The sequence below is a fragment of the Pseudonocardia abyssalis genome (assembly GCF_019263705.2).
Classification (GTDB): Bacteria; Actinomycetota; Actinomycetes; order Mycobacteriales; family Pseudonocardiaceae; genus Pseudonocardia; species Pseudonocardia abyssalis.
This window is the reverse complement of sequence record NZ_JADQDK010000001.1, coordinates 1,814,105-1,870,068: the sequence shown is the minus strand read 5'-3', so window position 1 is coordinate 1,870,068 and position 55,964 is coordinate 1,814,105. Positions and strand designations below refer to the sequence as shown.

57 protein-coding genes (2 of these 57 running past the window's edge) are annotated in these 55,964 nt (G+C 74.4%); 44 read left to right on the top strand and 13 right to left on the bottom strand.

All coding sequences use genetic code 11. From position 1 onward, the window contains the following. From shbA to I4I81_RS08940, 6 genes are all read left to right on the top strand, one after another. A protein-coding gene (shbA, locus tag I4I81_RS08965; RefSeq protein WP_218615955.1) for an RNA polymerase sigma factor ShbA crosses the window boundary here: on the top strand, positions 1-130 show its final stretch. It extends 566 nt beyond the left edge of the window; 130 of the gene's 696 nt are visible here — the last part of the coding sequence; its start codon lies beyond the left edge, outside the window; the stop codon is at positions 128-130. Positions 131-264: 134 nt separating this feature from the next. Next, entirely contained in the window at positions 265-684 is a 420-nt protein-coding gene (locus tag I4I81_RS08960) for a DUF948 domain-containing protein (protein WP_218605143.1), read from the top strand. A gap of 70 nt (positions 685-754) precedes the next feature. Continuing rightward, positions 755-1,051: a hypothetical protein gene (locus tag I4I81_RS08955; RefSeq protein ID WP_218605144.1), complete on the top strand. Its 297-nt coding sequence runs from the start codon at positions 755-757 to the stop codon at positions 1,049-1,051. A 49-nt stretch (positions 1,052-1,100) separates the two neighbouring features. Further along, positions 1,101-3,767, top strand: coding sequence for an alanine--tRNA ligase (gene alaS / locus I4I81_RS08950; protein WP_218605145.1), 2,667 nt, complete (start codon positions 1,101-1,103; stop codon positions 3,765-3,767). 2 nt (positions 3,768-3,769) lie between these two features. Beyond that, positions 3,770-4,201, top strand: a complete 432-nt coding sequence (gene ruvX / locus I4I81_RS08945; protein WP_218605146.1) for a Holliday junction resolvase RuvX — start codon at positions 3,770-3,772, stop codon at positions 4,199-4,201. Between the two features lie 97 nt (positions 4,202-4,298). Next, positions 4,299-5,735 (top strand): endolytic transglycosylase MltG, encoded by a 1,437-nt coding sequence (locus tag I4I81_RS08940; protein ID WP_226363841.1) that lies wholly within the window; start codon positions 4,299-4,301, stop codon positions 5,733-5,735. Positions 5,736-5,748: 13 nt separating this feature from the next. Here the strand turns inward: I4I81_RS08940 and I4I81_RS08935 are convergent, their stop codons facing one another. Next, a complete protein-coding gene (locus I4I81_RS08935) occupies positions 5,749-6,588 on the bottom strand; it encodes a spermidine synthase (RefSeq protein WP_218605147.1) in 840 nt (279 codons plus the stop codon). A gap of 19 nt (positions 6,589-6,607) precedes the next feature. After that, positions 6,608-7,042, bottom strand: coding sequence for a PPOX class F420-dependent oxidoreductase (locus I4I81_RS08930; RefSeq protein ID WP_218605148.1), 435 nt, complete (start codon positions 7,040-7,042; stop codon positions 6,608-6,610). Positions 7,043-7,232: 190 nt separating this feature from the next. Between I4I81_RS08930 and I4I81_RS08925 the strand changes: the two genes are divergently transcribed. Together I4I81_RS08925 and aroC are read left to right on the top strand one after the other, a co-directional pair. Beyond that, the gene (locus I4I81_RS08925; protein WP_218615954.1) at positions 7,233-7,895 is read left to right on the top strand and encodes a prepilin peptidase; all 663 of its coding nucleotides are present in this window, start codon (positions 7,233-7,235) and stop codon (positions 7,893-7,895) included. 12 nt (positions 7,896-7,907) lie between these two features. Then, positions 7,908-9,080: a chorismate synthase gene (aroC, locus tag I4I81_RS08920; protein ID WP_218601725.1), complete on the top strand. Its 1,173-nt coding sequence runs from the start codon at positions 7,908-7,910 to the stop codon at positions 9,078-9,080. Between the two features lie 258 nt (positions 9,081-9,338). On the opposite strand, the gene I4I81_RS08915 is transcribed toward aroC, so the two are convergent. Further along, on the bottom strand, positions 9,339-9,689 hold the full coding sequence (locus I4I81_RS08915; RefSeq protein WP_218601724.1) for a hypothetical protein: 351 nt from the start codon (positions 9,687-9,689) through the stop codon (positions 9,339-9,341). 174 nt (positions 9,690-9,863) lie between these two features. Here I4I81_RS08915 and I4I81_RS08910 point away from each other — a divergent pair, with 174 nt between their 5' ends. The 3 genes from I4I81_RS08910 to aroQ are packed head-to-tail and all read left to right on the top strand — an operon-like array spanning position 9,864 to position 12,013. Then, on the top strand, positions 9,864-10,490 hold the full coding sequence (locus I4I81_RS08910; RefSeq protein ID WP_218601723.1) for a shikimate kinase: 627 nt from the start codon (positions 9,864-9,866) through the stop codon (positions 10,488-10,490). A 24-nt stretch (positions 10,491-10,514) separates the two neighbouring features. Then, complete coding sequence (gene aroB / locus I4I81_RS08905) at positions 10,515-11,588, top strand: 3-dehydroquinate synthase (protein WP_218601722.1); 1,074 nt, start codon at positions 10,515-10,517, stop codon at positions 11,586-11,588. Beyond that, entirely contained in the window at positions 11,585-12,013 is a 429-nt protein-coding gene (aroQ, locus tag I4I81_RS08900) for a type II 3-dehydroquinate dehydratase (RefSeq protein ID WP_218601721.1), read from the top strand. The genes aroB and aroQ overlap by 4 nt, the downstream gene beginning before the upstream one ends. 10 nt (positions 12,014-12,023) lie before the next feature. Here aroQ and I4I81_RS08895 read toward each other — a convergent pair whose 3' ends face one another. Further along, complete coding sequence (locus tag I4I81_RS08895; protein ID WP_218601720.1) at positions 12,024-12,245, bottom strand: DUF6458 family protein; 222 nt, start codon at positions 12,243-12,245, stop codon at positions 12,024-12,026. 51 nt (positions 12,246-12,296) lie between these two features. On the opposite strand from I4I81_RS08895, the gene I4I81_RS08890 reads away from it, so the two are divergent. The 4 genes from I4I81_RS08890 (at position 12,297) to I4I81_RS08875 (ending at position 15,829) form a co-directional block, all read left to right on the top strand. Further along, positions 12,297-13,382: a M24 family metallopeptidase gene (locus tag I4I81_RS08890; protein WP_226363840.1), complete on the top strand. Its 1,086-nt coding sequence runs from the start codon at positions 12,297-12,299 to the stop codon at positions 13,380-13,382. A 119-nt stretch (positions 13,383-13,501) separates the two neighbouring features. After that, positions 13,502-14,065: an elongation factor P gene (gene efp / locus I4I81_RS08885; RefSeq protein WP_218601718.1), complete on the top strand. Its 564-nt coding sequence runs from the start codon at positions 13,502-13,504 to the stop codon at positions 14,063-14,065. 2 nt (positions 14,066-14,067) lie between these two features. Beyond that, positions 14,068-14,487, top strand: a complete 420-nt coding sequence (gene nusB, locus I4I81_RS08880; RefSeq protein WP_218601728.1) for a transcription antitermination factor NusB — start codon at positions 14,068-14,070, stop codon at positions 14,485-14,487. 172 nt (positions 14,488-14,659) lie between these two features. Continuing rightward, entirely contained in the window at positions 14,660-15,829 is a 1,170-nt protein-coding gene (locus I4I81_RS08875; protein WP_218601717.1) for an MFS transporter, read from the top strand. Between the two features lie 88 nt (positions 15,830-15,917). Here the strand turns inward: I4I81_RS08875 and bldD are convergent, their stop codons facing one another. Beyond that, positions 15,918-16,400 carry a transcriptional regulator BldD gene (gene bldD, locus I4I81_RS08870; RefSeq protein WP_141276189.1) on the bottom strand — a complete coding sequence of 161 codons (483 nt, stop codon included), beginning with the start codon at positions 16,398-16,400 and terminating at the stop codon, positions 15,918-15,920. 476 nt (positions 16,401-16,876) lie between these two features. On the opposite strand from bldD, the gene pyrR reads away from it, so the two are divergent. From pyrR to pyrF, 6 genes are read left to right on the top strand one after another with little or no spacing between them, the layout of a single operon-like run. Then, positions 16,877-17,482, top strand: a complete 606-nt coding sequence (pyrR, locus tag I4I81_RS08865) for a bifunctional pyr operon transcriptional regulator/uracil phosphoribosyltransferase PyrR (protein WP_218601716.1) — start codon at positions 16,877-16,879, stop codon at positions 17,480-17,482. Continuing rightward, positions 17,479-18,423 (top strand): aspartate carbamoyltransferase catalytic subunit, encoded by a 945-nt coding sequence (locus I4I81_RS08860; RefSeq protein WP_218601715.1) that lies wholly within the window; start codon positions 17,479-17,481, stop codon positions 18,421-18,423. The genes pyrR and I4I81_RS08860 overlap by 4 nt, the downstream gene beginning before the upstream one ends. Beyond that, positions 18,420-19,712 (top strand): dihydroorotase, encoded by a 1,293-nt coding sequence (locus I4I81_RS08855; protein WP_218601714.1) that lies wholly within the window; start codon positions 18,420-18,422, stop codon positions 19,710-19,712. The genes I4I81_RS08860 and I4I81_RS08855 overlap by 4 nt, the downstream gene beginning before the upstream one ends. After that, the gene (gene carA, locus I4I81_RS08850; protein ID WP_218601713.1) at positions 19,709-20,827 is read left to right on the top strand and encodes a glutamine-hydrolyzing carbamoyl-phosphate synthase small subunit; all 1,119 of its coding nucleotides are present in this window, start codon (positions 19,709-19,711) and stop codon (positions 20,825-20,827) included. Before I4I81_RS08855 ends, carA begins: the two co-directional genes overlap by 4 nt. Beyond that, positions 20,827-24,129 (top strand): carbamoyl-phosphate synthase large subunit, encoded by a 3,303-nt coding sequence (gene carB, locus I4I81_RS08845; protein WP_218601712.1) that lies wholly within the window; start codon positions 20,827-20,829, stop codon positions 24,127-24,129. The genes carA and carB overlap by 1 nt, the downstream gene beginning before the upstream one ends. Beyond that, a complete protein-coding gene (gene pyrF / locus I4I81_RS08840; protein ID WP_218601711.1) occupies positions 24,126-24,953 on the top strand; it encodes an orotidine-5'-phosphate decarboxylase in 828 nt (275 codons plus the stop codon). Before carB ends, pyrF begins: the two co-directional genes overlap by 4 nt. A 106-nt stretch (positions 24,954-25,059) precedes the next feature. Here pyrF and I4I81_RS08835 read toward each other — a convergent pair whose 3' ends face one another. Next, positions 25,060-26,490, bottom strand: a complete 1,431-nt coding sequence (locus I4I81_RS08835) for a phytoene desaturase family protein (RefSeq protein ID WP_218601710.1) — start codon at positions 26,488-26,490, stop codon at positions 25,060-25,062. A 475-nt stretch (positions 26,491-26,965) separates the two neighbouring features. Here I4I81_RS08835 and mihF point away from each other — a divergent pair, with 475 nt between their 5' ends. From mihF to coaBC, 4 genes are read left to right on the top strand one after another with little or no spacing between them, the layout of a single operon-like run. Then, complete coding sequence (mihF, locus tag I4I81_RS08830; RefSeq protein WP_218601709.1) at positions 26,966-27,277, top strand: integration host factor, actinobacterial type; 312 nt, start codon at positions 26,966-26,968, stop codon at positions 27,275-27,277. A gap of 2 nt (positions 27,278-27,279) precedes the next feature. Then, the gene (gmk, locus tag I4I81_RS08825; protein WP_226363839.1) at positions 27,280-27,894 is read left to right on the top strand and encodes a guanylate kinase; all 615 of its coding nucleotides are present in this window, start codon (positions 27,280-27,282) and stop codon (positions 27,892-27,894) included. Positions 27,895-27,896: 2 nt separating this feature from the next. Continuing rightward, positions 27,897-28,172, top strand: coding sequence for a DNA-directed RNA polymerase subunit omega (gene rpoZ, locus I4I81_RS08820; protein ID WP_141276300.1), 276 nt, complete (start codon positions 27,897-27,899; stop codon positions 28,170-28,172). A 2-nt stretch (positions 28,173-28,174) separates the two neighbouring features. Beyond that, positions 28,175-29,392 carry a bifunctional phosphopantothenoylcysteine decarboxylase/phosphopantothenate--cysteine ligase CoaBC gene (coaBC, locus tag I4I81_RS08815; RefSeq protein WP_218601708.1) on the top strand — a complete coding sequence of 406 codons (1,218 nt, stop codon included), beginning with the start codon at positions 28,175-28,177 and terminating at the stop codon, positions 29,390-29,392. Positions 29,393-29,503: 111 nt separating this feature from the next. On the opposite strand, the gene I4I81_RS08810 is transcribed toward coaBC, so the two are convergent. Beyond that, positions 29,504-30,052: an SH3 domain-containing protein gene (locus I4I81_RS08810; protein ID WP_218601707.1), complete on the bottom strand. Its 549-nt coding sequence runs from the start codon at positions 30,050-30,052 to the stop codon at positions 29,504-29,506. Between the two features lie 221 nt (positions 30,053-30,273). On the opposite strand from I4I81_RS08810, the gene metK reads away from it, so the two are divergent. After that, entirely contained in the window at positions 30,274-31,473 is a 1,200-nt protein-coding gene (metK, locus tag I4I81_RS08805) for a methionine adenosyltransferase (protein WP_275967521.1), read from the top strand. A gap of 86 nt (positions 31,474-31,559) precedes the next feature. On the opposite strand, the gene eutC is transcribed toward metK, so the two are convergent. From eutC to eat, 3 genes are read right to left on the bottom strand one after another with little or no spacing between them, the layout of a single operon-like run. Further along, complete coding sequence (eutC, locus tag I4I81_RS08800; protein ID WP_218601706.1) at positions 31,560-32,267, bottom strand: ethanolamine ammonia-lyase subunit EutC; 708 nt, start codon at positions 32,265-32,267, stop codon at positions 31,560-31,562. Next, complete coding sequence (locus I4I81_RS08795) at positions 32,264-33,640, bottom strand: ethanolamine ammonia-lyase subunit EutB (RefSeq protein ID WP_218601705.1); 1,377 nt, start codon at positions 33,638-33,640, stop codon at positions 32,264-32,266. The genes eutC and I4I81_RS08795 overlap by 4 nt, the downstream gene beginning before the upstream one ends. After that, positions 33,637-35,070 (bottom strand): ethanolamine permease, encoded by a 1,434-nt coding sequence (eat, locus tag I4I81_RS08790; protein WP_226363838.1) that lies wholly within the window; start codon positions 35,068-35,070, stop codon positions 33,637-33,639. The genes I4I81_RS08795 and eat overlap by 4 nt, the downstream gene beginning before the upstream one ends. Positions 35,071-35,224: 154 nt before the next feature. Here eat and I4I81_RS08785 point away from each other — a divergent pair, with 154 nt between their 5' ends. The 12 genes from I4I81_RS08785 (at position 35,225) to I4I81_RS08730 (ending at position 46,119) form a co-directional block, all read left to right on the top strand. Then, a complete protein-coding gene (locus I4I81_RS08785; RefSeq protein ID WP_218615952.1) occupies positions 35,225-37,258 on the top strand; it encodes a primosomal protein N' in 2,034 nt (677 codons plus the stop codon). A 51-nt stretch (positions 37,259-37,309) separates the two neighbouring features. Beyond that, entirely contained in the window at positions 37,310-37,858 is a 549-nt protein-coding gene (gene def, locus I4I81_RS08780) for a peptide deformylase (protein ID WP_218615951.1), read from the top strand. A gap of 10 nt (positions 37,859-37,868) precedes the next feature. Further along, positions 37,869-38,795, top strand: coding sequence for a methionyl-tRNA formyltransferase (gene fmt / locus I4I81_RS08775; RefSeq protein ID WP_218615950.1), 927 nt, complete (start codon positions 37,869-37,871; stop codon positions 38,793-38,795). Beyond that, a complete protein-coding gene (locus I4I81_RS08770) occupies positions 38,792-40,279 on the top strand; it encodes an RsmB/NOP family class I SAM-dependent RNA methyltransferase (protein WP_218604923.1) in 1,488 nt (495 codons plus the stop codon). Before fmt ends, I4I81_RS08770 begins: the two co-directional genes overlap by 4 nt. Before the next feature lie 18 nt (positions 40,280-40,297). Further along, on the top strand, positions 40,298-40,984 hold the full coding sequence (gene rpe, locus I4I81_RS08765; RefSeq protein ID WP_218604922.1) for a ribulose-phosphate 3-epimerase: 687 nt from the start codon (positions 40,298-40,300) through the stop codon (positions 40,982-40,984). Between the two features lie 78 nt (positions 40,985-41,062). Next, positions 41,063-41,680, top strand: coding sequence for a riboflavin synthase (locus I4I81_RS08760; RefSeq protein WP_218604921.1), 618 nt, complete (start codon positions 41,063-41,065; stop codon positions 41,678-41,680). Positions 41,681-41,736: 56 nt separating this feature from the next. Then, positions 41,737-42,984 carry a bifunctional 3,4-dihydroxy-2-butanone-4-phosphate synthase/GTP cyclohydrolase II gene (locus tag I4I81_RS08755; RefSeq protein ID WP_218604925.1) on the top strand — a complete coding sequence of 416 codons (1,248 nt, stop codon included), beginning with the start codon at positions 41,737-41,739 and terminating at the stop codon, positions 42,982-42,984. A gap of 73 nt (positions 42,985-43,057) precedes the next feature. After that, the gene (gene ribH / locus I4I81_RS08750; RefSeq protein WP_218604920.1) at positions 43,058-43,540 is read left to right on the top strand and encodes a 6,7-dimethyl-8-ribityllumazine synthase; all 483 of its coding nucleotides are present in this window, start codon (positions 43,058-43,060) and stop codon (positions 43,538-43,540) included. Next, positions 43,537-44,019: a PH domain-containing protein gene (locus I4I81_RS08745; protein WP_218604919.1), complete on the top strand. Its 483-nt coding sequence runs from the start codon at positions 43,537-43,539 to the stop codon at positions 44,017-44,019. Before ribH ends, I4I81_RS08745 begins: the two co-directional genes overlap by 4 nt. Positions 44,020-44,022: 3 nt before the next feature. Then, positions 44,023-44,286, top strand: a complete 264-nt coding sequence (locus I4I81_RS31545; RefSeq protein WP_372453660.1) for a hypothetical protein — start codon at positions 44,023-44,025, stop codon at positions 44,284-44,286. A gap of 54 nt (positions 44,287-44,340) precedes the next feature. After that, complete coding sequence (locus I4I81_RS08735; protein ID WP_218604918.1) at positions 44,341-45,357, top strand: beta/alpha barrel domain-containing protein; 1,017 nt, start codon at positions 44,341-44,343, stop codon at positions 45,355-45,357. Between the two features lie 51 nt (positions 45,358-45,408). Next, positions 45,409-46,119 (top strand): HAD-IA family hydrolase, encoded by a 711-nt coding sequence (locus I4I81_RS08730; RefSeq protein ID WP_218615949.1) that lies wholly within the window; start codon positions 45,409-45,411, stop codon positions 46,117-46,119. Positions 46,120-46,166: 47 nt separating this feature from the next. Here the strand turns inward: I4I81_RS08730 and I4I81_RS08725 are convergent, their stop codons facing one another. Further along, positions 46,167-46,901 carry a DUF2786 domain-containing protein gene (locus tag I4I81_RS08725; RefSeq protein ID WP_218602878.1) on the bottom strand — a complete coding sequence of 245 codons (735 nt, stop codon included), beginning with the start codon at positions 46,899-46,901 and terminating at the stop codon, positions 46,167-46,169. 83 nt (positions 46,902-46,984) lie between these two features. After that, positions 46,985-48,400 carry a proprotein convertase P-domain-containing protein gene (locus I4I81_RS08720; RefSeq protein ID WP_218602879.1) on the bottom strand — a complete coding sequence of 472 codons (1,416 nt, stop codon included), beginning with the start codon at positions 48,398-48,400 and terminating at the stop codon, positions 46,985-46,987. A 164-nt stretch (positions 48,401-48,564) separates the two neighbouring features. On the opposite strand from I4I81_RS08720, the gene uvrC reads away from it, so the two are divergent. The 6 genes from uvrC to I4I81_RS08690 are packed head-to-tail and all read left to right on the top strand — an operon-like array spanning position 48,565 to position 54,096. Then, entirely contained in the window at positions 48,565-50,520 is a 1,956-nt protein-coding gene (gene uvrC / locus I4I81_RS08715; protein WP_218602880.1) for an excinuclease ABC subunit UvrC, read from the top strand. Then, a complete protein-coding gene (gene rapZ, locus I4I81_RS08710; protein WP_226363837.1) occupies positions 50,517-51,413 on the top strand; it encodes an RNase adapter RapZ in 897 nt (298 codons plus the stop codon). The genes uvrC and rapZ overlap by 4 nt, the downstream gene beginning before the upstream one ends. Next, the gene (locus I4I81_RS08705; RefSeq protein WP_372453573.1) at positions 51,410-52,444 is read left to right on the top strand and encodes a gluconeogenesis factor YvcK family protein; all 1,035 of its coding nucleotides are present in this window, start codon (positions 51,410-51,412) and stop codon (positions 52,442-52,444) included. Before rapZ ends, I4I81_RS08705 begins: the two co-directional genes overlap by 4 nt. Before the next feature lies 1 nt (position 52,445). After that, positions 52,446-53,429, top strand: coding sequence for a DNA-binding protein WhiA (gene whiA, locus I4I81_RS08700; protein WP_218602881.1), 984 nt, complete (start codon positions 52,446-52,448; stop codon positions 53,427-53,429). Positions 53,430-53,458: 29 nt separating this feature from the next. Beyond that, positions 53,459-53,713, top strand: coding sequence for a type II toxin-antitoxin system CcdA family antitoxin (locus I4I81_RS08695; RefSeq protein ID WP_218602882.1), 255 nt, complete (start codon positions 53,459-53,461; stop codon positions 53,711-53,713). Further along, positions 53,710-54,096, top strand: a complete 387-nt coding sequence (locus tag I4I81_RS08690; RefSeq protein ID WP_218602883.1) for a PIN domain-containing protein — start codon at positions 53,710-53,712, stop codon at positions 54,094-54,096. The genes I4I81_RS08695 and I4I81_RS08690 overlap by 4 nt, the downstream gene beginning before the upstream one ends. Here the strand turns inward: I4I81_RS08690 and ppdK are convergent, their stop codons facing one another. Beyond that, a protein-coding gene (ppdK, locus tag I4I81_RS08685) for a pyruvate, phosphate dikinase (protein ID WP_218602892.1) crosses the window boundary here: on the bottom strand, positions 54,097-55,964 show its 3' portion. 901 nt of this gene lie beyond the right edge of the window; 1,868 of the gene's 2,769 nt are visible here — the last part of the coding sequence; its start codon lies off the right edge, out of view; it ends in the stop codon at positions 54,097-54,099.

Here is a 55,964-nt window from a genome sequence, read left to right as displayed (position 1 = left end):
GGTCTCCTCCACACCCGGCGCGGTGCGCGTCACCCAGCACCGCGCGCTGAACCGCCTGCGCGCCGCGCTCGGCCCCGGCGCCGCCGACCTGGTGGTCCCCGCCCCGCGCTCGCCCCTCGACGCCCTCTGAGCACCCGCCCGCCGCCCGCCCCGGTGGATCATCACCGGGGCGGGCGGGGGAGCGACCCCAGGTGGCGGGCCATCTCCCGCGCGGTAGCCTGACCGGCGATCACACTCTGTCGTCGAACGGTTCGAGGAGGCCTCGTGTCGGCTGGTCAGATCGCCGCGCTCATCGCCGCGGGGGCGTTCGTCGTCCTCGTGCTGCTGCTGGCGGTCCCGCTGCTCAAGCTGGGTCGCACCCTCGACGAGGCGACCGTCGCCATCCGCAAGGCACACGAGGGCAGCGCGCCGCTGCTCGACAACGCCCAGACCACGCTGCACCAGGTGAACACGCAGCTGGAGCGGGTGGACGGCATCACCTCGAGCGCGCGCACCGTCACCAGCAACGTCTCGGTGCTCACGTCGCTGTTCACCGCCACGATGGGCGGCCCGCTGGTCCGGGCGGCCGCGTTCTCCTACGGGCTGAACAAGGCGGTGAAGGCCCGTCGTGCCGGGCGCGACGCCGGCGCACACTCGTTGCAGACCCGCCCGGGTCGGCTGCGTCGCAAGGGGAAGAAGTCATGAGCGAGCTCGCGAGCGGATCGTCGGCGCAGCGCCGTGCCGCTTCACCGGCCGGGCGCAGCGAGGCCGTGCGATGAAGCGGTTGTTCTGGGTCGGGGTCGGCGCGGTCGCCGGTTCCTACGTGACCCGTCGTGCCACCCGGGCCGCGCACGCCGTCACGCCGTCGGGCATCGGTGGGAACATCGCCGACGGCCTGCGCGAGCTCGGGGCCGGCCTGGGTGCGTTCGGCGCCGAGGTCCGCGCCGGCATGGACGCCCGCGAGCGCGAGCTGACCGAGCTGGTCGAGCGCCGTACCGGTGGGCACGTCCCCACCTACGCCGAGGCGCTCGCCGAGCCCGCTCCTGCGCGAGCGCCGCGGGCAGGGAACTAGTCCCTCCCTGCCGCTCCGCCCCATTCCTCCTCGGTAGAGAGCCCCTTGCGTGCAGACCCACGAGATCGTCCGTCGTTTCACCGACCACTTCGTCGCCGCGGGCCACATCCGCGTGCCCAGTGCGTCGCTCATCCTCGACGACCCCAACCTGCTGTTCGTCAACGCGGGGATGGTGCAGTTCAAGCCGTACTTCCTCGGTGAGGTGTCGGCGCCCTACCCGACCGCCACGTCGATCCAGAAGTGCGTGCGCACCGGCGACATCGACGAGGTCGGCCGCACCACCCGGCACAACACGTTCTTCCAGATGGCCGGCAACTTCTCCTTCGGTGACTACTTCAAGGCCGGGGCGATCGAGCACGCCTGGAAGCTGATCACCGGCTCGCAGGACGAGGGCGGCTACGGCTTCGACCCCGAGCGCCTGTGGGTCACCGTCTACCTCGACGACGACGAGGCCATCGGGCTGTGGCGCGACATCGCGGGGCTCCCGCCCGAGCGGATCCAGCGCCGCGACGGCAAGGACAACTACTGGGACATGGGTGTGCCCGGTCCCGGCGGTCCCTGCTCGGAGATCTACTACGACCGCGGGCCGGAGTTCGGCGCCGAGGGCGGCCCGGTCGCGGACGAGAACCGCTACCTGGAGATCTGGAACCTGGTCTTCATGCAGGACGTGCGCGGTGACCTGAGCCCGAAGCTCGGTCACCCGCCGATCGGGAAGCTCCCGCGGCCCAACATCGACACCGGCATGGGTGTCGAGCGGGTCGCCACCCTGCTGCAGGGCGTCGCGAACGTCTACGAGACCGATCTCGTGCGCCCGGTCATCGCCCGGGCCGAGGCGTTCTCCGGGCGGCGCTACGGCGCCTCGGAGGAGGACGACGTCCGGTTCCGCGTCATCGCCGACCACGCCCGCTCCGGTGTGATGATCATCGCCGACGGCGTGACGCCCGCCAACGACGGCCGCGGCTACGTCCTGCGCCGCCTGCTGCGCCGGATCGTGCGCTCCGCCCGGCTCCTCGGCGTCACCGAGCCGGTGCTCGGGGCGTTCGCCGAGGTCGTCCGCGACGCGATGGCGCCGTCCTACCCGGAACTCGTCACCGACTTCGAGCGGATCTCCGCGGTCGTGCGCGCCGAGGAGGAGGCGTTCCTGCAGACGCTCACCGCGGGCGAGCGGATCTTCGACACCGCGGTGGCCGAGACCCGCTCCTCCGGGGCCACGGTGCTGCCCGGGGACCGCGCGTTCCAGCTGCACGACACGTTCGGCTTCCCGATCGACCTCACGCTGGAGATGGCCGCGGAGGCCGGGCTCGAGGTCGACCGCGACCGCTTCACCGCGCTCATGCAGGAGCAGCGCACCCGCGCGAAGGCCGACGCCGCCAAGCACAAGGTCGGTCACGGCGGCGACGGGTCGATCTACCGCGCACTGCTCGACACCCACGGGGCCGTCGACTTCCTCGGCTACACCGAGCTCGCCGCCGAGGGCACCGTCATCGGGCTGCTCGTCGACGGCGTACCGGTGCCGGCAGCCCGCGAGGGCGACGCCGTGGAGATCGTGCTCGACCGCACACCGTTCTACGCCGAGGCGGGCGGCCAGCAGGCCGACACCGGCACGCTGGCGGGCGGTTCGTTCACCGTCCGCGTCGACGACGTGCAGTCGCCCGTCGCGGGGCTGCGCGTGCACCGCGGCACGGTCACGGCGGGCGAGGTCACGCTCGACGCGGCCGTCGTGGCCACCGTGGACGTCGCCCGGCGCACGTCGATCTCCCGGGCCCACACCGCCACGCACCTCGTGCACGCCGGCGTCCGCGGCGCTCTCGGCCCGTCGGCCGCGCAGGCCGGCTCGCTCAACGCCCCCGGCCGCATGCGGTTCGACTTCACCTCGCCGAGCGGCGGGGTCGCCCCGGCCGCGCTCGCGGAGATCGAGGACGAGGTCAACACGGTCCTGCAGGAGGACCGCGCCGTCGAGTCCTACGAGACGACGATGGACGAGGCCCGCACGCTCGGCGCGATGATGCTGTTCGGCGAGAAGTACGGCGACCGCGTCCGCGTGGTCGACATGGGCGACTACTCGCGGGAGCTGTGCGGAGGCACGCACGTGGGCCGCACCGGCGAGATCGGCATGATCAAGGTGCTGTCCGAGGGATCGATCGGCTCCGGCGTGCGCCGGGTCGACGCCCTGGTCGGGCTCGACGCGTTCCGGTTCCTCTCGCGCGAGCACGTGCTGGTCTCGAACATCGCCGAGCAGCTCAAGGTACGCCCGGACGACCTGCCCGAGCGGATCAACGGGCTCGTCGAGCGGCTGCGCACCGCCGAGCGCGACCTGGAGAAGGTCCGGGCCGACGCCGTGCTGTCCTCGGCGGGCGCCCTCGCCGGCGGCGCCGAGGACGTGGGCGGGGTCGCGCTCGTCGCGGTCGCTGCTCCGGACGGGGTGGGCGGCAACGACCTGCGGGCCCTGGCCGCCGACGTCCGCGGCCGGCTGGGCCCGCGCCCGGGTGTGGTGGCCCTGTTCTCCGGGGACGGCGACAAGGTCGCCTTCGTCGTGGCCACCACCTCCGCGGCCCGCGACGCCGGGCTCGCCGCAGGCAAGCTGATCCCGTCCTTCGCGGCGGCCGTCGGCGGCCGGGGCGGCGGCAAGCCGGACCTCGCGCAGGGCGGTGGCACCGACCCGGCCGGCATCCCGGCCGCGGTGGAGGCCCTCCGGGCGCACCTGCGTGCCCGGTAGCCGTGCCGGTCGCTAGGCGCGGGCGCCGGCTCGGTATCGACGTCGGGTCCGTCCGGGTCGGGGTGGCGCTCTCCGACCCGGACGGGCTGATCGCGACGCCGCTGGCCACCGTGCCGCGCGACATCGACGGCGGTACCGACGTGGCCGCCATCGCGGCGCTGGTCGCCGAGCACGAGGCGGTCGGGCTCGTGGTGGGGCTGCCGCGCACGCTCGCCGGGCGCGAGGGCCCGGCCGCGGAGGCCGCGCGCGCGTTCGTGGCGTCGCTGGAGCCCGCGGTGGGCGTCCCGATCGAGCTGTCCGACGAGCGGCTCACCACCGTCGTCGCCACGCGGCAGATGCGCGAGAGCGGACGCAAGGGCCGCAAGCAGCGGGCCGTCGTCGACCAGGTCGCCGCGGTCGGCATCCTCCAGGGCTGGCTGGACCGTCATCGCTGATCACCGGCCCCCGGACGGTGAACCGGACGAATCGGACCAGGTGAGTGCTCAACCCCCGTCGGGTACGGGGGAGACCCGATCGTTACCCTCCGGCGTTGTGGACATCGACGGCCCGACGACCCGCTTGCGCGCCGTCGACGGATCGGCCGCCGATCCCGCGAGCGAGGCCGCGACCGCCCCGATCCCCGTGGTGCGCGGCGCCGGTGCCACGGCGACCGGCCGCTCCGACCGGGACTCCTCCGCGGACCGGGGCCCCTACCTGGACCGGGACCCCCGTCCCGACGGGGACGGCAGGGACGGGGACGGCAGGGACGGGGACGGCAGGGACGCGGACGGCAGGGACGGGGACGGCAGGGACGGTCACCCGGACGGGGACGGCCGGTCGGGCGCACCCGCGCGCGGGCGTCGGGCTCCGGGCCGGGCGCGCCGCAGCGGGGTCCTGCTGCTCGCCGTCGCGGTGCTACTGGTGGCCGTCGTCGGCGGCGCGGTCTACCTGTTCCGCTCGCTGACCTCGGCCGCCGACTTCGAGGGTGCGGGGGAGGGCGACGTGATCGTCCGGGTCGCCGACGGCGACTCCACCGCCGCGATCGGCCGCACCCTGGAGAGCACCGGGGTCGTGGCGAGCGTCGCCGCGTTCCTCGACGCCGCCGAGCAGGACGACCGGATCCTCGGTGTGCAGCCCGGTTCGTACCAGATGCGCTCGCGGATGTCCGCCACCGCGGCGGTCGAACGACTGCTCGAACCCGACGCCCGCGTGGGTCAGCTGGAGATCCGCGGCGGTGTCCAGCTCGACGACACCAGCGCCCCGGACGGCACCGTCGCGCCCGGCGTCCTCACGCTCATCTCGCGGGCCACCTGCGCCACGATCGACGGTGCGGACTCGTGCGTGGGCGTCGAGGACCTGCGCTCGGCGATGGCGGAGACCGACCCGGCCGAGCTCGGGGTCCCGTCGTGGGCGCAGGAGGCCGTCTCGGCCGCCGACCCGGTGCGCCGCCTGGAGGGCCTGCTCGTCCCCGGCCTCTACGAGGTGGAGCCGGGTCGGACGGCCGTCGAGGTGTTGCAGGGCCTGCTGGCCACGTCGACGGCCCGGCTCGAGGCCGGTGGCATCGTCGCCGGGGCCGACGCGATCGGGACCTCGCCGTACGAGGTGCTGATCATCTCGTCGCTGGTGGAGAAGGAGGGCATCACGCCGGACATGCCCAAGGTCGCGCGGGTGGTCTACAACCGCCTGCAGATCGGGCAGCGCCTCGAGCTGGACTCCACCGTCAACTACCCGCTGGACCTGCAGGCCCTGCGCACCACGGCCGAGGACCGCAGCACCCCGGGTCCGTACAACAGCTACGCCACCGCGGGCCTGCCGCCGACGCCGATCGCCGCACCCGGCCGTGAGGCCGTCGCCGCCGCGCTCGACCCCGAGCCCGGCCCGTGGTTCTTCTTCGTGCGCTGCCAGACCGACGGCACGTCGTGCTTCGCCGAGACGTTCGCCGAGCACACCGCCAACGTCCAGCTCGCGCGCGACAACGGGGCCTTCTGACCGGTCGCCCGGGTCAGGGCCGGCCGAAGAAGCCGGACGGCGGCATCGGGGACGGGGTGGCCCCGCGGTCGCCGACCGGGGTCGTGGCCAGCTCCCGGACCTGCGCGTCGTCCAGCACGCGGGCGGGGAACGGGTCGCCCGCCGCGCGCCGGACCAGACCCTGCACCGGCAGTTCGCCGTCGCGGGCGAGCAGCACGAGGTTGCCGAAGCGGCGCCCCTGGAGCACGTTCGGGGCGACGACGACGGCCAGCCGTGCGAACCGGGACCCGGCCACGGCGAACTGGGTGCGGGCGAACGGCAGCGCGCCGCCGTCGGCGACGTTGGCCGCGTACATCCCGCCCGGCGCGAGGACCCGCGCGGCGTCGGCGACGAACTCGGTGGTGGTGAGATGGGCGGGGGTGCGTGCGCCGGCGAACACGTCGAGTACGAGCAGGTCGACCGAGCCGGTCGGGACCTCCGTCAGCACCGCCCGCGCGTCGCCGACGGTGACCTCGATCCCGTACCCGTCGACGGGCAGCCGCGCCGCCACCAGGTCGACCAGCCCGGCGTCGATCTCCGCCACCTGCTGTGTCGAGCCGGGGCGGGTGGCGGCGACGTAGCGGGGCAGCGTCCAGGCCCCGCCGCCGAGGTGCAGCACCCGCAGCGGCGCGGTGGGCGGGGCGACGAGGTCGACGACGTGCGCGAGCCGCCGCACGTACTCGAACTCGAGGTGCGTGGGGTCGTCGAGGTCGACGTGGGACTGTGCGGTGCCGTCGACCAGCAGCGTCCAGCCCTGCGGCCGGTCGGGGTCGCCCACCAGCTCGGCGCTCCCGTGGTCGACCTCGGCCCGCACGACCGCCCGAGCCTCGTTCATGAGGTCATCCTGCCCCGGTTCACGCGGCCGGCGGCACCCAGCCGTAGACGTGGTCGACGACGACGGTGAGCAGGACGCGGCCCTCGGCGACCATCGCCGCCCGGTAGTCGTCCCAGTCGGGGTGCTCGCCGCGCACGTCGCGGTAGTAGGTGACCAGCGCCTGCACGGTGTCGTCGTGCGGGTCCGCGGCCGTCGCGGTGAGCTGCGCGGTGCCCTCTCCGACCGCGTAGGCGGTGAGGTCGGGCCGGGTGACCTGGTAGCTGACCCGCGGGTCGCGGCGCAGGTTGCGCGTCTTGGCCCGTCCCTCGGTCACGGAGATCCGGAGCGTGCGGGTGGCCGGGTCGAACGCGTGGGTCACCACGGAGGACTGGGGCCGCCCGTCGCGCTTGAGCGTGATGAGGACGCCACCGCCGATCTCGGTGAACAGGTCGAGCAGAGCGGGGTCGGACGCCATGGGAACTCCTGTCGGTCGGTGCCCCCGGGCTTACCACATCGGGCCCGCCGGGAACCGCTCCCGGGCCGGGTCGTCCACCTCGCGGTGCGCCCGTCCACAACCGGTGGTGGGGGTCTGGCGTGGGACGACCTCGGACCCGACGCTGGACCGGGAGGCGGGGAACCGGATCGGGCGGACGGGGGGTGTCAGGGTGATCGGGACGGGAGCGCTCGGTGACGGGGTGTTCTGGCCCGGGGTGTCGGGCGCGGGTCTGCTCGGGGCCCTGGCCGGTGCGGCGGCCGGTGCGGCCGTCCGCGTGCTGCTGGGGCGGATGGCGCGGGGGACGCGGGTGCGCGTGCCGGTGTGCGAGGTCGCGGTGGCGGCGCCGTGGGCCGCCGTCGTCGGGGCCTGGGCCGCGGGAGTGCTGCCGGGACGGTGGGTGCCGGTGCTGCTCGGGACGGCCTGGTTCGGGGTCGCGGCAGGGCTGGTCGACCTGCGGCACCACCGCCTGCCCGACGCCCTCACGCTGCCCGCGGTGCCTGCCGCACTCCTGCTGGTCACGCCGCTGGGCCCCGACGCCGTCGGGCGGGCGGTGCCCGGCGTGCTGCTCGCGGCCGGGGTGCACGCCGCGGTCCACCTCGCGGCTCCCGGGGCGCTCGGGGCGGGTGACGTGAAGCTGGCGGCGTCGCTCGGGGCGCCGCTGGCCGTGGTGTCCTGGCCCGCGCTCCTCCTCGCGGCGGTGCTGGCGTCGGTCCTGACGCTGGGGCGCGCGGCGGCGTGTGGTCGCAGAGCGGTGCCGCACGGTCCGTCGATGGTGGTGGGGTCGGCGGTCGTGCTGGTGGCGGCCGCGGCGGGTGCGGGTGGTCCCTGGTGAGAGGATGGCGGCGTGCTGCGTTGGATCACCGCCGGGGAGTCCCACGGTCCCGCGCTGGTCGCCGTGCTGGAGGGCATGGTCGCCGGTGTCGAGATCACGACCAAGGAGCTGGGCGCCGAGCTGGCGCGCCGGAAGCTGGGCCACGGCCGCAGCCCCCGGATGGCGTTCGAGGCCGACGAGCTCGAGGTGATCGGCGGCCTCCGGCACGGCCTGACGCAGGGCGGCCCGGTCGCGGTGCGCATCGCCAACACCGAGTGGCCGAAGTGGGAGACCGTCATGGCGGCCGACCCGGTGGATCCCGAGCTGATCGCGGGCCGCGCACGCAACGCCCCGCTCACCCGACCCCGGCCCGGCCACGCCGACCTCGCCGGCATGACGAAGTTCGGCTTCGACGACGCCCGTCCGGTGCTGGAGCGGGCGAGCGCCCGCGAGACGGCCGCGAAGGTCGTCATGGGCACCGTGGCGAAGGCGTTCCTCAAGCAGGCCCTCGGGGTCGACATCGTGTCGCACGTCGTGGCGATCGGCGCCGTCGACGCCCCGGAGGACGACCCCGTCCCCGGCCCCGGCGACCTCGAGCGCGTCGACGCCAGCCCGGTCCGCGCGTTCTCCGCGGAGACCACCGCGCACATGATCGCCGAGATCGACGCCGCCCACGAGGACGCCGACACCCTCGGCGGGGTCATCGAGGTGATCGCGTACGGGATGCCGGTGGGTGTGGGGTCCTACGTCCAGTCCGACCGCAGGCTCGACGGGCGGCTCGCCGGTGCGCTGATGAGCATCCAGGCGATGAAGGGCGTCGAGATCGGCGACGGCTTCCGCACCGCGCACCGCCGCGGCAGCGCGGCCCACGACGAGATGATCCCGGGCGACCCGGTGAAGCGGCTGTCCAACCGTGCGGGCGGCATCGAGGGAGGCATGACCAACGGCGAGCCGGTGCGCGTGCGGGTGGCGATGAAGCCGATCTCCACCGTGCCCCGGGCCCTGCGCACCATCGACACCGCCACCGGCGAGGAGGCCACCGCGATCCACCAGCGCTCCGACGCGTGCGCGGTCCCGCGGGCCGGTGTCGTCGCCGAGTCGATGGTGGCACTGGTGCTGGCCGAGGCGGCGCTGGAGAAGTTCGGGGGCGACTCGCTCGACGAGACCCGCCGCAACGTCGCGTCCTACCGGGCCGCGCACGCCTGACCCTCCACGGCGGGCCGGGCGGTCGTCACGTCGAGGGGACCGGGCACCGTCGCCCCGCCACGAGATCGACGGAGGAGGGCTGTCGCGGGCCGCCGACCCCTCTGACGTCGATCGCGTCCGCGTGCCCGGCTGGTGATCAGCGTCTCGGAACAGGGGGCGGGTCCCGGCCCGCACCCCGTTCCACACCGCTGATCACCGCGTCCACCACTACGGTGACGGTCGTGCGCGCCGGGGACCGGCGCGGAGGACCGGGACGGGTCAGCCGGTGCGGCGCGACGACCGGTCGACGGCCCTGCGGACGGCGGCGCGGAAGATCGCGGCGCGGCTCTCCGGCGGGGCGGTGCCGATGGGATCGTCCGCGCCGGTACCTGCACGACCGGCCGGGCCGTCGTCGCCCGGAGAGGCGTCGCCCGGAGAGGCGTCGGCCGCGGATCCGCCGGGTCCGGCCTCGAGCCCGGAGCCCGCGTCGAACGCCGCGAAGGGGGTGCCGGAGCCGGAGCCACGGGGGTCGCGCAGCTGCGGTTCGAGGTGGGACCGGCCGTCGCGGCGGGGGAGCGGGAGCTGCTCGCGCCGCGGGGGGAGCCGGTGGTCCTGTTCGCCGTGGTCCACGCCGGTTCTCCGATCGTGCGATCACCCCGGGCCGCGGGGCGGGAGTCGTCACCGTGCGCCGCATCGACGCCACGGGAGGCTATCGCGCCACCGGGTCGGTCGACGGGAGGGGGCGCGGAGGGTCACCGGGCGGTGCCGGCGCGATGGTCCCGGCCCGGTCACTACGCTCGACCGATGACCGCCCCACTCCGCCCGAGGCTGGTGCTCGTCGGCCCGCCCGGCGCCGGCAAGACGACCGTCGGCAAGGTGCTCGCCCGCCGGCTCGGCGTCGGCTTCACCGACGTCGACGCGCTGATCGTCGAACGGGCCGGGAAGCCGATCGCCGACATGTTCCTGCACGACGGCGAGGACGCGTTCCGCGCGCTGGAGCGCGAGGTCGTCGCGGACGCGCTCGACACCGTCGACGGGGTGCTCGCGCTGGGCGGCGGGTCGGTGCTGGCGCCGCAGACGCGCGCCGCGCTGCGCGGCCACCGGGTCGTGCTCCTGACGGTCGGGCTCGCCGACGGCCTGCGCCGCACCGGCATGTCGGGCGCCCGCCCGCTGCTCGCCGGGGTCAACCCGCGCGCCACGTTCAAGGCCCTCCTCGACGCCCGCGCGCCGCTCTACCGGGAGGTCGCGACGGTCGAGGTCGACACCGGGCGCCGCAGCGCCAACCAGGTGGTCAGGGCCGTGCTGCTCGCGCTGGGCGAGATCCCGCCGGACACGCCCGAGCCGCCCGCCGACCCCGCGAACCCCCTCGACGTCCCGACGCCGCACGAGAGCACACTGCTGCCGCACCCCGTGCGAGCAACGGAGGACTAGCGGCCCCGCGGATAGGGTGGACCCGTGATCCGGATCGACGTCGCCAGTGGCTCGCCCTACCCCGTGCTCGTCGGACGGGGGGTGTCGGACGAGCTGGTGGGCACCGTCACCGGGCTCGGAGCGGAGAAGGCCGTGATCGTGCACCAGCCGACGCTGGCCGACCGCGCGGAGCGGATGCGGGCCGACCTGGTCGCGGCCGGGGTCGACGCCCACCGCGTCGAGGTGCCCGACGCCGAGGACGGCAAGACGTTGACCGTCGCGGGGTTCTGCTGGGAGGTCTGCGGCACGGTCGGGCTCACGCGCGGCGACGTCGTCGTGTCACTGGGCGGCGGCGCCGTCACCGATCTCGCCGGGTTCGTCGCCTCGGCGTGGATGCGTGGGGTGCGGGTCGTGCACGTGCCCACCACGCTGCTCGCGATGGTCGACGCGGCCGTCGGCGGCAAGACCGGCATCAACACCGCCGCGGGCAAGAACCTCGTCGGCGCCTTCCACGAGCCGTCCGCGGTGCTCGTCGACCTCGCCACGCTGGAGACCCTGCCCGCCGACGAGCTGGTCGCGGGAAGCGCGGAGATCCTCAAGACCGGGTTCATCGCCGACCCGGTGATCCTCGAGCTCGTCGAGCGCGACCCGAAGGCGGCGCTCGACCCCACCGGCGACGTCCTGCCCGAGCTGGTCCGCCGCTCGATCCAGGTCAAGGCCGACGTCGTCGCGGCCGACCTGCGCGAGTCGCACCTGCGGGAGATCCTCAACTACGGGCACACGCTGGGCCACGCCGTCGAGCGCCGCGAGGACTACCGGTGGCGCCACGGCAACGCCGTCAGCGTCGGGCTGGTGTTCGCCGCGGAGCTCGCCCGCGCGGCGGGGCGGCTCGACGACGCCACCGCAGACCGCCACCGCGCGGTGCTCGAGTCCGTCGGCCTCCCCGTCCGCTACGAGCCGGGCGTGCTCCCGGAGCTGGTCGAGACCATGCGCGGCGACAAGAAGTCGCGCTCGGGGATGCTGCGGTTCGTCGTCCTCGACGGCCTCGCCCGGCCCGGGCGGCTGGAGGGCCCCGAGCCCGCGCTCCTGGAGACGGCCTACGCGATGATCAGCGTATGAACGTCCTCGTCCTCAACGGCCCCAACCTCGGCCGTCTCGGCACCCGCGAGCCCGCGGTCTACGGCACCACGACCTACTCCGACCTCGTCACGCTGTGCGAACGCGCGGGGGAGGAGCTGGGCCTGTCGGTCGAGGTGCGCCAGACCGACCACGAGGGCGAGCTGCTCGGCTGGCTGCACGGCGCGGCCGACGCCGGCACGCCCGTCGTGCTCAACGCGGGCGCGTGGACGCACACCTCCGTGGCCGTGCGGGACGCCTGCGCACAGCTCACCGCGCCGCTGGTCGAGGTGCACATCTCGAACGTGCACAAGCGCGAGGAGTTCCGCCACCACTCCTACATCTCGGGCGTGGCCGACGGGGTGGTCGTCGGCCTCGGTGTCCGCGGCTACGCCCTCGCGCTGCGCTGGATCGCCGGACGGGACTGACCGCGCGGGATCAGTAGCGCGGGTCGCGCTCCGGCGGGTACACCTCCGCGCGGGGGGCGATCACGGGACGCGCGCGCCGGGCCATCGCCAGGCTCGCGATCAGACCGATGACGCCGACGACGGCGAGGATCCAGCCGATGAGCTGCAGGTCGATGCCGTCGATGTCGATGCTCACGGCGAGGGCGAGGATCAGCCCGATCGCGATCAGTCCGATGCTCGATCCGATTCTCATGACGGGATGTACCCGGGAGCGTCCCGGCCCACACCTCACTACCGTGGGGCCGTGCCCCCCACCGCCCGCCGCGCCGCGCTGCGCACCCTGCTGGCCGAGCGCGAGGTCGACGCGCTGCTGGTCACGGACCTGGTCAACATCCGCTACCTCACCGGGTTCACGGGCTCGAACGCCGCGCTGCTCGTGCACGCCGACGGAGACGCCGCGAGCCGGTTCGGCACCGACGGCCGCTACCGCACCCAGGCCGACACGCAGGTGCCCGACCTGGAGCGGATCGAGGACCGCGCCACCGCGACCGCGGTCGCCGCCGCCGCGCACGACCTCGGGATCCGGCGGCTCGGGTTCGAGTCCGACGCGGTCACCGTCGACGCCTGCACCGCGCTCGCCGCGGCGGCCGACGGCGTCGACCTGCACCGCGCGCCCGGACTGGTGCAGCGGCTGCGGCTGGTGAAGGACGACGACGAGGTCGACGCGCTGCGGGCAGCGTGCACCGCCGCCGACGCCGCGCTGGCCGGGCTGCTCGCCGACGGCGGGCTCGTCGCCGGGCGCACCGAGCGGGACGTCGCGCTGGACCTGGAGAACCGGATGCGGCGCCTCGGCGCGCAGGGCCCGGCGTTCGAGACGATCGTGGCCTTCGGCGCGCACTCCGCGGTGCCGCATCACCGCGCAGGCGACGCCGTGCTCCGCACGGGCGACCTCGTGAAGATGGACTTCGGCGCGCTCGTCGACGGCTACCACTCCGACATCACGCGGACGGTCGTCCTCGGGCAGGCGGCCGACTGGCAGCGGGAGCTGCACGCGCTCGTCGCGGCCGCCCAGTGGGCCGGTCGCGCGGCGCTGGTCCCCGGGGCCGACGTCGTCGCGGTCGACGCCGCCGCCCGCGACGTGTGCGTCGAGGCCGGGCTGGGGGAGGAGTTCCTGCACGGCCTCGGGCACGGTGTCGGCCTGCAGATCCACGAGGCCCCGGCACTCGCCCGCACGGGGGTGGGCACGCTCGCCGCAGGCATGACCGTCACCGTCGAGCCCGGGGTGTACCTGGAGGGCCGCGGCGGCGTGCGCATCGAGGACACCCTCCTCGTCCGCGACGGGGGGTCCGAAGCGCTGACCCGGACCACCAGGGAGCTGCTCGAGGTCTGACCCGGGTACCCTGGCCGCCGGACGACGGTGCCTCGCGGCGCCGTCCGCGAGGACACCGGCGCGCCTCCCACCTCTGGACGAGCTGCGCGCCCCCGATACGACGCAGGAGACTTGCTCACGTGGCCACCACGAACGACCTGAAGAACGGCCTGGTGCTCAACCTGGACGGCCAGCTCTGGGCGGTCACGGCGTTCCAGCACGTCAAGCCCGGCAAGGGTGGCGCGTTCGTGCGCACGACGCTGAAGAACGTCATGACCGGGAAGGTCGTCGACAAGACCTTCAACGCGGGCACCAAGGTCGAGACCGCCACCGTCGACAAGCGCGACATGACCTTCCTCTACCGCGACGGCTCCGACTTCGTGTTCATGGACGGCGACACGTTCGACCAGATCCCGATCCCGGAGAACACCGTCGGCACGGCCGCGGGGTACCTGCTGGAGAACCAGGTCGCGATGGTCGCGCTGCACGAGAGCGTGCCGCTGTTCGTCGAGCTGCCGACGTCGGTCGAGCTGGTCATCAGCCACACCGACCCCGGCCTGCAGGGCGACCGCTCCACCGGCGGCACGAAGCCGGCCACGCTGGAGACCGGTGCCGAGATCCAGGTGCCGCTGTTCGTCACCACCGGCGAGAAGGTCAAGGTGGACACCCGCGACGGGCGTTACCTCGGCCGCGTCTCCTCCTGATGCTGCGCGCCCGGACGAAGGCGCGCAAGCGCGCGCTCGACATCCTGTTCGAGTCCGAGGCCCGCGGCGACGACCCGCTCGCGGTGCTCGTGCAGCGCCGGGAGACCGACGACGCACCGCCGGTCTCGGAGTACGCGGGGATGCTCGTCGAGGGCGTCGTGGCGCACCGTGAGCGGATCGACCAGCTCCTCGCGGAGCACGCCGAGGGTTGGACGGTGGCGCGGATGCCCGCCGTCGACCGGGCCCTGCTGCGGATCGGTGTCTTCGAGCTGCTGTGGGTCGACGAGATCGACGACCCGGTGGCGATCACCGAGGCGGTCGAGCTGGCTCGCACGCTGTCCACCGACGACAGCCCGCGCTTCCTCAACGGCGTACTCGGCCGCATCGCCGACATCGCGGAGCAGCTGCGCGCCACCCGCTGACGCCCGTGCGCGGAAGCGGCTGCCCCGGCCGCCGTTCCCGCTCACGAGACGGCGCCGCGCCGCGCCGCCCCCCGCGTTCAGGGTGCCGTCGGTCGCACTCTGTCGAATCGATTCGACGACCGGCGTAGCGTTCTCCCGGTCCTGCTGCGCCGAGGAGTTCTGGAGTACCGTCATGCCGGTCGCGATCGTCGTGATGGCCCTGGGGACGTTCGCCATCGGACTCAGCGAGTTCGCCGTGATGGGTCTGCTGCCCCGCATGGTCTCCGACCTGTCGGTGCCGCTGCCGGTCGGTGGCAACCTCGTCACGGCCTACGCCGTCGGGGTCGTGGTCGGGGCGCCGCTGCTCACGGCCGCGGCGGTGCGGTTGCGCCGCCGCACGGCCCTGCTGCTGTTCATGGCGTTGTTCGCCGCGGGCAACGCCCTCGCGGCACTCGCCCCGACGTTCGGGCTCCTGCTCGTCGCCCGGTTCGTGTCCGGCCTGCCGCACGGCGCGTTCTTCGGCGTCGGCGCACTGGTGGCCGCGTCGTTGGTGCCGCCGGGGCGGCGGGCGTCCGCGGTGGCGTCGATGGTGCTGGGTCTGACGGTCGCCAACCTCGTCGGCGTGCCCGCCGCGACCGCGCTGGGCGGGATGCTGGGCTGGCGGCTGGCGTTCGTCCTGATCACGGTGCTCGCGCTGCTGTGCGTCGCCGGGATGGTCGTCACCGTGCCCCGCGACGCCACGGCGGCCCGACCGAGCATCGGCGCCGAGTTCGCCGCGCTGCGCCGGCCCGCGGTGCTGCTCGCGCTGGGCACGGTCGTCGTCGGCTGCGGTGGGCTGTTCGCCTTCTACACCTTCATCGCGCCGATCATGACCGACCTCGCCGGTTTCGGGACGGGCACGGTCCCGGTGCTGCTGGGCGTGTTCGGGCTGGGCATGACGGTCGGCACGGTCGCGGGTGGGCGACTCGCCGACCGGTTCGACCCGCGCCGGGTGGTGGTCGCGATGCTGGCCGCCCAGACCGTGCTGCTGGTGATCGCGGTGTTCGCCGTGCGCTCGCCGGTCCCGGCCCCGGTGCTGGTCTTCGCGATCGGCGCCGTGGGGCTCGCGATCGTGCCCGCGGTGCAGACGCTCGTGCTGGACGCCGCGGGGGAGGCCCCGGCACTCGCGTCGGCGTCGATCCAGTCGGCGTTCAACCTCGCCAACGCGATCGGTGCGGCCGCGGGCGGGCTCGTGCTCTCGGCGGGTCTCGGCCTGGCGGCACCGCCCGCCGCCGGGGCCGTGCTCGCTGCGCTGGGGATCGTGCCCGCCGTCGCGCTGGTCCGGTACGCGCGCCGCCGGGTCGCCGTGGTCCCGGCCCGGTAACGACGAACGGCCCTCCCGTCCACGACGAGTGGACGGGAGGGCCGTTGGTCGGCCGTGGCGCCGGCACCCTTCCCCAGGTGCCGGTGCGTCACTGCGCGGGTCGGGCCTCCGGGGGGAGCACTCCCCAGTCGATGAGCTGGTCGGTCAGCTCGCCGGGGCTCTTGTCGTAGATGATCGCGAGCGAGCGCAGGTCCTCGGCACGGATGCTGAGCACCTTGCCGTTGTAGTCGCCGCGCTGGCTCTGGATGGCGGCGGCGTAGCGGGCCAGCGGGCCCACCTTGTCCGCCGGGAGCTGCTGCAGCCGCTCCAGGTTGATGACGATCTTCGTGGCGGGCTCGGACCCCGACGGCACGCGGCCCTCGGGCAGGAGCTCGGCCACCGGCACGCCGTAGAAGTCGGCCAGCTCGGCCAGCTTCTGCACCGTGACGGCGCGGTCACCGCGCTCGTACGAGCCGACGACGACGGCCTTCCACCGCCCGCCCGACTTCTGCTCGACGCCGTGCAGCGACAGGCCCTGCTGCTGCCGGATGGCGCGGAGCTTCCCGCCGAGCGCCTTGGCGTAGTCGCCCATGCGGCGACCCCTTTCCGTGACTGGCGCCGGCCCGGTCGGGGCCGACGTCGGAGGAACTGATGTGTTCTCGGGGATCCGGCGTTCGGGGACGCCGGTTGTCGAGTCGAGTGGTGCCCCCCGCGGCCACCCGCAACACAGTGGATCAATACGGAGAGTAATCATGCGCTCGCCGTCGCTGTCTGGTCAAGTTGTCCGGCCCGTCGCGGTCCCGTTACGCCCTGGTTCCACCCTAATGGCTGATCGACACGCCGCCGCCTGGGCTTTGTGGCCGGTCCGGGGAGGAGGCGGGAGGGCTGTCGTGACCGGAGCGTGACCATCGTGTGGCGCGTGGGACTCCAGAGGGTGTCGTGACGGGCGGTGTGATGCTGCCGATGCTGTGGCGTTCGAGGACGGGTCGTGTCGGTACCCGCTGGTACGGTCGGCCGCGGAAACCGTTCCTTTAAGGCCCGTCCGGTGAGGCGGGGAAGGAGAGCCTCGTGGCGAACGACCGCCGCGGGGACGTCCCAGGTGCGCCCGGAGACCGGGAACTGCTCAGCGCCGCCGACGTCACCCGCACCATCGCGCGCATCGCGCACCAGATCATCGAGAAGACCGCGGGCGACGAGGGCGTCGTCCTGATCGGCATCCCCACCCGCGGCACGATCCTCGCCCGCCGGCTGGCGGTCGCGATCGGTGAGTTCGCCGGGACCGCCCCCGAGGTCGGCTCGGTCGACGTCACGCTCTACCGCGACGACCTGCGTCGCCGTCCCGCGCGGGCGCTGGAGGGCACCGAGGTGCCCGACGGCGGCCTCGACGACCGGCTGGTCGTCCTCGTCGACGACGTGCTGATGTCCGGGCGCACCGTCCGCGCCGCGCTCGACGCGCTGGCCGACCACGGTCGCCCCCGTGCCGTGCAGCTCGCGGTGCTGGTCGACCGCGGGCACCGCGAGCTCCCGATCCGCGCCGACTACGTCGGCAAGAACGTGCCCACCTCGCGCGACGAGCTGATCCTGCTGCTGCTCGACGAGATCGACGGCGTCGACGGCGTGCGGTTGCAGCGGGTGGCCACCGGCGGAGCCGGCTCCTTCGAGGCTGCGCCGTGAAGCACCTGCTCTCGGTCACCGACCTCGACGCCGCCTCCGCCACCGGCCTGCTCGACACCGCCGACCGCCTCAAGCAGGCGCTGCTCGGCCGCGAGGTCCGCAAGCTCCCCACGCTGCGCGGGCGCACGATCATCACGATGTTCTACGAGAACTCCACCCGCACCCGGGTGTCGTTCGAGATCGCCGGCAAGTGGATGAGCGCAGACACCGTCAACGTCAGCGCATCGGGGTCCTCGGTGGGCAAGGGGGAGTCGCTGCGCGACACCTCGCTGACGCTGTCCGCGATGGGCGCCGACTGCGTCGTCGTCCGGCACCCGGCGTCGGGCTCCGCGCACCGCATGGCCGCGTGGGCAGACCGCGACCAGGGGATGACCGGCACGCACACCTCGATCGTCAACGCGGGCGACGGCACCCACGAGCACCCCACGCAGGCCCTGCTCGACGCCGCGACCCTGCGCGACCGGCTCGGTTCGATCGCGGGGCGGCGTATCGGGATCGTCGGCGACGTCCTGCACAGCCGCGTGGCCCGCTCCAACGTCTTCCTGCTCGCCACCCTCGGCGCCGAGGTGGTGGTGATCGGCCCGCCGACGCTGCTGCCGGTCGGGATCGGCCAGTGGCCGTGCCGGGTGAGCCCGTCGCTCGACGCCGAGCTGCCCGCCCTGGACGCGGTGATGATGCTGCGCGTGCAGGCCGAGCGGATGCACGGCTCGTTCTTCCCCTCGGCGCGGGAGTACGCGATCGGCTACGGCCTGTCCGAGGCCCGCGCGAGGCTGCTGCCCGAGCGCGCCGTCGTGCTGCACCCCGGCCCGATGGTGCGGGGCATGGAGATCGCGCCCGCCGTGGCCGACTCCCCGGCGTCGGCGGTGCTGGCGCAGGTCGCCAACGGCGTCCACGTCCGCATGGCCGTGCTCTACCACCTCCTCGCGGGAGCCCCCGAATGACAGATGTCCTGATCACCGACGTCCGCCCCTACGGCGAGGACCCCGTGGACGTGCTGGTGCGCGACGGTGTCGTCACCGAGATCGGCTCCGGGCTGACCGCGCCGGAGGGTGTGTCCACCCTGGACGGCGGCGGGCACGTCCTGCTGCCGGGCTTCGTCGACCTGCACGTGCACCTGCGCGAGCCCGGTGGCGAGGAGTCCGAGGACGTCGCCACCGGGTCCGCGGCCGCGGCGCTGGGCGGTTTCACCGCGGTGTTCGCGATGCCCAACACCGATCCGGTGGCCGACACCGCGGTCGTCGTCGAGCACGTGTGGCGGCGCGGGCAGGAGGTCGGCCTGGTCGACGTCCACCCGGTCGGTGCGGTCACCGTCGGGCTCGAGGGCGCGAAGATGGCCGAGCTCGGCACGATGGCCGCGAGCCGCGCGCAGGTGCGGATGTTCAGCGACGACGGCAAGTGCGTCAACGACCCGCTGATCATGCGCCGCGCGCTGGAGTACGCCTCCGCGCTGAACGTCGTGATCGCGCAGCACGCCGAGGACCACCGGCTCACCGGCGGGGCGCAGGCGCACGAGGGGGTCGTCGCCTCGCGGCTGGGGCTGGCCGGCTGGCCCGCCACCGCGGAGGAGACGATCGTCGCCCGCGACTGCGCACTGGCACGCGAGGCCGGAGCCGCGCTGCACGTCTGCCACATCTCCTCCTCCCGCACCGTCGACGTGCTGCGCGCTGCGAAGGCGGCCGGGGTGCGGGTGAGCGCCGAGGTCACCCCGCACCACCTGCTGCTCACCGACGGCCGGCTCACGAGCTACGACCCCGTCAACAAGGTCAACCCGCCGCTGCGCACCGCCGAGGACACCAAGGCGATGCGCGCGGCACTGGCCGAGGGCGTGATCGACGTCGTGGCCACCGACCACGCGCCGCACGCGAGCCAGTACAAGGACACCGAGTGGCAGAGCGCGCGGCCCGGGATGCTGGGGCTGCAGACGGCGTTCTCGGTGCTGGTGCACACCATGGTCGAGCCGGGGCTGCTCGACTGGCGCGGCGTCGCCCGGGTGCTGTCCGAGCGCCCCGCGGAGATCGGGAACCTGCCCGACCAGGGCCGTCCGATCGCGGTGGGGGAGCCGGCCACGTTCGCGCTCGTCGACCCCGAGGCGCAGTGGACGGTGCGGGGCGCGGCGCTGGCGAGCAAGGCCTCGAACTCCCCGTACGAGGGGATGCGGCTGCCCGGTGCGGTGGTCGCCACCGTCCTGCGTGGACGGATCACGGCGCAGGACGGGAAGGTGCGGTCATGACAGCGGTACTCGTGTTGGAGGACGGGCGGATCTTCCGCGGCGAGGCCTACGGGGCGCTCGGCACGGGGCTGGGTGAGGCGGTGTTCACCACCGGCATGACCGGTTACCAGGAGACGCTCACCGACCCCTCCTACCATCGCCAGATCGTGGTGCAGACCGCCCCGCAGATCGGCAACACCGGCTGGAACGACGAGGACGACGAGTCCGCCGGCATCCAGGTCGCCGGGTACGTGGTGCGCGACCCGTCGCGCTCGGCGTCGAACTGGCGCTCCACCGGATCGCTGGCGGAGGCGTTGCGGCGCCAGGGGATCGTGTCGGTCTCGGGCATCGACACCCGCGCTCTGGTGCGGCACCTGCGCGAGCGCGGGGCGATGCGCGCCGGGGTGTTCTCGGGAGACGACCTCGCCGCCGACGACGTGCTCGTGCGGCGCGTGCTCGACAGCCCGTCGATGACCGGCGCCGACCTCTACGGCGCCGTGACGACCCGCGAGCCCTACGTCGTGCCCGCCGTCGGGGCGACCCGGTTCCGGATCGCGGCACTCGACGTCGGGATCAAGGCGAACACCCCGCGGATGCTCGCGCAGCGCGGCGTGGAGACGCACGTGCTGCCCGCGTCGAGCACGATCGGGCAGATCGAGGGCTTCGACGGGTTCTTCCTGTCCAACGGTCCCGGCGACCCGGCCACCGCCGACGGCCCGGTCGCGCTGACGCGCGCGGTGCTGGAGCGCCGCATCCCGCTGTTCGGCATCTGCTTCGGCAACCAGATCCTCGGCCGGGCCCTGGGGCGCGGCACCTACAAGCTGCCCTACGGCCACCGCGGCATCAACATCCCGGTGATCGAGCACGCCACCGGCCGCGTCGCGATCACCTCGCAGAACCACGGGTTCGCCGTCGAGGGCGAGGCGGGGGAGGAGTTCGACACCCCGTTCGGCCGGGCGCGGATCACCCACACCTGCCCCAACGACGGCTGCGTGGAGGGCCTCGCGGCACTCGACGCGCCCGCGTTCAGCGTGCAGTACCACCCGGAGGCCGCGGCCGGCCCGCACGACGCCGCCGACCTCTTCGACCGGTTCGTCGACCTGATGCAGTCATCACCCAAGCCAGGAGAGCGCTGATGCCCCGCCGCGAGGACATCCGGCACGTGCTGGTCATCGGCTCCGGGCCGATCGTCATCGGCCAGGCGTGCGAGTTCGACTACTCCGGCACGCAGGCCTGCCGCGTGCTGCGCGACGAGGGCATCCGCGTCTCGCTGGTCAACTCCAACCCGGCGACGATCATGACCGATCCCGAGTTCGCCGACGCCACCTACATCGAGCCGATCACGCCGGAGTTCGTGGAGAAGGTGATCGAGGCCGAGCGCGACGCCGGGTTCCCGGTCACCGCGATCCTGGCGACCCTCGGCGGACAGACCGCGCTGAACACCGCGATCGCGGTGCACGACAACGGTGCGCTGGAGCGGCACGGCATCGAGCTGATCGGCGCCGACGTCGAGTCGATCCAGCGCGGCGAGGACCGGCTGAAGTTCAAGGAGATCGTGCTCGGCGTGGGCGGCGAGGTGCCGCGCAGCGCCGTCTGCCACTCGATGGACGAGGTGCGCGCGGCCGTCGGGGAGCTGGGGCTGCCGGTCGTCATCCGGCCCTCCTTCACGATGGGCGGGCTCGGCTCCGGGATGGCCCACACCGAGGCCGACCTGGAGCGCCTGGCCGGGGGCGGGCTCGCCGCGTCACCGGTCACCGAGGTCCTCATCGAGGAGTCGGTGCTCGGGTGGAAGGAGTTCGAGCTCGAGCTCATGCGCGACCACCACGACAACGTGGTCGTCATCTGCTCCATCGAGAACATCGACCCGATGGGCGTGCACACCGGCGACTCGATCACCGTCGCGCCGGCGATGACGCTCACCGACCGCGAGTACCAGCACATGCGCGACGTCGGCATCGCGGTGCTGCGCGCGGTCGGCGTCGACACCGGCGGCTGCAACATCCAGTTCGCGGTCCAGCCCGAGACGGGGCGGCTGGTCGTCATCGAGATGAACCCGCGGGTCTCGCGGTCCTCCGCGCTGGCGTCGAAGGCGACCGGGTTCCCGATCGCGAAGATCGCGGCGCGCCTGGCCGTCGGCTACACCCTCGACGAGATCCGCAACGACATCACCGGCGAGACCCTCGCGGCGTTCGAGCCGACGCTCGACTACGTCGCCGTGAAGATCCCTCGGTTCGCGTTCGAGAAGTTCCCCGGCGCCGACCCCGAGCTGACGACGACGATGAAGAGCGTCGGCGAGGCGATGGCGCTCGGGCGGTCGTTCCCGGAGGCCCTTGGCAAGGCGCTGCGGTCGATGGAGACCACCGCGGCCGGGTTCTGGACCACGCCGGATCCCGTGGGGCGCCCGGAGATCCGGGTCCCCGTCGACGGCCGCATCTACGAGGTCGAGCGCGCGCTGCGGACGGGGTCGACCGTCGCCGAGGTGGCCGCGGAGACCGGGATCGACCCGTGGTTCCTCGACCAGATCCTGGTGCTCACCGAGCTGCGCACCGAGATCGTCGACGCGCCGGTGCTGGAGTCGGTGCTCCTGCGGCGGGCGAAGCGCGCCGGGATCTCGGACCGGCAGATCGCCGCGCTGCGCCCCGAGCTCGCGGGTGAGGCCGGTGTGCGCACGCTGCGCCATCGGCTCGGCGTCCGCCCGGTCTACAAGACGGTCGACACGTGCGCGGCGGAGTTCCGGGCGCTGACGCCGTACCACTACAGCGCCTACGAGACCGACCCCGCGGCGGAGTCGGAGATCGCACCGCAGCCCGACAGGCCCAAGGTGCTCATCCTCGGCTCCGGGCCCAACCGCATCGGGCAGGGCATCGAGTTCGACTACTCCTGCGTGCACGCCGTCATGGCGCTGCGCGAGGCGGGGTTCGAGACCGTGATGGTCAACTGCAACCCCGAGACCGTCTCCACCGACTACGACACCGCCGACCGTCTCTACTTCGAGCCGCTGACGTTCGAGGACGTGCTGGAGGTGGTGCACGCCGAGCAGGGGAGCGGCACCGTCGTCGGCGTGATCGTGCAGCTCGGCGGGCAGACCCCGCTCGGGCTCGCGGCCCGTCTCACGGCCGCGGGGGTGCCGGTGGTGGGGACGAGCGCCGCCGCGATCGACCTGGCCGAGGACCGCGGCGCCTTCGGCGAGGTGCTCCGCAAGGCGGGACTGCCGGCCCCGGCGTTCGGCATGGCCACCACGTTCGACTCCGCGCGCGAGATCGCCGCCCGCATCGGCTACCCGGTACTGGTGCGCCCGTCCTACGTCCTGGGCGGGCGCGGCATGGAGATCGTCTACGACGACGAGACCCTCGCCGGTTACATCGCCCGCGCCACGACGATCAGCGACGAGCGGCCGGTGCTGGTCGACCGGTTCCTCGACGACGCGGTCGAGATCGACGTCGACGCGCTGTGCGACGGCACCGAGGTGTTCGTCGGCGGCGTGATGGAGCACATCGAGGAGGCCGGCATCCACTCCGGTGACTCCTCGTGCACGCTGCCCCCGGTCACGTTGGGGCGCAGCGTGATCGAGGCCGTGCGCCGCTCCACCGAGGCGATCGCGCACGGCGTCGGGGTGCGGGGGCTGCTCAACGTCCAGTACGCCCTGCACGGCGAGACGCTCTACGTGCTCGAGGCCAACCCGCGCGCGTCGCGGACGGTGCCGTTCGTCTCCAAGGCCACCGCGGTGCCGCTGGCGAAGGCCGCGGCCCGGATCATGTTGGGCGCCACCATCTCCGAGCTCCGCGGCGAGGGGCTGCTGCCCGCCGAGGGCGACGGCGGCGAGCTGCCGCCGGACGCGCCCGTCGCGGTCAAGGAGGCGGTGCTGCCGTTCAACCGCTTCCGCACGAAGGACGGGCGCGGGGTCGACCCGCTGCTCGGCCCGGAGATGAAGTCGACCGGCGAGGTCATGGGCATCGACGCCTCCTTCGGCCCGGCGTTCGCGAAGTCGCAGGCCGCGGCGTACGGGTCGCTGCCGGCGGGCGGGAGGGTGTTCGTCTCCGTCGCCGACCGCGACAAGCGCGCGATGGTCTTCCCGGTCCGGCGACTGGCCGATCTCGGGTTCGAGATCCTGGCGACCGACGGCACCGCCGACGTGCTGCGCCGCAACGGGATCACGACCACGCCGGTGCGCAAGCACTCCGAGGGCGGCGAGACCATCGTGGAGCTGATCCTCGACGGGCAGGTCGACATGATCATCAACACCCCGTACGGCAACTCCGGGCCGCGGGTGGACGGCTACGAGATCCGCGCCGCCGCGGTCAGCCGGGGCGTCCCGTGCATCACCACCGTGCAGGGTGCCGCGGCCGCGGTGCAGGGCATCGAGGCCACGAGGGCGGGCCGGATCGGCGTGCGGTCGCTGCAGGAGACGCACGCGGCCCTGCAGAAGGCCCGATCATGAGCACGGTCGTGGGCTTCGGCGAGCGCCTGGCCGCCGCGGTCGCCGCGCACGGTCCGCTGTGCGCCGGGATCGACCCGCACCCTCCGCTGCTCGCCGAGTGGGGCCTCACCGACGACGCCGACGGCCTGGCGCGCTTCGCCGACGCGTGCGTCGAGGCGTTCGCCGGGCACGTGGCGGTGGTCAAGCCGCAGTCGGCGTTCTTCGAGCGGCACGGCTGGCGGGGCGTGCAGGTGCTGGAGGGGCTGCTCGCGGCGTTCACCGGCACCGGCACGCTGACCCTGCTCGACGTCAAGCGCGGCGACATCGGGTCCACGATGGACGGTTACGCCGACGCGTACCTCGCGGTCGGTGCCCCGCTCGGCGCCGACGCGGTCACGCTGTCGCCGTACCTGGGCTTCGACTCGCTCGCCCCGGCACTGGACGCGGCGGACGACGCGGGTCGCGGGGTGTTCGTCCTGGCCCGCACCTCCAACCCGGAGGGCGCGGACGTGCAGCTCGCGACGTTCGGCGGGCGCAGCGTCGCGCAGGCGATGGTCGACGGGGCCGCGGCCCGCAACGCCACCGTCCCCGGCGGGGTCGGGGTGGTGGTGGGCGCGACGATCGACCACGGCCTCGACCTCACCGCCCTCGACGGCCCGGTCCTCGCCCCCGGGCTCGGCGCGCAGGGGGCGGGCCCGGCCGACGTCGCGGCGCGGTTCGCCGGGGTACGCGGGACCGTGCTGCCCGCGGCGTCGCGGTCGGTGCTGACGGCCGGTCCGGCCCCGGCGGCGGTCCGGGCGGCGGCGCAGGGCCTGCGCGACGAGTTGGCGGTGGCACGGGCCTGAGCGGGCCCGCCACCCCGCCTCCGCGCGCACCCCCGCACCCCACGCGCTCCGTCGAGCATGCGCGTGGGGGCGGGCGGTGCGCGCGGGGTGCGTCAGCGCGGGCGCGTCAGCGGTGGGCGCCGAGGGCCTGACCCGCCGCCGTCCACCCGCCCATCCCGTGGACGCCGCCGCCGGGCGGGGTGCTCGCGGAGCACAGGTACACCCCGGGCAGCGGGGTGCGCCAGGGCGACCGCGCCAGCACCGGGCGGGAGACGAACTGCCGCCAGTCGCCGCTGCCGCCGTTGATGTCACCGCCCACCTCGTTCGCGTCGTGCGCCTCCAGCGCGGCCGGTCCCATGACGTGCCGGGCGAGGACGCGCTCGCCGAAGCCGGGCGCGAACCGCTCGATCTGCGCCTCGATCGCGGCCGTCCGGTCGACGTCGGAGCCGTGCGGCACGTGGCAGTAGGCCCAGAACGTGTGCCTGCCCTCCGGCGCGCGCGACGGGTCGGCGACGCACGCCTGCACCCCCAGGACGAACGGCCGCTCCGGGTTGCGGCCGCGGGCCACCTCCCGCTCCGCCGCCGCCACCTCGGCGAACGTGCCGCCCAGGTGCACGGTGCCGGCGGCCGCGACGGCCGGGTCGGTCCACGGGACGGGCCCGTCGAGCGCGTAGTCGACCTTGAACACGCCCGACCCGTACCGGAAGCGCTCCAGTCGCCGCCGGTAGCCCGCGGGCAGTCGGTCGCCCGCCACCGCGAGGAACTGGCGGGGGGTGAGGTCGAGCAGGGTGATCGGCGCCGGGGGCAGCTCGCCGAGATCGCCGACGCGGCACCCGGTGACGATCTCCGCGCCGAGCCCGCGCAACCGCGCCGCCAGCCCGTCGGCGAGGGACCGGGTGCCGCCGCGCACCACCGGCCAGCCGACGGAGTGCGCCAGTGCGCCGAGCAGCATCCCGTAGCCGGCGGTGACGGGGGAGCCGAGGTCGAGGATCGCGTGCGCGGCCATCCCGGCGAACGCGGCGCGGGCGGGCTCGTCGCGGAACAACCGCCCGGTGACGGTGGCCGGGAGCGCCCCCGACGCGCCGTAGCGGGCGAGGGACACCACCGCGCGCGGGGGCAGGTCCAGCGGGGCGAGCAGCGTGTCGACCAGCGGGAACCCGGCGCGGGCTGTCGCACCCATGGTCCCCCGCCAGGCCGCGCCGTCGCGCCCGAACCCGGCGGCGGTCGCACCCTCGCTGCGCAGCACCAGCGCGGCGTCGCGCCCGTCGAGGGGATGGGCGGCGGGGACGGGCGGATGCAGGTACTCGACCCCCTCGCGCTCGAGGGACAACGCCCGGAACGCCGGTGACGCCAGCGCGAGCGGCACCACCGTGGCACAGACGTCGTGGCGGAACCCGGGCAGCGTCAGCTCCTCGGTGCGCAACCCGCCCCCGAGCACGTCGTTCGCCTCCACCAGCAGCACCCGCGCACCCGCCCCGGCGAGGCGCGCGGCTCCGACGAGCCCGTTCGGCCCGGACCCGACCACGACGGCGTCGAACCCGTCGGCGTGTGCGCTCATGCCGTCACCCTGCCACCGGTCAGGGCGCCCCGCCGCTCGCCGCAGCCGGGTGACGGCTCGTCGCGGGCGCCGGCTCCGGGGTGCGGCCGGACGGGGCCCCGCCGACGCCTGCGGGCCCGCGGCCGTCGGCGCCGCGATCGCCTTCTCGGAGCAGTGCGGCGCCCGGATGTCCGCGGCGACCCGTCCTGTGCGGTGGCTCCCGGTGACGACGCCGATCCGGGCGCACGGTGTGTCGTGATGCGCACACCCCGCGTCATGGTCACGGTCCCGGGGGGCGGTTGTCGACGTGCGGTGAGCGGGCGCGTCGAGTCGCGTTCCGGGCGGGTCGGCGTGGTATCACCCGTACGGGTGGCAGGAGAGAGAACCCACAGGTGGCACCCCCCGTTTCGCTTCTCGGACGGGTCGTGAGTACGTTCGGAACAGACCCCGGGGGCAGCCCCGCGGGGTGGTGATTCGACGAACGACGGAGGAGACCGTGGCCCTTCCCCAACTCACCGAGGAACAGCGTGCCGCCGCGCTGCTGAAGGCGGCAGCGGCGCGCCGTGCCCGGGCCGAGTGGAAGGAGCGTCTCAAGCGAGGCGGGACGACCCTCGACGAGGTCCTCAAGGAGGCCGACACCGACGAGGTGCTCGGCAAGATGAAGGTGTCCGCGCTCCTGGAGTCGCTCCCGGGCGTCGGCAAGGTGCGCGCCGGACAGATCATGGAGCGCCTGGAGATCGCGCCGAGCCGCCGTCTGCGTGGCCTGGGCGACCGCCAGCGCAAGGCACTGCTCAGCGAATTCGCCTGACGGTGACCACGCACGTCGGGAGGGGCCGGCTGATCGTTCTGGCCGGCCCCTCCGGCGTGGGCAAGAGCAGTGTCGTCCGCGAGCTGCGGACGACACTGCCCGAGCTGTTCTTCTCGGTCTCCGCCACCACCCGCGGTCCCCGCGACGGCGAGACGGACGGTGTCGACTACCTCTTCGTCGGTCCCGACGGGTTCGACGAGATGATCGCCCGCGGCGACCTGCTCGAGTACGCCGAGATCCACGGCGGCCTGCAGCGCTCGGGCACGCCGCGCCGTCCCGTCGAGGACGCTCTCGCGTCCGGTCGCCCGGTGCTCGTGGAGGTCGATCTGGCCGGGGCCCGCGCGATGAAGGCCGCGATGCCCGAGGGTGTCAGCGTGTTCCTCGCCCCGCCCTCGATGGAGGAGCTGGAGCGTCGCCTGGCCGGGCGCGGCAGCGAGACCGACGCCGCGTTCGCCCGCCGGTTGGAGACCGCCCGTGAGGAGATGGCCGCCCGTCACGAGTTCGACGTGACCGTGATCAGCGACGAGCCGCGGGCCGTCGCGGCCCGGTTGGTAGAGTTGCTGGTTGCCACCCCCCACGGTGCGCACCCACTACATACGCAGGAGTCCTCTTCGTGAGCATGCCGCTGACCGCCCCCGTCGCCGGGGCCCTCCCCGAGGGCATCACCAACCCGCCGATCGACGACCTGCTCGGCCAGGTGAGCTCCAAGTACGCGCTGGTCATCTACGCGGCCAAGCGCGCCCGCCAGATCAACGACTACTACTCGCAGCTGGGCGAGGGCCTGCTGGAGTACGTCGGCCCGCTCGTCGAGCCGGGCCCGCGCGAGAAGCCGCTCTCGATCGCCATGCGCGAGATCCAGGCCCACATGCTGGAGCACACCGAGGGCGAGCAGTAGGGATGGCTCCGTCGCCCTCGGTCCTGCTGGGGGTGGCGGGAGGCATCGCCGCCTACAAGAGCGCGGAGCTGCTGCGCCGGCTCACCGAGACCGGTCACTGCGTGCGCGTGCTGCCCACGGCCTCCGCGCTGGAGTTCGTCGGCGCCGCCACGTTCGAGGCCCTGTCCGGGCAGCCGGTGCACACCGGTGTCTTCACCGATGTCCCGTCGGTCCCGCACGTGAAGCTCGGCCAGCAGGCCGACCTCGTCGTCGTCGCCCCGGCCACCGCCGACCTGATGGCCCGCGCCGCTCAGGGCCGCGCCGACGACCTGCTCACCGCCTCCCTGCTCACCGCCCGGTGCCCGGTGCTCTTCGCCCCGGCGATGCACACCGAGATGTGGGAGCACCCGGCCACCCGCGCCAACGTCGCGACCCTGCGCGAGCGCGGCGTCGTCGTGCTGGAACCCGCGTCCGGGCGGCTGACGGGCAAGGACACAGGTCCCGGGCGGCTGCCCGATCCCGCCGAGATCGCCGAGTTCGCCCGCCTGCTGCTGGAGCGGTCCGACGCCCTGCCCCGCGACCTCGTCGGCCGGCGCGTCGTCGTCAGCGCGGGGGGCACGCGGGAGGCGCTCGATCCGGTGCGCTTCCTGGGCAACCGGTCCTCGGGGCGGCAGGGCTACGCGCTCGCGCGGGTCGCGGCCCAGCGCGGCGCGCACGTCACGCTGGTCGCCGCGCACACCGCCGACCTCGCCGACCCGGCCGCCGTCGACGTGGTGCGCACCGGATCGGCGCGCGACCTGCGGGAGACGATGCTCGCGGCGGTGAAGGGCGCGGACGTCGTGGTGATGGCCGCGGCCGTCGCCGACTTCCGACCGGTCGCCCTCGCCGAGCACAAGATCAAGAAGGGGTCCGCCGACCCCGAGCCGCTGCAGCTGACCACCAACCCCGACATCCTCGCGGAGCTGGTGCGGGAGCGGGAGCCGGGTCAGGTGGTCGTGGGGTTCGCGGCCGAGACCGGTGACGAGTCCGGCGACGTCCTGCAGCACGGTCGCGCGAAGCTCGCCCGGAAGGGCTGCGACCTGCTCGTCGTCAACGCGGTGGGCGACGGCAAGGCGTTCGAGATGCCCGACAACGCGGGCTGGCTGCTCGGGGCCGACGGGACGGAGACGGAGCTGCCGACCGGCTCGAAGGCGCTGCTCGCCTCGCGGGTCTGGGACGTGGTCGCGCCGCGCCTGTCCTGACGCCGGGAGCGGAGGGCGTCAGGACAGGCGCGGCGCACCCGGTCGCTCCCGCGGGACGGCGCTCGGACGGGGGGATCGGGGCCCCGGAGCGGCACGTCCCGCGGGGCGCGATCAGCCGAGCAGACCGCCGCCCGCGGACTCCTGCTCCTCGTCGGAGGAGGAGTCGGACGAGGAGGAGCCGGTCGTCTCGGAGGTGCTGTCCGACGCGTCGTCGTCGGAGGAGGCGGAGGGCGACGCGGTGCTGCGCGGCGCCCGGGTGGTGCTCTCGTCGGCGGAGTCGCCCGTGTTGTCCGCGGTGCGGTCGGCGGTGCGGTCGGCGCTGTCGGTCGTGCGCGGCGTCGACCCGCTGCGCGGGGTGCTGTTGCCCGAGGTCGGCGCGCTGCCGTCGACGGAGACGTAGTCCGTCGAGGCCCAGCCGCCGAGGTCGGTGAGCTGGACGAACCCGTTGCTGGTGCGGCCGGTCTCGACCGCGGTGCCCTGCTCGCAGAGCGCCACGATGCGCGACGTGCTGCTCGGCTCCGCGCGGACGTTCACGTTCTCGGTGCAGCGGCCGGGGGTGACGGCGGCCGCGCTCCCGGCCAGCATCCCCATGAGGGTGATCGCGCCGAACGCGACCAGCCCGCCGACAACTGCGGCCGTACGGCCCGGTCGTGCCATCATCGTGGATCCTCTGCTCGGTGGAGTGTGTACACCTGGACCAACGAGCGTCGCCGTTACCGATTCGCTACCCGGCGTGACACCACCGGATGCGGTGACGTGTCGCTCGTAACGTCACCGTGCGTGATGGCGACTGTCGCGTCGCAGGGAATCCGCACTCGACTACTCTCGGCCCCCAGGATCAGGCACGACGGATCAGGCGCATACGGACGGAGCAGGGCGTGGTGGCAGTGGGTCGACGGTTGTTCACGAGCGAGTCGGTGACCGAGGGGCACCCCGACAAGATGTGCGACGCCATCAGCGACACGATCCTCGATGCGTTGCTGGCCGACGACCCGCGCAGCCGGGTGGCCGTCGAGACGATGGTGACCACCGGGCAGGTGCACGTGGCCGGGGAGGTCACGACCAACACCTACGCCGACATCCCGACGCTGGTCCGGGAGAAGATCCTCGAGATCGGCTACGACTCGTCGTCCAAGGGGTTCGACGGGGCGTCGTGCGGGGTCAACGTCGCGATCGGTGCGCAGAGCGCCGACATCGCGCAGGGCGTCGACACCGCCTACGAGAGCCGGGTCGAGCTCTCCGAGGACGAGATCGCCAAGCAGGGCGCGGGCGACCAGGGCCTGATGTTCGGCTACGCCAACACCGACACCGACGAGCTCATGCCGCTGCCGATCGCGCTCGCGCACCGGCTCGCCCGGCGGCTCACCGAGGTCCGCAAGACCGGCGTGTTGCCCTACCTGCGTCCGGACGGCAAGACGCAGGTCACCATCGAGTACGACGGCGACAAGGCGGTGCGGGTCGACACGGTGGTCGTGTCCAGCCAGCACGCGGCCGACATCGACCTCGACGGGATGCTCGCCCCCGACATCCGCGAGCACGTGGTGGGCCCGGAGCTCGCCGAGCTCGGCCTGGACGTGTCGAACGTGCGGCTGCTGGTCAACCCGACCGGCCGGTTCGTCGTCGGCGGGCCGATGGGTGACGCGGGCCTGACCGGACGCAAGATCATCGTCGACACCTACGGCGGCTTCGCCCGCCACGGCGGCGGCGCGTTCTCCGGCAAGGACCCGTCGAAGGTCGACCGCTCCGCCGCGTACGCGATGCGCTGGGTCGCGAAGAACGCCATCGCGGCCGGTCTGGCCGAGCGCATCGAGGTGCAGGTCGCCTACGCCATCGGCAAGGCGGCACCCGTCGGTCTGTTCGTCGAGACCTTCGGTACCGAGCACGTCGACCCCGCGAAGATCACCGCGGCCATCGAGCAGGTCTTCGACCTGCGCCCGGCCGCGATCATCCGCGATCTGGACCTGCTGCGTCCGATCTACGCGCAGACCGCCGCGTACGGCCACTTCGGCCGCAAGGACGTGGATCTGCCCTGGGAGCGCACCGACCGCGCCGACGCCCTCAAGGCCGCCGCCGGTTCCTGACCCCGGCTCCCGAGTTGCGCCATGGCCACCTTCACGCAGCCAGACTGCGTGAAGGTGGCCATGCTGCAGTCGGGGGACGTGCGGGGTCAGCTCGTGAGGGCCGGGTCGGCCTTCAGGGTCACCCCGGAGACGCCCAGCCTTCTCGCTTCCGCCATCAGCATCGCCGTCGTCGTGGCCGCGGCCTCGTAGCCGGTGCCGTGGGGTGGGCGGATGTTGGACAGGCAGTTGCGCTCGGAGTCCCGGCGCCCCCGCCGCGCGTCGAAGGTGAAGTAGATCCCGAGGCTGTCCGTCGAGCTCATGCCCGGGCGCTCGCCCACCAGCACCACCACGCTGCGCGCCCCGAGGCCCGCGGCGATCTCGTCGCCCAGTGCCACCCGGGCCTGCGTGGCGATCACGACGGGTGCGACCCGCCAGCCGTCGAGACGCTCGACGAGGGCCCGGAGCATCGCGACGCCGTGCGCCTCCACCGCCTGCGGGGAGAGCCCGTCTGCCAGCACGATCACGACGTCGTGCTCGCCGGGCTCCAGCTCCGTGCCCTCGGCGAGGCGGCGGCCCAGGTCCGGACGTTGCAGGTACTCCGCGCGCCCGGAGGCCGCGCTCGTCACCCGCACCGGAGCACCCGCCAGCTCGGCGACCAGTGCGTCGACGTCGAGCGGGGAGTGCACCGCGTCGCGGGCGGCGGCGTGGGCGGCCCGCAGCTCCAGCAACCGGGAGGTGGGCAGGGCGTCCCCGGCGCGGCCCAGGGCGACGCGGGCGCGGGTGGCGTCCCTGAGCCGATCCAACGGGTCGTTCATGCCAGCCCCGCCGTCAGCGCGCGCACCGCGGGGGAGCCGATCTCCCGGATCCGCCCGGCATCGTCGAGCAGCTCCATCCGCTCCAGCCACGCCGCGAACTCCGGGGCCGGGGCGAGCCCGAGCACCTGACGCGCGTAGAGCGCGTCGTGGAAGGACAGCGACTGGTAGTGCAGCATCACGTCGTCGCCGCCCGGCACGCAGATCACGAACGAGCAGCCGGCCACGCCGAGCAGCGTGAGCAGGGCGTCGGTGTCGTCGGCGTCGGCCTCGGCGTGGTTGGTGTAGCAGACGTCGACGCCCATCGGGACGCCGAGGAGCTTGCCGCAGAAGTGGTCCTCCAGCCCGGCGCGCGCGATCTGTTTGCCGTCGTAGAGGTACTCCGGCCCGATGAAGCCGACGACGGTGTTGACGAGCAGCGGGTCGAACTCGCGCGCCACCGCGTACGCCCGGACCTCCAACGTCTGCTGGTCGACGCCGTGGTGCGCGTCGGCCGACAGCGCGCTGCCCTGCCCGGTCTCGAAGTACATGCAGTGCGTGCCGACGGTGCCTCGCCCGAGTGCGAGTGCGCCCTGGTGGGCCTCGCGGAGCAGGTCGAGCGTGACCCCGAAGCCGGAGTTGGCCGCCTGCGTGCCGGCGATCGACTGGAACACCAGGTCGACCGGCGCCCCGCGCTCCATGATCTCGATCGACGTCGTGACGTGGGCGAGCACGCAGCTCTGCGTGGGGATGTCGTAGCGCAGCCGCACGTCGTCGATGAGACGGAGCAGGTCGATCGTGCGCTGCGGGCTGTCGGTGGCCGGGTTGATGCCGATGACGGCATCGCCGCTGCCCATGAGCAGACCGTCGATGATCGTCGCGGTGACGCCGACCGGGTCGTCGGTGGGGTGGTTGGGCTGCAGCCGGGTCGCCATCGTGCCGGGCGAGCCGAGCGTCGACCGGAACGCGGTGACGACGGGCGTGCGCCGGGCCACCGCGATGAGGTCCTGCAGCCGCATGAGCTTGGACACCGCGGCGACCATCTCCGGGGTGAGCCCCGGCGCGAGCGCGGTCGTGTCGGTGGCCGGGTCGAGCAGGTGGTCGCGGAACCCGCCGACCGTCATCGACGACACCGGCGCGAACGCCGCGGCGTCGTGGCTGTCGACGATCAGCCGCGTCACTTCGTCGTCCTCGTACGGGACGACGAGCTCCTCGAGGAACGTGGCGAGCGGCAGGTCGGCGAGCAGCGTCTGGGCGGCGACCCGCTCCTGCTCGCTCCCGGCCGCGACCCCGGCGAGCGCGTCCCCGGACCGCTCCGGGGTCGCCGCGGCGAGGAGCGCCTTGAGGTCGGCGAACCGGTGGCCGTGGCCGCCGAGCGTGATCTGCCGGGTGGTCACCGCAGCTCGTCCTCCGCCGCGGCCAGCGCCGCGAACTCCTCGTCGGGGGCGCGCGCGACGAGGTGGTGGCGGCTGTAGAGGGCGAAGTAGGCCATGAACAGGGCGAACGCCCCGAGGGCGCACAGGGCCGCGACGCTGTCGACGAGGAACGTGGCGATCACCGAGATCACGGCGACGACCAGCGCGAACCCGGTGGTGGCGACGCCGCCCGGCGTGCGGTACGGCCGCGGCATGTCCGGCTCGCGGCGGCGCAGCACGATGTGGCTGACCATCATCAGCACGTAGCTCAGCGCCGCCCCGAACACCGCCATGTTGAGCAGCACCGCGCCCTGGCCGGTCAGCGAGAGCAGGAAGCCGATGACACCGGGCACGACCAGGGCCAGGGTCGGGGCCTTGCGGCCGTTGGTCAGCGACAGCACCCGGGGCAGGTAGCCGGCGCGCGAGAGCGCGAACGTCTGGCGCGAGTACGCGTAGATGATCGAGAAGAAGCTCGCGACGAGCCCGGCCAGGCCGATGTAGTTGACGACCGTGGCCATCGTGCCGGTGCCCAGCGCCTCGACGAGCGGGTTGCCCGACTCCGACAGCGCCGACGCCCCGATCGCGCCGGTGGCCAGCACCAGCACCGCCGCACCCGTCACGAGCAGCACGGCCATCGCGGCGATGATCCCGCGCGGCACGTCCTTCGCCGGGTCGCGGGCCTCCTCGGCACCCAGTGGCACGCCCTCGATGGCCAGGAAGAACCAGATCGCGAACGGCACGGCGGCCCAGATCCCGAGATAGCCGTAGGGCAGGAACGGCGAGGCGCCCGCGGCGTCGGTCGGGGTGATGTCGGTGAGGTTGGCCGCGTCGAACAGCGGGACGGCGGCGACCGCGAAGATCACCAGGCCGACCACGGCGATCGCGGTGATCACGAACATCACCTTCAGCGCCTCGCCGACGCCCATCAGGTGCACACCGACGAACAGCACGTAGGCGGCCAGGTAGACCCACCAGCCGTCGGTGATGCCGAACAGGCCCAGCGACTCGACGTAGGCGCCGATGAACGTGGCGATCGCGGCCGGGGCGATCGCGTACTCGATGAGGATCGCGGTGCCGGTGGCGAACCCGCCCCACGGCCCGAGCGCGCGGCGGGCGAACGTGTAGCCGCCGCCGGCCGTCGGCAGCGCGGAGGACAGCTCGGCCATGCCCAGCACCATCGCGGTGTACATCGCCGCGATCAGCACGCCCGCGATCAGCAGGCCGCCGAAGCCGCCCTGGCCGAGGCCGAAGTTCCAGCCCGAGTAGTCGCCGGAGATGACGTAGCTGACGCCGAGCCCGGCGAGCAGCACCCAGCCCGCCGCGCCCTTCCTCAGCTGCCGTTTCGCGAGGTAGTCGTCGGCGGCGCCGGTGCTCGTGGTGGTGGAGGAGGGGGTGGTCGGTGGGGTGCTCACGGCGGCCTCCGGTCGGTCGGGGTGCCGACACGGTAGGTGGGTCATGTTGCCCGCGTCTCACGTCCGCGTTTCCCGCTGCGCGGATCCACCCGGTCGGCGCGCGGCCATCCGGACCAGTGCGGGGACCGTCGGGGGTGTCCTGCACGATGCGGGCATGACCTCGACCCGTCCCGCCCCGGCACGCGGGCAGTGGATCGGGGCCGAGATCCTGCCGGTCGCGCGCGTGGCGGTCGACGTCCCGCTCGCGCACCTGGACCGCCCGTTCGACTACCGCGTGCCCTCCCACCTCGACGCCGACGCCCAGCCCGGCGTCCGGGTGCGGGTGCGCTTCGCCGGGCGCGTGCTCGACGGCTACCTGCTCGAGCGGGTGGCGGCCTCCGACCACGGCGGCCGGCTGGGGTGGATCGACAAGGTGGTGTCGCCGGAGCCCGCACTGTCCGCCGAGGTCGCCGTGCTGTGCCGCACCGTCGCCGACCGCTACGCGGGGGTGTTCGCCGACGTCGTGCGGCTCGCGGTGCCGCCGCGGCACGCGCGCGTGGAGAAGGAGGTGCGCGACCCCGCCCCGGACCCTGCGGCGTCGGTCGCCGACCCGGCGGGGTGGTCGCGTTACCGCCACGGCACGGCCCTGCTCGACGCACTGGGCGGCAGCCGCGCCGCACACGCGGTGTGGCAGGCGCTGCCGGGGGAGTCGTGGACCGCGCGGCTCGCGGAGGCGGCGGCGGCCACCGCGGCGGCCGGGCGCGGGGCCCTGCTGGTCGTCCCCGACCAGCGCGACGTCGACGCGCTGCACGCGGCGCTGGCCGAGCGGGTCGGCGCGGGTGCGGTCGTCGCGCTCACCGCGGAGCTCGGCCCCGCCGAGCGCTACCGTCGCTGGCTCGCGGTGCGCCGGGGGCAGGTGCGGGTCGTCGTCGGCACCCGGGCGGCCGCGTTCGCCCCGATCGCCCGGCCGGGCCTGCTCGTCGTGTGGGACGACGGCGACGACCTGCACGCCGACCCCCGTGCCCCCTACCCGCACGTCCGCGACGTGCTGATGGTGCGGGCCCACTCGGCCGGGGCGGCGCTGGTCGTCGCCGGGTTCGCGCGCACGGCCGAGGCGCAGCTGCTCGTGGAGTCGGGCTGGGCGCGGGAGGTGGTGGCCCCCCGGGAGGTCGTGCGGGCGGCGATGCCCCGGATCGAGGCGCTCGGAGAGGGTGACGGGGCGCTGCTCGCCCGCGACCCCGACGCCCGCGCCGCCCGGTTGCCGCACGTCGCGTTCGAGGCCGCGCGGGCCGCACTCGCCGGCGGGCGGCCGGTGCTCGTGCAGGTCCCGCGTTCGGGGTACGTGCCGTGGCTGTCGTGCGGCCAATGCCGCGAGACCGCGCGGTGCCGGCACTGCGCAGGACCGCTCGGCCTGCGCCGCGGGGCCGATCCCGACGCCGCTGCGTCGCCCGCCCTGCCGCACTGCCGCTGGTGCGGCCGCCCGGACCCGGCGTTCCGCTGTCCGGCGTGCGGGTCGCGACGGCTGCGCGCGGGCGTCGTCGGGGCCGGGCGCACCGCCGAGGAACTGGGCCGGGCGTTCCCCGGGGTCACCGTGCGCGCGTCCGGCGGCGGGGCCGCCGTCCTGGCGTCGGTGCCGTCCGGGCCGTCGCTCGTCGTCGCCACGCCGGGGGCCGAGCCCCCCGCCGACGGCGGCTACGGCGCCGCCCTGCTCCTCGACGGCTGGGCGATGCTCTCGCGCCCCGACCTGCGGGTCGCCGAGGAGACGCTGCGCCGCTGGCTGGCGGCGGCCGCGCTGGTCGTCCCGCACACCGACGGCGGGCGGGTCGTCAGCACCGCCGACGCGTCGCTGCCGGGTGTGCAGGCCCTGGTGCGCTGGGACCCGGCCCACCACGCGGCCGCCGAGCTCGCCGCGCGCACCGAGGTGGGGTTCCCGCCCGCGGTGCGGATGGCCGCTGTCGAAGGCGTCGCCGCGGCGGTGGCGGAGGTCGTCGAGGAGGTGCGGGCGGTGCTGGAGGTCGAGGAGCTGGGGCCCGTCGGGATCGAGCCACCCGCATCCGACGGGATCGAGCGGGAGCGCACCCTGCTCCGGGTGCCGCGCGCCCGGGGCCGCGAGCTCGCCGCCGCCCTGCACGGCGCCCAGGCCGCGCGCACCGCCCGCAAGGCCCCCGACCCCGTCCGCGTGCGGCTGGATCCCGTCGCGATCGAGTGAGGTGGCAGAATCGGCAGCCGCCCCCGCCGCCCCACCTCGCGTAGGAGATCCGTGCCCGTCCAGCCCGTCCGCCTCTTCGGTGACCCCGTGCTGCGCACGCCCGCCGCGCCCGTCACCACGTTCGACGCGGAGCTGCGCAAGCTGGTCACCGACCTCACCGACACGATGCACGACGAGGGCGGTGCCGGGCTGGCCGCGCCGCAGGTCGGTGTGAGCCTGCGGGTGTTCACCTACGACTGCGACACCTTCGCCGGGCACCTGGTGAACCCCACGTTCGAGGTCGTCGGCGACGAGGAGCAGATCGGGCCCGAGGGCTGCCTGTCGATCCCCGGCCTGGGCTGGGACTGCCGCCGCCACCTGCACGTCGTCGCCCGCGGGTTCGACGTGCACGGCGAGCCGCTGGAGATCGAGGGCAGCGAACTGCTCGCCCGCTGCATCCAGCACGAGACCGACCACCTCGACGGCGTGCTGTTCGTCGACCGCCTCGACGCCGAGACCCGCAAGCTGGCGATGGCCGAGATCCGGGCGGCCGAGTGGTTCGGCGACCCCGTGCCGGTCGTCCGGGAGAGCCCGCATCCGCTGTTCGGCAGGGTCCGATGAGGCGGGTCCGATGAGGCTCGTCTTCGCCGGCACCCCGGCCCCCGCCGTCCCCGCCCTGCGCGCCCTGCTCGGCTCCGACCACGAGGTCGTCGCCGTCGTCACCCGCCCCGACGCCCCCGCCGGCCGCGGCCGCAAGGTCACCCGCTCGGCCGTCGGTCAGGTCGCCGACGAGGCCGGCATCCCGGTGCTGACGCCCGCGCGCCCGTCGGAGCCGGAGTTCCTCGACGCCGTGGCTGCGCTCGAGCCCGACTGCTGCCCGGTCGTCGCCTACGGGGCGCTCGTGCCCCGGGCCGCCCTGGACATCCCCCGCCACGGCTGGGTCAACCTGCACTTCTCGCTGCTGCCGTCCTGGCGCGGCGCCGCCCCCGTGCAGTCCTCCATCCGGCACGGTGACGACATCACCGGCGCGAGCACGTTCCTGTTGGAGGAGGGCCTCGACACCGGGCCCGTGTTCGGTGTCGTCACCGAGGCGGTCCGGCCCACCGACACCGCGGGCGACCTCCTGGGCCGGCTCGCCGAATCCGGCGCGGTCCTGCTCGTCGCCACGATGGACGGCATCGCCGACGGCTCCCTCGTGCCGCGCGTCCAGCCGGTCGACGGCGTCACGCACGCGCCCAAGGTGCTCACCGCCGACGCCCGCGTCGACTGGACGCACACGGCCGACGTCGTCGACCGCACGGTCCGGTCGGTCACCCCCGATCCGGGCGCGTGGACCACGTTCCGCGACGAGCGCCTCGGGCTGGGCCCGGTGCGGCCCGTCGAGCACGACGTCGTGCTGAAACCGGGCGAGCTGGCGCCGGAGAAGAAGCGGGTGCTGGTGGGCACGGCCACCGGGGTGCTGGAGCTGGGCGAGGTGCGCCCGGTCGGGAAACGCGCGATGCCCGCCGCCGACTGGGCGCGCGGGGTCCGCATCGAGGCCGGGGAGCTGCTGACATGACGCCCAAGGACCGCGCGCCGGGCGCCGGGAGCCGGGCCGGGGGCGACCGCCGTACCGGCGTGCGCCGCGGATCCGGCCCGCCGCGCGGGCGCCAGGGCCCCGCGCGCCCACCCGAGCCCGACCTGCCGCGCCGTGCCGCGCTGGAGCTGCTGACGTCGGTGCGGGTGCGCGACTCCTACGCCAACCTCGCGCTGCCCGCGATCCTGCGCCGCCACAAGCTGCACGACCGCGACGCGGGCCTGGCCACCGAGCTGGGCTACGGCACCCTGCGCGCCCAGGGCCTGCTCGACGCCGTCATCGCGCACTGCACCGACCGCCCGCTGGTCAAGGTGGAGTCCGCGCTGCTCGACGCCCTGCGCCTGGGCGCCTACCAGTTGCTGCGGATGCGGGTGCCCGCGCACGCGGCGGTCCACGCCACCGTCGAGCTGGTCCGCGCCGACGCGGGGTCGCGCTCCGCGGGCTTCGTCAACGCGGTGCTGCGCCGCGTCGGCGAGTACGACGAGGCCGCCTGGGTCGCCCGGCTCGCGCCCGACGCCACCGAGGACCCGCTGGGGCACGCCGCGTTCGCCCACGCCCACCCGCGCTGGATCGCGCAGGCCTTCGCCGACGCACTCGGCGACCTCGACGAGGTCGACGCGGCGCTGGCCGCCGACGACGCGCGCCCGGTGGTGCACCTGCTCGCCCGCCCCGGCGAGATCACCGCCGAGGAGCTGGCCCTGGCCACCGGCGGCGCCGAAGGCCCGTACTCGCCCTACGCCGTGCACCTCGACGCCGGCTCCGGCGCGATCGGCGACCTCGACGCGGTCTCCCAGGGCCTCGCGGTCGTGCAGGACGAGGGCAGCCAGCTCGTGGCGCTCGCCCTCACCCGCGCCGCCACGGTCGGCGACGACACCGGCCGCTGGCTCGACCTGTGCGCCGGGCCCGGCGGCAAGGCCGTGCTGCTCGGCGGGCTCGCGCAGATGGACGGCGTCACCGTCGACGCCGTCGAGTCGGGGGAGCAGCGGGCCGAGCTGGTCCGCAGGGCCGTCGACGGGCTGCCGGTCACCGTCCACCACGCCGACGGCCGCGAGGCCCCGCTGCCCGACGGCGGGTTCGACCGCGTGCTGGTCGACGCCCCGTGCACCGGGCTCGGCGCCCTGCGCCGCCGCCCCGAGGCCCGCTGGCGCCGCACCCCCGAGGACGTCCCGGGCCTCGCGAAGCTGCAGCGCGAGCTGCTCACCGCCGCGCTGCGCCACGTCCGGCCCGGGGGAGTGGTCGCCTACGTGACCTGCTCGCCGCACCTGTCGGAGACCGTCGGCGTCGTCACCGGGGTGGCGCGGCGGGCGAAGGCGGAGCTGCTCGACGCCCGCGAGCTCCTGCCCGGCGTCGGCGACCTCGGCGACGGCCCCACCGCCCAGCTCTGGCCCCACCGCCACGGCACCGACGCGATGTTCCTGGCCGTCCTGCGCCGCCCGCTCGACCCCCGGGCGCCGGGAGCCCCGTAACCTGCTGCGGTGCACCCCATGATTGCCCCGAGCATGCTGTCGGCCGACTTCGCCCGCCTCGCCGACGAGGCCGCCGCCGTCGCGGGATCGGCGGGGGTGGGGGCCGACTGGCTGCACATCGACGTCATGGACGCCCACTTCGTGCCGAATCTCACACTGGGCCTCCCGGTGGTCGAGTCGTTGCTCCGGGCGACCGGGATCCCGCTCGACTGCCACCTCATGATCGAGGACCCGGACCGCTGGGCGCCGGGCTACGCGGAGGCGGGCGCGCACAACGTCACCGTCCACGCCGAGGCCGCGGCCGACCCCGTCATGCTGGCGAAGAACCTGCGCGCGGCGGGGGCGAGGGCCGGCCTGTCGATCAAGCCGGACACCCCGCTGGAGCCGTGGGTCGAGGTGCTGCGCCACTACGACACGCTGCTGGTGATGAGCGTGGAACCCGGGTTCGGCGGCCAGAGCTTCCTGCCGCAGGTGCTCGACAAGGTGCGCACCGCGCGGCGCCTCGTCGACACCGGCCACCTGACGCTGATCGTCGAGATCGACGGCGGCATCAACACCGACACCGTCGAGGCCGCCGCGGAGGCGGGCGTCGACTGCTTCGTGGCCGGGTCGGCGATCTACGGGGCCGACGACCCGGCCCGCGCCGTCGCCGCACTACGCGACCAGGTGCGGTCCGCGTCACCGCACCGGACCTGGACCGCCTGACGCGCCCGGCACCGTTCGGGGGATGATCCGGGTGGGCCCGAGGGTTGGCACGGGCAGGAGCGAGGAGAGGCGGCGCGGATGTTCACCGGCATCGTCGAGGAGATGGGCGAGGTTGTCGCCGTGCGCGAGAGCGCCGAGGTGGTGGTGTTCACCGTGCGCGGACCGCTGGTCACCGGCGACGCCGGGCACGGCGACTCGATCGCCGTCAACGGCGTCTGTCTCACGGTGATCGACCCGCAGGGCAGCACCGACGGCACGTTCAGCGTGGAGCTGGTGCCCGAGACCCTGAAGCGGTCGAGCCTCGCGGCCGTGACCGCGGGCACGCCGGTCAACCTGGAGCGTGCCGTCCCGGTGTCCGGTCGCCTCGGCGGGCACATCGTGCAGGGCCACGTCGACGGCGTCGCCACGCTGATCTCGCGCACCCCGGCCGAGCGCAGCGACGAGCTGAGGTTCAGCCTCGCCGCCGACCTCGCGCGGTACGTCGTCGAGAAGGGCTCGATCACCGTCGACGGGGTGTCGCTGACGGTCGCGTCCGTCGGACCCGACACGTTCACGGTGGCGCTGATCCCGACGACCCTGGCACACACCACACTCGGGATCAGGCGCGCGGGGGATACCGTCAACATCGAGGTGGACGTCCTCGCGAAGTACGTGGAACGGCTGGTCGGCGGATACGGCGCCGGGGCAGCCCGATGAACGGTGGAGATGTGGACAGCGACACGGACACGGGCGGCGGCTCGCCGCTCAGCGGCATGGAGGCCATCGAGCAGGCCCTCTCCGACCTCAAGGCCGGCAAGGCCGTGGTCGTGGTCGACGACGAGGACCGCGAGAACGAGGGCGACCTCATCTTCGCCGCCGAGATGGCGACGCCGGAGCTGGTGGCGTTCATGGTCCGCTACACCTCGGGCTACATCTGCGTGGCGCTCACCGAGACCGAGTGCGACCGCCTCGACCTCCCACCGATGCACCACACCAACTCCGACAGCTTCCGCACCGCGTTCACGGTGACGGTCGACGCGCGGCTGGGCATCACGACCGGCATCTCGTCGGCGGACCGCGCGCACACCATCCGGCTCCTCGCCGATCCGGCCGCGGGCGCCAACGACCTGGTACGTCCCGGGCATGTGCTGCCGCTGCGGGCCCGCGAGGGCGGCGTGCTGCGCCGCCCCGGTCACACCGAAGCCGCCGTCGACCTCTCGCGCCTCGCCGGGCTCGCCCCCGCCGGCGCGCTGTGCGAGATCGTGTCGCAGAAGAACGAGGGCGAGATGGCCCGCGGCGAGGAGCTGCGGATCTTCGCCGACGAGCACGACCTCACGCTCATCACGATCGCCGACCTCATCTCGCACCGCCGGCGCTTCGAGAAGCACGTCGTGCGCGTCGCGCAGGCCCGGATCCCCACCGCCCACGGCGACTTCACCGCGTTCGGCTACGACTCGGTCCTCGACGGCATCGAGCACATCGCGATGGTCCGCGGTGACGTCGGCACCGAGCAGGACACCGGCGAGGACGTGCTGGTGCGTGTGCACTCCGAGTGCCTCACCGGCGACGTGATGGGCTCGCTGCGCTGCGACTGCGGCCCCCAGCTCGACGCCGCCCTGGAGGCCGTGGCCGCCGAGGGACGCGGTGTCGTGCTCTACATGCGCGGGCACGAGGGCCGCGGCATCGGCCTGCTGCACAAGCTGCAGGCCTACCAGCTGCAGGAGGCCGGGGCCGACACCGTCGACGCCAACCTGGCCCTCGGCCTGCCCGCGGACGCCCGCGACTACGGCATGGGCGCGCAGATCCTCGCCGACCTCGGCGTGCGCTCGATGCGTCTGCTCACCAACAACCCGGACAAGCGCGCGGGGCTGGAGGGCTACGGCCTGACGGTCAACGGCCGCGTCGCACTGCCGGTGCGGGCCGTCCCCGAGAACCTCGCCTACCTGCGGACCAAGCGCGACCGCATGGGCCACGACCTGCCCGACCTGGAGGGTCCGGACGCTGCCGGGGTCCCGTCGTGAGCGAGTGTGCGAGCCCACCGTCAGCGCAGCCGCGTCCGCGAACGCAGCCGGCGGGCGTGAGCGAGGAGCACTCGTGAGCGGGGAGGGCCGGCCGGTCGTCGGCACCCTGCCCGACGCCACGGGCCTGCGGGTCGCCGTGGCCGCCACCAGCTGGCACGTCGACATCGTCGACCTGCTGCTGGAGCGGGCCGTGTCCACCGCGCGCGAGGCCGGCGCGCCGGAGCCCACCGTGGTGCGGGTCTCGGGCACCGTGGAGCTGCCGGTGGTCTGCCAGGAGCTCGCCCGCACGCACGACGCCGTGGTGGCCCTCGGCGCCGTCATCCGGGGCGGCACCCCGCACTTCGAGTACGTCTGCGACGCCGTCACCGACGGGCTGACGCGCGTGGCCCTCGACGAGCGCACCCCCGTCGGCAACGGGGTCCTGACCTGCGACACGCACGGCCAGGCGGTCGACCGCTCCGGTGGACCGGGGTCGGCCGAGGACAAGGGCGCCGAGGCCTGCCTGGCGGCCCTGCACACCGCGGTGCTGCTGCGGGACCTGAGGAAGGACGCATGACCGAGACCGGCGAGAGCAGGACGGACCGGGGCTGGACGGGCCAGGGCGGGACCCTGACGCTGCGCCCGCTGCGGGCCCTGGTGATCTCCTGGGCGTCGGCGATCGTGATCGTCGTGCTGTTCGTCGCGATCGCGCTCGTGCTGCGCAACAGCGACACCGGCGTGTTCTTCCGCGAGGCCGACCAGGCCGCGCTGGTGCTGATCGGGCTGTTCATCGCCGGGGGCTGCCTGCTGATGGCCCGGCCCCGGGTGCGCGCCGACGCCGCGGGCATCGAGGTGCGCAACGTGATCGCCACCAGGCACTTCGCGTGGACCGACGTGGAGGGCGTCGCGTTCCCCGACGGCGCGTCCTGGGCCCGGATCGACCTCCCCGACTACGAGTACGTGCCGGTCATGGCGGTGCAGGCCGTCGACGGGCAGCGGGCGGTGGAGGCGATGCGGGGCCTGCGCGCGCTGCACGCCGCGGGCCGCGCGACCTGAGGCGTGGACCTCGAGCAGATCCGCTACGCCCTCGCCGAGGGCGTGCTCACCCTCACCCTGGACCGGCCCGACCGGCTCAACGCGCTCACCGCCGCAGGGGCGACGAGCTGCGCGAGGGCGTCGAGCTGGTTCCCGCCGCGCGTCGTGGGCATCAGCCGGGCGTCGGAGTGGACGATGACCGGCCGCGTGTCCGACGCCGCCGAGGCGCTCGACGGCGGCCTGGTGCGCGCCGTGCACCCCGCTGAGGCCCTGCTGCCCGCCGCGTAGCGCGCTGGGCCCCGGCACGCCGTCGGCGACGGACCCGCCACGTAGCATCGGGGCGTGTTGCGAGCGAAGCAGGTCCAGGACCACGGCGAGGTGCGGCTGGGCGACATCGTGCTCCGCAACCGGCTGGTCACCTCGTCGAGCCTCCTCGGGTACGGGGTGGCGAACTCCCCGCTCCTGCCCTACGGCATGAGCCCGGTGTCGATGTTCGTGCCGCTGGAGGAGTTCGGTGCGGTGACCACCCGCACCGTCACGGTGGAGCCGCGCGAGGGGCACTTCAGCACCCGCGACGACTACTCCCTCGGGGAGCTCCCCGGCCTGCTCAAACGCTACGGGCGGGTACTGCGCAGCACCGACGGCGGATGGGTCAACGCCTTCGGCTGGTGCAACGTCGGCATCGACGCCTACCTCCGCGACTACTACCCGCGCACCCGCGCCCAGCGCACGATCATCTCGCTGGGCGGGTTCTCCGCGGAGGAGTTCGTGGCGCTCGTCGACCGCGTCAACGCCGCCGTGCCGGCGGGGGAGATCGCCGCGGTCGAGCTCAACGTGAGCTGCCACAACGTCAACTTCGACTTCTCGGCGATCCTGCAGGACGTGCTCGACGAGGCCGTGCCCCGCAGCCACCACCCGGTGATCCTCAAGCTCTCGCCCGACTACGACTACGTGCGCAACGCGAAGCAGGCCGCCGCGGCCGGGGTCTCGGCGCTCACCGCGATCAACACCGTCAAGGCGCTGCGCCTGGACCCGCGCACCGGCGAGCCGTTCCTCGCCAACCGGTACGGGGGCCTGTCCGGGCGGGCGATCAAGCCGATCGGGCTGCGCGTGGTGTCGGAGCTGCGGGAGGCGGGTGTGACGCTTCCGATCATCGCCACCGGTGGAGTGCGCACCGCCGACGACTGCCGCGAGTACTTCTGGGCGGGGGCCGACGCCGTGAGCCTCGGTAGCGCCGTGTGGCTGGCCAGCTACCCCGGGTACGCCCTCGCCCCGCTCCGCGCCCTGCACGTTCGGCGCGTCCTCAAGGCCGTTCGGCGCTGGGACACGCTCCCGAATCGTCCGGTTCCGGTCGTCTGAGCCAGGATCCGCCGCGGGAGCAGCGACCCTGCTCCGAAAGGAGCAACGGCAATGACGACGTCTCCGCAGGAGACCCCCCGCCCACGGGCCGCCGACCGCCGCCCGCGGGTGGTGCTGTTCGACGTGTTCGAGACGATGCTGCAGGTCGACGCGCTGGGCGTCCGGTTCGTCGACGTCGGCCGTCCCGCCCACGAGTGGGAGCTGTTCTTCACCCGCACCCTGCGCGACGGGATGGCGCTGACCCTCGCCGGGGCGGCCCCGCCGTTCGGTGAGGTGGCCCGCGCGGCGCTGCGCACGACCACCGGGCACACGCTGTCGGAGGAGGCCCTCGACCACGTGCTCGACGGGTTCGCCCACCTGCCCCCGCACCCCGACGTCGAGCCCGCCCTCATGGCGCTGGCCCGCGCCCGGGTGCCCACCTACGCGTTCACCCACGGCGACCCGAGGACCGCGTGCGACGCGCTGGACCGCGCCGGGCTGCGCACCTACCTGCGCGGCGTGCACTCGGCCGAGGCCCTGTCCTCGTTCAAGCCGCCCCCGCGGGTCTACGACTGGGTCTGCGGCCGGGTCGACTCCCCGCCCGACCGCACCGCGCTCGTGGCCGTGCACTCCTGGGACGTGCACGGGGCCGTGCGGGCCGGGATGGTGGGTGCACTCGCGACCCGCCTGGAGGGTCGGGTCCCGGCGGTCGTCGAGCCGCCGCACGTCAGCGCGACCCGCGTCGACACCGTGGTCGACCGCCTCCTCGCCCTGCCCGCCTGAGGCCCGCCCCGCACGCCGACGGCGAAGCCGCCCGCGGTGCGGGCCGCTCACCGGCCCAGGGCCGGGGCACGGGGTGGCCCGACGCGGTCGCGGCCCAGGTCGGCCCGCGCCCCGGCCCGCACGCCGTCGTGGTGACCGGAGCCGCTCAGCACCGTGCGCCGGGCGCGGCCCAGGTCGGGGAACGCCTCGGCCCACGCCTGCTCGACGCGGTCGTGCCGGTCGGCCAGCACGAGCGCCACCGACGGGCCGCCGTCGCACCGCCCGGCCGCGTCGTGTTCGGCGTCGTGCGCGGCCTGCTCCGCTGCTGCGGTGAGCCGGCGGTACACCTCCACCGCGAACCCGTGCAGCCACGACCGACGGTAGGCCGCCACCGACTCGCGCGGATCGAGCGGGCGCAACCGCACCAGCTGCGAGGTGGCCTGCAGCAGCAACGAGGTGTGCAGCATCTCCACCCGCGCGCGGTCCGACGCGTGCCCGAACACCGTGACGGCGGTGAACCGGCCACCGCTCACTCCGTGCAGCACGCACCGGCACCCCAGCGCCAGCCCGACCCAGCCGAGCAGGCGCGCCTTCCCGGCGCTGTACGGGTCGTCCACCGCGACCCGGCACACGCCGATCTCGTCGTGCCCCGGATCGGTCGCGCCGAGCAGCGCGTCGTCGATGCCGTGCCGGGCCATGAGCTGCACGGCCTTGGCCGTGTAGGCCTCGGCCTCCTCGCCCGTGGCGGCCCGTTCGGCCTTGGCCAGCAGCTTGCGGACCGTGTCGAGCTTGTCGGCGCCCATCCGGACCTCCCTCGAACGCGTGTTCGTGTCGAGGACAGGGATAGCACGGGGGTCCGACAGGATCGGTCGCCCGACGTCGTACCTCAGCCGTTGACGGTGATCTCCCAGCTGTCCAGGGTGCCGGTGTCGATGATGATGTCGTCGTAGACCCGCAGCTGCCACGGCCCGGCCAGGGGCTCCCCGAGGAGCGGGGCCAGCGGCGACCCGGGCGCGGACGAGTCGAGGTTCAGCGCGACCGTCCCCCCGCTGGACAGGCCCGCCTCGTAGTCCGTGAGGACGACCGTCCGCCCCAGCGGCGACCGCAGCTCGATCCGCAGGTCGCTGCTGACCTCGTGGGTGAGCGAGACGTCGACGACCATCCGGTCGACGGTGCCGTAGCCGCCGAGGTCGATCACGTCGGTGACGCCGATGAGTCCGTCGTCGTCCGGGATCGCCAGGGCCGGGTTCGAGGTGCCCCGCGCCGGTGCGGCGGTGGGGGCCGGGGCGTCCGGCGCCGCCGGGTACGCCGTGATCTCCCAGCTGTTCAGGGTGCCGGCGTCGGCCGAGACCTCGTCGGAGAACGTCAGCGCCCACGCCCCGGCGACCGGCCCGCCCAGCAGGTTGGTCAACGGAGAGGAGGCCTGGGTGGTCGAGAGCGCGACCCGCCCGCCGGTGCCGGCCCGCGCGAACACCACCGCCCGGCGCCCGTCGGGTGCGGTCAGGACACCGGTGAGCTCACCCGGGTACATGTGCTGGACGTCCAGCACGACGTCGAGCCGGCCCACCTCGGCGTCGCCGTCGAGGGTGATCGTGCTGGTCGCGCCGCCCGCGGTGTTGTCCGGGATCGGCAGCGCGTCGCTGGAGGTGCCCTGCGCGATCGGGGAGTTCGGGTCGGGGGAGCGGTTGAGCAGGACGACCACCACGACCGCCGCCACGATCGCCACCGAGGCCACCACCGCGGCGATCACGATCCCGGTGCGTTTCCCCCGGCCCGGCGGGGCGGGCTGCGGTGCGCCGTACGCGGCGTTCCAGCCGCCCTGGTCCGGGTACTGCCGCCCGCCGTGCGGGGGGCCGTACCGGTCACCGGCCTGCTGGTCGGCGGGCTGCTGGCCACCGGGGTAGCCGCCGTACTGCCCGCCGGGGTACGCCGACCCCGGGTACGCCGACCCCGGGTACTGGCCGGCGGGGTACTGGCCGGCGGGGAACTGGCCGGCGGGGTACTGCGCGGTCGCCGGGTACCGGCTCGGGTCGGCGTAGGGGTCCGGCTGGTGGTTCGGGTCCGACGGGTACTGGTTCGCGCCGGGGTACTGGCCTGCCCCGGGGTACTGGCCTGCCCCGGGGTACTGGCCTGCCCCGGGGTACTGGGCCGTCTCCGGGTGCTGGCCCGCCGTCTCCGGGTGCTGGGCCGCCGGGTCCGGGTGCCGGCCGCCGCCCGCGTCCCCACCCTGGGGCACGGACCCCGCGGTGGACCAGCCGCCCTGGTTCCAGCCGGACGGGGGAGGTCCGTTCGGATCGGTCATGGTGGGGGGCCTCCCGGGCTCGTCGTCTGCGTGTCGGATCGTCGTCGGGTCACGCGTTGTTAGCAATACACCCGGTCGGAGGCCAGCATGCGGAGTCGGGCCGGGGACCGGTCCCCGGCCCGGTGCCGCGGACCGTCGGGGGGCCGTCCTACCCTGGAGCGGCCATGCCTGATCCCGCCAGTTACCGCCCGGCCACCGGTTCCATCCCGGAGGCCCCCGGTGTCTACCGGTTCTCCGACGTGCACGGGCGCGTCATCTACGTCGGCAAGGCGAAGAGCCTGCGCCAGCGCCTCAACTCCTACTTCGCCGACCTCTCCGGGCTGCACCCACGCACCCGGCAGATGGTCACCACGGCTGCGGGCGTGCAGTGGACGGTGGTCGGCACCGAGGTCGAGGCCCTCCAGCTCGAGTACAACTGGATCAAGGAGTTCGACCCGCGGTTCAACGTCCGCTACCGCGACGACAAGACCTACCCGGTCCTCGCGGTCACGGTGGGTGAGGAGTACCCGCGGCTGCACGTCTACCGCGGCCCGCGCCGCAAGGGCGTCCGCTACTTCGGTCCCTACGCCCACGCCTGGGCCATCCGCGAGACGCTCGACCTGCTGCTGCGGGTGTTCCCGGCCCGCACCTGCTCCGCCGGGGTGTTCAAGCGCCACGGCCAGATGGGCCGGCCGTGCCTGCTCGGCTACATCGACAAGTGCTCGGCGCCGTGCGTCGGGAAGGTCGACGCGCAGGAGCACCGCGACATCGTCGACGACTTCTGCGACTTCCTCGCCGGCCGCACCGACCACCTGGTCCGCCAGATGGAGCGGCGGATGGCCGAGGCGTCCGAGGGGCTGGAGTTCGAGCGCGCGGCCCGGCTGCGCGACGACATCGGGGCGCTCAAGCGGGCGATGGAGAAGCAGGCCGTCGTGCTCGGTGACGGCACCGACGCCGACGTCGTCGCGTTCGCCGACGACGAGCTGGAGGCCGCGGTCCAGGTCTTCCACGTCCGCGGCGGCCGGGTGCGCGGGCAGCGCGGCTGGGTGATCGACAAGGTCGAGCCCACCGACACCGCGCAGCTCGTCGAGCGGTTCCTGGTGCAGTTCTACGGCGAACAGGCGTCGCTGGCCGAGTCGAGCGACGACTCCGCCCAACCGGTCCCGCGCGAGATCCTCGTGCCCGAGCTGCCCGCCGAGGTCGACGCGCTCGCCGACTGGCTCTCCGACCTGCGGGGGTCCCGGGTCGGCATCCGGGTGCCGCAGCGCGGGGACAAGCGGGCGCTCGCCGAGACCGTGGCCCGCAACGCGGCGGAGGCGTTCACCCAGCACAAGCTGCGCCGGGCGGGCGACCTCACGGCCCGCTCGGCCGCGCTGCAGGAGATCCAGGACGGGCTCGGCCTCGACACCGCGCCGCTGCGCATCGAGTGCATCGACGTCTCCCACGTGCAGGGCACCGACGTCGTCGCGTCGCTGGTGGTGTTCGAGGACGGGCTGGCGAAGAAGTCCGACTACCGCCGCTTCGAGGTCAAGGACGCCGCCGAGCGGGGCGACGTCGCCTCGATCGCGGAGGTCGTACGCCGCCGGTTCCGCCGCTATCTGAGTGAGACCGGTAACGGCTCGGCCGATGCGGGCGAAACCCTCGACGTCGGGTCTCGTCCGGGGATCGACCCGGAGACCGGCCGACCGCGCCGGTTCGCCTACCCGCCGAACCTGCTCGTCGTCGACGGGGCGGCCCCGCAGGCCCAGGCGGCCGCCGACGTGCTCGCCGAGCTCGGGATCACCGACGTCGCCGTGTGCGGCCTGGCCAAGCGACTGGAGGAGGTGTGGATGCCCGGAGAGCCCGACCCCGTGATCCTGTCCCGCACCTCCGAGGGTCTCTACCTGCTCCAACGGCTCCGCGACGAGGCGCACCGCTTCGCCATCGCCTACCACCGCCAGCGGCGGTCGAAGGGGATGACGAGCTCCGAGCTCGACGGGGTGCCCGGACTCGGCCCGGCCAAGCGCGGCGCGCTGCTGCGGCACTTCGGGTCGGTCCGCAAGCTCAGGGCCGCCGACGTCGACGAGATCGCCGCGCTGCCCGGTTTCGGGCCGCGCACCGCAGCGGCCGTGCTGGCCGCCCTCCAGGGGGAGAGCTCGTGAGCACCGAGGATGTGCCGGTCCCGACGGGGTCCGGGATCGAGGTCGCGCTGGTCAGCGGCCTGTCCGGGGCAGGGCGCAGCACCGCGGCCAAGGTGCTGGAGGACCTGGGGTGGTTCGTCGTCGACAACCTGCCGCCCGAGCTGATCGCCACGATGGTCGACCTCGGGGCGCGGGCCCGCGGCGAGGTCGCGCGGATCGCGGTGGTCATGGACGTCCGCAGCCGCGCGTTCTCCGCCGATCTCGGGGCCGTCATCAAGGACCTCGACGCCCGCGGTTACCGGCCCCGGCTGCTGTTCCTGGAGGCCACCGACGCCGTGCTGGTGCGCCGGTTCGAGCAGGTCCGCCGCAGCCACCCGCTGCAGGGCGACGGCCGCCTCGTCGACGGGATCGCGGCCGAGCGCGCGCTGCTGCGCCCGCTGCGCGAGAGCGCCGACCTCGTCGTCGACACCTCCACGGTCTCCGTACCCACGCTGCGGGCCACCCTGGAACGCACGTTCGGCGCGGAGTTCGAGCAGCTCACCCGCGTCACGCTGGTGTCGTTCGGCTACAAGTACGGGCTGCCGATGGACTCCGACCTCGTCGTCGACGTCCGGTTCCTACCCAACCCGTTCTGGATCCCGGAGCTGCGCGAGCACACCGGCCGCGACATCGACGTGCGCGACTACGTGCTCAGCCAGGAGGGGGCGATGGAGTTCATCGACCGCTACCTGGAGCTGCTGCGCCTGGTCGGGGCCGGGTACCGGCGCGAGGGCAAGAGCTACCTGACGGTGTCGGTCGGCTGCACGGGCGGCAAGCACCGCAGCGTGGCGATCAGCGAGGAGATCGCCCGGCGGCTCGCGGGGGACCAGGGCGTCACGGTCAATGTGGCGCACCGCGACCTGGGGCGGGAGTGACGGGTCCGGCGCGGCCTCTGCGCGCGGTCGCGCTGGGCGGCGGGCACGGCCTGCACGCCACCCTCTCCGCACTGCGGGTCCTCGCCGCGCGCGGGGTCGTCGACGCCCACGTCACGGCGGTGGTCACCGTCGCCGACGACGGCGGGTCCTCGGGCCGGCTGCGCCGAGAGCTGGGGTCCCTGCCCCCGGGTGACCTGCGGATGGCGATGGCCGCGCTCGCCTCCGACGACGTCGCCGGGCAGCGCTGGACCACCCTGGTGCAGCACCGCTTCGGCGGCACCGGGGCACTGGCCGGGCACGCCGTCGGCAACCTGCTCCTGGCCGGGCTGATGGACACCCTCGGCGACCCGGTCGCCGCGCTCGACGAGGTCGGGTCGCTGCTCGGCGTCCGCGGCCGGGTGCTGCCGATGAGCCGTGAGCCGCTCGACATCGAGGCGGAGGTCACCGGGTTGGGCAGCGGCGGCCCGCACCGGATCCGCGGCCAGGTCGCCGTGGCGTCCACCCCGGGCCGGGTCCGGCGGGTCTGGCTGCAGCCGCAGCGGCCGCGGGCGTGCGCCGAGGCCGTGGCCGCCGTGGGGGCCGCCGACCTGCTGATCCTCGGTCCCGGGTCGTGGTTCACCAGCGTGCTGCCGCACCTGCTCGTCCCCGAGCTCCGCGACGCCGTACTTGCCGCATCGGCCCGGCGCGTGGTGGTGCTCAACCTCGCTCCCGAGCCCGGAGAGACCGCCGGGTTCTCACCGGAGAGACACCTGGCCGTACTCTCCGAGCACGCACCGGCACTCAGGGTGGACGCGGTCGTCGCCGACGTCGCCGCGGTGCCGGTGCCTGATCGGCTCCACCGTGCGGCGTCGTCGATGCTGTCGCCCGGCGGCCGGGTACACCTGGCCCCGGTCGCGGCCGACGCCGTGATGCCGCGCCACGACCCGGTGGCGCTGGCCGATGCGCTCGACGCGGTGGTGGCCGGTCCGCAGGCACCGCATCCGGTGAGCACGCCGCCGGATGGTCAGACTCAGCACTCCGGAGGTTCCTGACATGGCGATGACCGCAGCGGTGAAGGACGAACTGAGCAGGCTCGTCGTCACCAAGCCGTGCTGTCGGCGTTCCGAGGTCGCCGCCCTGCTGCGCTTCGCGGGCGGCCTGCACATCGTCGGCGGCCGCGTCGTGATCGAGGCGGAGGTCGACACGGGCTCCGTCGCCCGACGCCTGCGCCGCGACATCCACGAGCTCTACGGCCACACCTGCGAGGCGCACGTCATCTCGCCGGGCGGGCTGCGCCGCGGCGCCCGGTACGTGATGCGGGTCGTCCGCGACGGCGAGGGGCTGGCCCGCCAGACCGGCCTGCTCGACGCCCGCGGCCGTCCGGTCCGGGGCCTGCCGCCGCCCGTCGTCTCCGGCGGGGTGTGCGACGCGGAGGCGGCGTGGCGCGGGGCGTTCCTCGCGCACGGCTCGCTCACCGAACCGGGTCGCAGCTCGTCACTGGAGGTCACCTGCCCCGGCCCGGAGGCCGCGCTCGCGCTCGTCGGCGCGGCGCGTCGGCTCGGCGTCACCGCGAAGGCCCGCGAGGTGCGCGGCGCCGACCGCGTGGTCGTCCGCGACGGCGACGCGATCGGCGCGCTGCTCACCCGCATGGGTGCTCATGAGTGCGTGATGGCGTGGGAGGAGCGGCGGATGCGCCGCGAGGTGCGTGCCACCGCCAACCGCCTCGCCAACTTCGACGACGCCAACCTGCGCCGCTCGGCCCGGGCCGCGGTGGCCGCGTCGGCGCGGGTGCAGCGGGCGCTGGAGATCCTCGGCCCGGACGTCCCGGAGCACCTGCAGGCCGCCGGGAAGCTGCGCGCCGAGCACACCCAGGCGTCGCTGGAGGAGCTGGGCCAGCTCGCCGACCCGCCGATGACGAAGGACGCCGTGGCGGGGCGGATCCGCAGGCTGCTGCACATGGCCGACAAGCGGGCCGCGGACCTCGGCATCCCCGACACCGACTCGGCGGTCACCGCGGAGATGCTCGACGAGAGCTGAGTCCGGGGGATGATGTGTATTCTGTGCGCATGGCCAGGGTGAACATCACGATCCCCGACGAGCTGCTGGCCCGTGCGCGGGCGGCCGGACTCAACGTCTCCGCCGCCGCCGCTGCCGGGCTCACCGACGAACTGGTGCGGATGGAGAAGAACGCCGAGCTCGACCGCTGGTTGGCCGAGATGGAGGCGGAGCAGGGGCCGAGCACGCCGGAGGAGATCGCCGAGGCCGACGCCAGGATCGACCGGGCGTTCGTCGTCGGCGGCACGCGCGCCGAGAGCGCGTGACCCTCGTCCTGGACTCGGGCGGGATCAGCCTGCTGGCCGCCAGCACCGCGGACACGGCACGGTTGCGACTCCGGTTCGGCTGGCCCGCTCTCGTCCCGGCTGTCGTCCTGGTCGAGTCGCTCACCGGCGACCACCGTCGGGATCACGCGGTCAACCGGTTCCTGAGCAGCTGCGTGGTCGTCGTCGTCGACGAGCACGTCGCCCGCGAAGCGGCCCGGCTGCGCACGCTCACCGGTCGCGCCGGCACGATCACCGCCGTGGACGCCGTCGTCGCCGCGCTCGCGGCGCAGCGGCCCGATCCCGTCGTCGTGACCGGCGACCCGGGCGATCTCGGCGCACTCGCCGCCCACGCCCGGGTGCCGGTCACGATCGTCGCCGCCTGACTAGAGCGACCCCCCGGCCGTGTCCGAGGCCAGCGCCGCCCGCCCCGCCTCCAGCCGCGCCACCGGCACCCGGAACGCCGAGCACGACACGTAGTCGAGCCCCGCGTCGTGGAAGAAGTGCACCGAATCCGGGTCGCCGCCGTGCTCGCCGCAGATGCCGAGCTTGATGTCGGGCCGGACCTCGCGCCCGGCCTGCACCGCCATCCTGATCAGCGCGCCGACGCCGTCGCGGTCGAGGGACTCGAACGGCGAGACGGTGAAGACGCCCTTGTCGAGGTAGGTCGCGAAGATCGACGCCTCGACGTCGTCACGGGAGAAGCCCCACGTCGTCTGGGTGAGGTCGTTGGTGCCGAAGGAGAAGAACTCGGCGGCCTCGGCGATCCGCCGGGCCGTCAGCGCGGCCCGGGGGAGCTCGATCATCGTGCCGATCGGGATGTGCAGGTCGACGCCCGCCGCGGAGGCGACCTCGGCGAGCACCGCGTCCATCTCGTCGCGGATCAGGTGCAGCTCCATCACCGACCCGACCAGCGGCACCATGATCTCGACGACCGGGCGCCCGCCCGCCGCGATCCGGTCGGCCGCGGCGGAGGCGATCGCCCGGACCTGCATCGCGAACAGCCCGGGCACGCTCAGCCCCAGCCGGACCCCGCGCAGACCGAGCATCGGGTTCGACTCGTGCAGCCGGTCGACCGCGGCCAGCAGCGTGACGTCCTTCTCGACCTCCGGCTCCTCGCCGCGGCCCGTGGCCTGGGCCACCGCGACCCGGACGGCGAGCTCGGTGCGGTCGGGCAGGAACTCGTGCAGCGGCGGGTCGAGCAGCCGGATCGTGGTCGGCAGCCCGTCCATCGCCTCGAGCAGCGCGACGAAGTCGGCGCGCTGCAGCGGCAGCAGCTCGGCCAGCGCGGCGTCGCGGGCCTCCGGGCCGTCGGCGAGGATCAGCCGCTCGATCAGGACGCGGCGCTCGCCCAGGAACATGTGCTCGGTGCGGCACAGCCCGATGCCCTCCGCGCCCATGTCGCGGGCCCGGGTGGCGTCCTCCGCGGTGTCGGCGTTGGCCCGGACCCGCAGCTGCCGGGCCTGGTCGGCGTGGCGCAGCAGGCGGTCGACGCTGCGGACCAGCTCGCCGGTCTGCTCGTCGGCCTCCGCGAGCGCGGCGTCGAGCCCCTGCTCCAGGTAGATCACGACGGGGGAGGCGACGACCGGGAGCTCGCCGGCGAACACCTCACCGGTGGACCCGTCGATCGACAGCACCTCGCCCTCGGCGACCTGCGTGCCGTTGACGCTGAGCGTGCGGGCGGCCAGGTCGACCTCGATCTCCTCCGCCCCGCACACGCAGGTGCGGCCCATCCCGCGCGCGACGACCGCGGCGTGCGAGGTCTTCCCGCCGCGGCTGGTCAGGACGCCGGTGGCGGCGATCATGCCCTCGAGGTCGTCGGGGTTGGTCTCGCGGCGCACCAGCATCACCGACTCGCCGCGGGCGGCCCACGCGACCGCCGTGGCGGAGTCGAACACGACCTTGCCGACGGCGGCGCCGGGGGAGGCCGCCATGCCGCGGGTGAGCAGCGTGCGCTCGGCGTCGACGTCGAACTGGGGGAACATCAGCTGGGCGAGCTGGTGGCCGGTGACCCGGGCCAGAGCCTCGTCGCTGGTGATCAGCCGCTCGTCCACCAGCTGGGTCGCGATCCGGAACGCGGCCGCCGCGGTGCGCTTGCCGACGCGCGTCTGGAGCATCCACAGCTTGCCGCGCTCGACGGTGAACTCGATGTCGCACAGGTCGCGGTAGTGGGTCTCCAGGCGCCGCATGATCCGGGTCAGCTCGGCGTGCGATGACGGGTCGAGCGCGGCGAAGTCCTCCAGCGTCAGGGTGT

Excerpts from the sequence above, each read along its gene's own strand:
- I4I81_RS08955 (WP_218605144.1), top strand. The coding sequence starts at position 755 with ATGAAGCGGTTGTTCTGGGTCGGGGTCGGCGCGGTCGCCGGTTCCTAC.
- I4I81_RS08935 (WP_218605147.1), bottom strand. The coding sequence starts at position 6,588 with ATGAACGAGGCTCGGGCGGTCGTGCGGGCCGAGGTCGACCACGGGAGC.
- I4I81_RS08930 (WP_218605148.1), bottom strand. The coding sequence starts at position 7,042 with ATGGCGTCCGACCCCGCTCTGCTCGACCTGTTCACCGAGATCGGCGGT.
- I4I81_RS08910 (WP_218601723.1), top strand. The coding sequence starts at position 9,864 with ATGACCGCCCCACTCCGCCCGAGGCTGGTGCTCGTCGGCCCGCCCGGC.
- aroQ (WP_218601721.1), top strand. The coding sequence starts at position 11,585 with ATGAACGTCCTCGTCCTCAACGGCCCCAACCTCGGCCGTCTCGGCACC.
- I4I81_RS08895 (WP_218601720.1), bottom strand. The coding sequence starts at position 12,245 with ATGAGAATCGGATCGAGCATCGGACTGATCGCGATCGGGCTGATCCTC.
- I4I81_RS08875 (WP_218601717.1), top strand. The coding sequence starts at position 14,660 with ATGCCGGTCGCGATCGTCGTGATGGCCCTGGGGACGTTCGCCATCGGA.
- bldD (WP_141276189.1), bottom strand. The coding sequence starts at position 16,400 with ATGGGCGACTACGCCAAGGCGCTCGGCGGGAAGCTCCGCGCCATCCGG.
- I4I81_RS08855 (WP_218601714.1), top strand. The coding sequence starts at position 18,420 with ATGACAGATGTCCTGATCACCGACGTCCGCCCCTACGGCGAGGACCCC.
- carA (WP_218601713.1), top strand. The coding sequence starts at position 19,709 with ATGACAGCGGTACTCGTGTTGGAGGACGGGCGGATCTTCCGCGGCGAG.
- carB (WP_218601712.1), top strand. The coding sequence starts at position 20,827 with ATGCCCCGCCGCGAGGACATCCGGCACGTGCTGGTCATCGGCTCCGGG.
- pyrF (WP_218601711.1), top strand. The coding sequence starts at position 24,126 with ATGAGCACGGTCGTGGGCTTCGGCGAGCGCCTGGCCGCCGCGGTCGCC.
- I4I81_RS08835 (WP_218601710.1), bottom strand. The coding sequence starts at position 26,490 with ATGAGCGCACACGCCGACGGGTTCGACGCCGTCGTGGTCGGGTCCGGG.
- rpoZ (WP_141276300.1), top strand. The coding sequence starts at position 27,897 with ATGCCGCTGACCGCCCCCGTCGCCGGGGCCCTCCCCGAGGGCATCACC.
- coaBC (WP_218601708.1), top strand. The coding sequence starts at position 28,175 with ATGGCTCCGTCGCCCTCGGTCCTGCTGGGGGTGGCGGGAGGCATCGCC.
- I4I81_RS08810 (WP_218601707.1), bottom strand. The coding sequence starts at position 30,052 with ATGATGGCACGACCGGGCCGTACGGCCGCAGTTGTCGGCGGGCTGGTC.
- eutC (WP_218601706.1), bottom strand. The coding sequence starts at position 32,267 with ATGAACGACCCGTTGGATCGGCTCAGGGACGCCACCCGCGCCCGCGTC.
- I4I81_RS08785 (WP_218615952.1), top strand. The coding sequence starts at position 35,225 with ATGACCTCGACCCGTCCCGCCCCGGCACGCGGGCAGTGGATCGGGGCC.
- fmt (WP_218615950.1), top strand. The coding sequence starts at position 37,869 with ATGAGGCTCGTCTTCGCCGGCACCCCGGCCCCCGCCGTCCCCGCCCTG.
- I4I81_RS08770 (WP_218604923.1), top strand. The coding sequence starts at position 38,792 with ATGACGCCCAAGGACCGCGCGCCGGGCGCCGGGAGCCGGGCCGGGGGC.
- rpe (WP_218604922.1), top strand. The coding sequence starts at position 40,298 with ATGATTGCCCCGAGCATGCTGTCGGCCGACTTCGCCCGCCTCGCCGAC.
- I4I81_RS08760 (WP_218604921.1), top strand. The coding sequence starts at position 41,063 with ATGTTCACCGGCATCGTCGAGGAGATGGGCGAGGTTGTCGCCGTGCGC.
- I4I81_RS08755 (WP_218604925.1), top strand. The coding sequence starts at position 41,737 with ATGGAGGCCATCGAGCAGGCCCTCTCCGACCTCAAGGCCGGCAAGGCC.
- I4I81_RS08745 (WP_218604919.1), top strand. The coding sequence starts at position 43,537 with ATGACCGAGACCGGCGAGAGCAGGACGGACCGGGGCTGGACGGGCCAG.
- I4I81_RS08730 (WP_218615949.1), top strand. The coding sequence starts at position 45,409 with ATGACGACGTCTCCGCAGGAGACCCCCCGCCCACGGGCCGCCGACCGC.
- I4I81_RS08725 (WP_218602878.1), bottom strand. The coding sequence starts at position 46,901 with ATGGGCGCCGACAAGCTCGACACGGTCCGCAAGCTGCTGGCCAAGGCC.
- I4I81_RS08720 (WP_218602879.1), bottom strand. The coding sequence starts at position 48,400 with ATGACCGATCCGAACGGACCTCCCCCGTCCGGCTGGAACCAGGGCGGC.
- uvrC (WP_218602880.1), top strand. The coding sequence starts at position 48,565 with ATGCCTGATCCCGCCAGTTACCGCCCGGCCACCGGTTCCATCCCGGAG.
- whiA (WP_218602881.1), top strand. The coding sequence starts at position 52,446 with ATGGCGATGACCGCAGCGGTGAAGGACGAACTGAGCAGGCTCGTCGTC.
- I4I81_RS08695 (WP_218602882.1), top strand. The coding sequence starts at position 53,459 with ATGGCCAGGGTGAACATCACGATCCCCGACGAGCTGCTGGCCCGTGCG.